The organism is Adhaeribacter sp. (assembly GCF_057359045.1).
The window spans coordinates 1-53,363 of sequence record NZ_JBMQUD010000073.1 but is presented as its reverse complement, the minus strand read 5'-3'; the positions used below and the strand labels follow the sequence as shown (position 1 = coordinate 53,363).

Below are 53,363 nucleotides of genomic sequence, written 5' to 3'. Positions count from 1 at the left end.
ACATGTATCAGCGCGATTTTACCGCGGCCAAACCTCTCCTGACTGACGTAATCAACAACGGACCTTACCGCTTGGTAAGCTGCTATCACGATAATTTTAAAACTGCCACCGAAAACAACAGCGAATCGGTGCTGGAAGTCCAGAATTCGATAGCCGATGGCGGCAGCGGTCAGAATGGTAACTGGGGCGAGAACCTTAATTTCCCCTACAATGCCGGTCCGGGTGGTTGCTGCGGCTTTTACCAACCTTCGCAAAACCTGGTAAATGCCTTTAAAACCGACGCCAATGGCTTACCGTTATTAGACACTTATAACGATGTAGATGTTAAAAACGACGAAGGTTTAGCTGCTACAGCACCTTTTACGCCCCACGAAGGCAATCTGGATCCGCGCTTGGACTGGACCGTTGGCCGCCGGGGTATTCCGTTCTTAAACTGGGGCAATCATCCGGGCCGCACCTGGATTCGTGACCAGGCTTTTGCCGGACCTTATACCTCTATGAAGTATACTTTTTACCAGGGCGAAAATGCCGGTGCCGAGTCGACCAGAGCCAATGCGAATAACTACCGGTTAATTCGTTTTGCCGATATTTTATTGTTACGGGCGGAAGTGGCCGTAGAAGAAAATGACCTGGCTACCGCCCTTACCATTGTAAACCAAATCCGCGACCGGGCCGATAACTGTGTTGTTACCAAAGCCGATGGTACCCCGGCAGCCAATTATAAAGTTGGTTTGTACACGGCTTTTGCTAACCAGGAGTTTGCCCGCAAAGCCGTGCAGTTTGAGCGCCGCTTAGAATTAGCGATGGAAGGCCAACGGTTCTTCGATTTGGTACGGTGGGGCAATGCGGCCGAAGTGCTAAACCGCTATCTGGCCAAAGAAAGCACCAGAAGAACGTACTTAAACGGAGCTACTTTCGAGAAAGGCAAAGACGAATATTTCCCGATTCCGCAAACCCAAATTGATATTGTAGGTAGCAGTATTTTAAAGCAAAATCCGCTATAATATTCTTTAAACCTAGCTAATATTAAGAAAAAAGAGAGAGCACACTTACTGCTCTCTCTTTTTTTACTTACTTGTGCTGCCTTAACTTAAAATATCACCTATCTATGGCTTACATGGCTAGATAACCTTCCGTGCGGTTACGCTTGTAAGAAGTAAATTTATTTGGATGGAATTTATTGCTAAAAGCTTTTCTATTATTTTACTAATAGAAGAATTAGTATTTTAGAAGGGAAGAATTTTTAAATAAATTAAACCGAATTATTCATCTATTATATATTGCAGATAACCGGAATCAAGTGCTAATAACCGGAACAAATTCCGTTTATTCACTAGTTGGTAAAAATTATAATAAATGAAAACTATCCCCATTCTGCTATTAACTTTACTTGTCACGGTAATAACCTATGGTCAGAATGTTGATTTAAAATATGTGCATTCTTCGCTTAAGCAAGCAGTAAATGAATTAAATGCACAAGAGATAGAGACAATATTTATTTACCATTCCTATTGTATTGGTTGTGAAAGTAGGAATAGTACTGCAAATTGCAATGGTTTTATAGATGCAAGAATACTTTGGAAAAAACAAGGTAATTCTTATTCACAGGTAATATTCTGTGACGGAAGTAAAACCAAACCAGTATTAACTAACTCCATGGCTTTTGATTACTTCTTGAATAATGTAAATACTCTTACCGAAAGAAGGCCTCTGCCTAAAGGTAAATTCTATCCGCCCGTTCCTGTTCATCATTATGGAGAGGACTTTTATTTAGTTATAAAACAGAAATGGTATAATACGAACTTGCGGGAAACCAAAGAGAAAATAAACACTGGAAACAGTATAGCTGGATAGAACCAACAATTAAACTTTCTGACTTGAATAAAGCTGAAGTAAACAAAAAATAACTTTTACCAACACTGTGTATAACAAATCCTTGCTACGCTGCGGCTTGTCATACACGCGGCCCGTTGTGTGTCATTTTATAGATGAACAAAATCTTAATCATTTTAACATTAATAGTGAGCAGCTTTGGTTGCAGTCACAAAATGGAATATAAAGAATTTACCTCTGAGCAAGGCTGGTTTACAATTCAATTGCCTGACAACTGGGACGAGTTTGAGGATAATGAAGGGACTTACCTTTTCTATGACGCAGAAGATTGGAAAGGGAACTTCAGGATTACGCCTTTAAGATGGGACAATAAGAAGAAAAGAGACACAGTTCCTGAACTACTTGCAGAAGAACTTCAAGAGAAAAGCTCTAAGAAAGCTACGAAGGTTAAGCTTGGCGACTTTGGCTGTGTTTTCTACAAAGATTACTTCCTAGAAGAATCGGAAGAAGTTTTAACCTACAACTGGACTTTCGGCAGGGACAACACAATGTTTCTGGTTTCATACTCAACCGATAAAGAAAGGGAAGCAACTGAATCAAATAATGAAGAGCTGAAACAGATTGAATACATTATAAAGTCTCTAAAAATAAAATAAAAACGTCACACAACATTGTGCATAAGCCATGCTACGGCCGACGGCCTTGCACGCCTCATGCTCGAGACCGTTGGGTGTCATTATAAAAAATTAATAAATGAAAAAATATTTACTTGCTGTTGCTATAGCTACAACCATTATAAGCTGCAAACCTTCCCAAAGAATAACTCCTGTTGAAGCCGCCAATAAGCTTGGCCCTAATCCACACTTCATAATAGACGGAAAAGCATCTAATAAATCCGCAATGCAGACAATGGATGCGGAAGATGTTGCTTCGCTGACAGCATATTACGGCAAAGACGCTATGAACCGATACGGGGACAAAGCCAAGGACGGTGCAGTTGAGATTGAAACCAGAGCATTTGCTAAAGAAAAGTACCAAAAGGTGCTAAAAGAGGCAAGTAGTGAGTATAAGAGCCGACTTGAGACAGAAGGTGGGGACAGCAGTTTCCAATATATACTGAATGGAAAGCCCCTGACAGGAAACTACGCAGGCGACTTGGCTAGCATAACTCCTGACCTTCTGAAAGAAATCAAAATTATCGGAAGTGAGGAATTGAGTAGCAGTTACAATATAGCTGGGAAAGCAGTTGGGGTAGTCATTACTGCAAATCCATCTAAGAACCTTTATAATGGGAAGGAAAAGTTCAATCAAAAATAATTGTGCATAAGCCATGCCACGGCCGACGGCCTTGCACGCCTCATGCACGAGGTCGTTACAAAAAGCAATTAACCCCAACATATAACAAAAAAGAGCCTTTCGGCTCTCTTTGTAAATTTTCAATCCCGTTTACTCTTCAGCAACTTACGCAGTTCCGCCAGTTCGTCGCGGAATTTGGCGGCTTGCAAAAAGTCGAGTTCTTTCGCGGCTCCTTCCATTTGCTTTTCGGTTTTTTTGATGAGTTTTTCCAGCTCATCGCGCTTCATGTACTGAATAACCGGTTCGGCGGCCAGCGATACTTCTTCGGCATCCGGGCCGGCGTAAATTTTAACTTCTTTCCGGGCATCGGCTACCGAAGTTTGTACCAGAATTTCTTCTTTCGATTTGTACACCGTAGTAGGCGTAATGCCATGCTCCTCGTTGTAAGCCATCTGTACGGCCCGGCGGCGGTTTGTCTCGTCGATGGTGCGTTGCATAGAGCCAGTCATGCGGTCGGCGTACATAATCACTTTGCCCTGGCTGTTCCGGGCAGCCCTACCGGTAGTCTGGATGAGCGAGCGCTGGTCGCGCAGAAATCCTTCTTTATCGGCATCCAGAATAGCAACCAAAGATACCTCCGGTAAATCCAAGCCTTCGCGCAAGAGGTTAACGCCAATGAGTACATCTATATGGCCCAGGCGCAGTTCCCGCAATATTTCTACCCGGTCTAAAGATTTAATCTCGGAGTGAATATATTTTACCTTAATATTCAGCCGGTCCATGTACTTAGATAACTCTTCGGCCATGCGCTTGGTAAGGGTAGTTACCAGCACGCGGTCGCCCATTTTAATACGGTTGTCTATTTCGTCGAGCAAATCATCTACCTGGTTAATGCTGGGGCGTACTTCAATTTCGGGATCTAATAAGCCGGTAGGCCGGATAATCTGCTCTACTACTACCCCACCCGCTTTTTGCAATTCGTAATCGCCGGGTGTAGCGCTCACAAAAATGGTCTGATGCATCATCGACTCAAACTCATTAAACGTAAGCGGCCGGTTATCCATCGCCGAAGGTAACCGGAAGCCGTACTCAACGAGCTGGGTCTTGCGGGAACGGTCGCCGCCCCACATGGCCCGTACTTGCGGCGTGGTAACGTGGCTCTCGTCGATTACCATTAAAAAATCATCGGGGAAATAATCGAGCAAACAGAAAGGGCGGGCGCCGGGTTGCCGCCTATCGAAATAACGCGAGTAGTTCTCGATGCCGGAGCAATAGCCCAGTTCCCGAATCATTTCCAAATCGAACTCGGTCCGTTCTTTTATGCGCTTGGCTTCTTCTTCGCGAAATTCTTTTTGGAAGTAATTGTGCTGCGCCACCATATCGAACTGAATTTCCCGGATGGCCTGCTGCAACACATCCTGGCCAGTAACAAAAAGGTTGGCTGGGTACAAAGCAATGCTATCTTCTTCTTCAATTTTTTTACCGCTGGCCGGATCTATGCGCTGGATGGTTTCAATCTCATCGCCGAAGAAATAAATGCGGTAAGCGTGGTCGGCGTAAGCCGGGAAAATATCAACCGTATCGCCTTTTACCCGGAACGTACCGCGGGTAAATTCGGCTTCGGTGCGACTGTATAAAATCTGCACAAACTGGTACAGCAAATTATTGCGGCTCACGCGTGTGCCAGGTTTCAGAAAAATAACGTTTTTACCAAATTCTTCGGGGTTACCAATACCGTAAATACACGACACGGAGGCCACCACAACTACATCGCGCCGCCCCGACAGCAACGCCGAAGTACAGTGCAGCCGCAATTTTTCAATTTCTTCATTAATAGCTAAATCCTTCTCAATAAAGGTATTGGTAGAAGCAATGTACGCTTCGGGCTGGTAATAATCGTAATAAGAAATAAAATATTCGACGGAGTTATGCGGGAAGAAACTTTTAAACTCGCCGTATAACTGGGCCGCCAGGGTTTTGTTGTGGCAAAGCACCAAAGTAGGTTTTTTAACCTCCTGAATAACATTGGCCACCGTAAAAGTTTTACCCGTACCAGTAGCTCCCAAAAGTACCTGGGCTGGTTCGCCGTTGTTTACGCCTTCTACCAGTTGGGCAATAGCTTTGGGCTGGTCGCCGGTAGGCTGAAACTCCGATGTTAGTTTAAAATCCATGGAATAAATTTAAGGGAATCAGAATAAATTATAACAATTTATCCGGGTTAGTAGTTGCATTGGCTTTACTTTTTTGTTAGCTGGTTGTTTATTGTTGGTTATTGATTGTTGATGGCTAAGAGCTAACGACTAACTGCCAGAACTAAAAAAACCTGCTCAATAGTTAAGCAGGTTTAGTTATTCTATAAAAGAACAGTAAAGTTTTTTAAATATTGTTTTATTGGCCTAAGGTATAGCTCGAACTAAAAGCTACCCCAATTGTATAGGGCTTACCTCGGCCATTAGATAAATTTTCGGGTTGTGCGGCCAAGCTGTTCAGGTTTTGGGTGCCTTCCAGGCCGGCCCTCAAATTAATTGATTTTGAAATTTTGAATCCACGGCCAGCCGAAACAGTAGCCGCTACCTGCCAGGTCCGGAAAGGCGACTCGGTTTGCCCCTGAAATTTAATATCCGGCACTTTGGCCGAGCCTGATAAAACCTGGGCCTGCACCAACATATTCGTTAAAAAACCCACCGAGGCATAGTAAAAAGATTTGCGTTGGCTGGTTTGGTAATTTAACCGGACAGGAATACCAATTAACCGGTACCGGTACTGCGTTTCGAAAGTAGGCGTTTGCACCACCGTAGCGGTATTTAAATTTTCCGGCCCCGATAACGAAGCAATTAATGCCGTAGATGGCAAAACCACAATCGGGTCGAGGCTTTGTTTGGTATCGGTATTAACACCCGTGTAATTGTAACGGGCAGCCAGGTTGGTATTGCTAAACACGTAAGATGTATTAGAGTTGGCTATGTTTTGGGTATAATTAATACCGCTTTCCAGGCTCCAATGCTTATTTAAAGCATAACCCGCTACTACCCCGGTATTGTAAGAAAATCCCGGATTAGTATTGTTATCGAACTCATTTAAAGCCTGGGAGTAGCTGGGCGTAGCCGCATTGCTGGCATTAGGCGCATTAAACGATAAAGTAGGCGACGGCGCATTAACGTAACTGCCACTGCCCTGAGGCTCCAGTTGAATATTCTGGTTAAAATAATGCGGGGCGTATTTGGCGCTAAAACTCCAGCGACCCGTTTTATTTTTTTCGTTCTGTTCTGCCGATGATTCCGGGAGCATAGCCAACAGATTGGCGTTAGCATTTGTCGCAACGGGCATGGGTCTTACTTCAGCCAAAAGCGACACGCTGTTTACACCGGAATTAAGCGTGGGCACTACCGATTTTAAATTTCCGGTAAGTAAATCAGCATTTTCTTCGGTACTAACCGCGGTTGTGCTTACAGGGCCAGCCTCTGGCAAATTAGTTAATCTAGCCGTTACTTTATTATTTTTTGCCGGATTGTTTAATGCGATATATTCTGAAGCAGCTGTGTTATTTATATACGGTTCCCGCGTTTTATTCTTACGTAACCCATTTTCTTTTAAAGCTTTATTAGTTACAGATTTAGGAGGTTGCTGGGCCAATGCCGTAGCGGGTAAATCACCGGCCGACTGATTAGCCGCTGCTACCGAATTACCTGAAGGCGTTAGCACTTCGGGTCGAATAGCTGCTGGAGCATTACCAGCAACAGGCTGGTTTTGGGTAGTAGTTGTACTTTGTGCAATTGTGTTTTGGGAGGCTGGGGTAATATTTTTATCGTAATATAAATAACTAGCAGCGCATACTACTAAAAAGATACAGGCTGCCGCTAAGATCCGGTACCAGCCCAATCGCTCCCGGTAGTAACCGGCCTCTTTCGACCCCAGCCCTTGCTCGATGCGGTCCCACACCCTTTCCGAAGGTGTTACTTCCGCCTCTTCCAGGCTTGCCCGGAAAAGTTCTTCGAGGCTTTGGGGTTTATTTTTATCTGATAATTCTTTCATTGTACTTTTCTTCGTGACGTTCCAACATGTTTTTTAAAATTGCCCGCGCACGTGAATACTGACTTTTTGATGTTCCTTCCGAGATTTCTAACATGGTAGCGATCTCTTTATGCGAATATCCTTCTATGGCATATAGGTTAAATATAAGTTGGTACCGGGGAGCTAAACTCTGGATCATGGCCAGCAAATCTTCGTAAGCATACCCCGATAATATAAATTCCTCTTCCGGAATATTTTCTACTTTATCGGTTTCGGCCACCGAGCTTACGTACATTTTTTTGCGGTGATGCTTTAATGCCGTATTTACCATAATGCGCCTAATCCAAAACTCCAGTGGGCACTCTCCTTTAAAATTTTTAATATTTTCAAAAACTTTAACAAAGGCATCCTGTAAAATATCCTCGGCTTCGAAACTGGTTCGGGCATAACGCAAACAAACAGCCATCATTTTTTTAGCATACTGCTCATACAGTTGCTTTTGCACAGCACGTTTACCTGCTATGCACCCCTGCACCAGTTGTTGCTCTTCCGTAAGGCTGTTCTTAAAAAGTTTCAAGTATACTTGCGAATAATAGCCTGAGTTTGATCCTACACTCCCATGACCCTTAGGCACCTGGTTTGGTTGCAAGCTCAAAAAAATATTTTAAAATATATTCAAATATAAGCGATTAAACTGATTTGTGAAGGCGCTGCTTATACCTGAACTAAAGTTCCCGGCAAGAAATAACCAGGTTTCTCTAGGCAGTACAATTTATTAAAAATCAGCGACAAGCGTACTTATGTAAATGATTTAAATCAAACACATCAGCCATTCAGAACAAAGCCTTAATAAGATTTAACTATTCCAGATTTGCCAGGAAATTTCGGCCTGGAGGCAAAGCATTTCGTACCCGTTTTTGGTGTGGGCACCAGCCTCGCGGCCTTGCCGCAGAAATGCAGTTTCAGCGGGGTTATATACCAAATCGTATAAATAATGCTTTTGGGTAAGGGCGGCGTACGGAATAGCCGGAAAGGTTTCTATTTTTGGGTAAGTGCCCAGCGGGGTGGTATTTATAATTAAGGTATAATCAGCCAATAGGGCATTGGTTAGGTCCTGGTAACTGAGTTGGCCGGCTACCGGGGTGCGCGATACCAGTTTATAAGCAATATGCAGGTGTTCGAGCGCGGCCTGCACCGCTTTTGCCGCACCGCCGTTGCCCAATATTAAAGCTTTGGCGTTGGCATTTACTGGGTAAAAATTCTGCAACGACTGCATAAACCCCTGGTAATCGGAATTGTAGCCAACCGCTTTGCCGTTCTGGATTTTAATTACGTTTACGGCTCCTATTTTTTTAGCCTCGGCCTCAACATCGTCTAAATACGCTAAAACATTTTGCTTATGCGGCACCGTTACGTTTAAACCTTTCAGGTTGGGCACCTGCTGCAGCAATGCCGGCAAGGCGGTAATATCGGGCATTTCGTAGAGCTTGTAAGTACAGTCCTCAATATTTTCGGCGGCAAACTTCTGGCCGAAATATTTTTCAGAGAACGAATGTGTAAGCGGATACCCAATAAGACCAAAGGCTTTCACGTGATGCAAATAACTAATAATGAACAAGATTAAGCATTGCTACTACGGCTGGAGAGTTTATGCTTTACAAACTCGTACAGCGGCGGCAATACCGAAATAAGGATTATGGCAAATATAGCCAGCGTAAAGTTCTTTTTCACGGCCGGAATATTGCCAAAAAAGTAACCGGCACCCACAAATAAAACTACCCACAAAAAACCACCAATAATATTATAGGCAATAAATTTAGAATATTTCATGGTGCCTACTCCGGCCACAAACGGTGCAAACGTACGGATAATAGGAATAAAGCGGGCGAAAATAATGGTTTTGGCACCGTGTTTCTGGTAAAAATTCTGGGTTTTAAGCAAGTGTTCTTTTTTCAGGAAACGGTAATCGCGCCGGAAAACCTTAGGCCCAAAATAATCGCCGATGTAGTAATTTAAAGTATCGCCTAAAAAAGCGGCCACAAACAACAGCCCAATCAGGTAAAAAACATTAAAAGGTGCCGGCAAATGTTCGCCGTTGGCTGCCAGTTGCGGTGCCGCAAAAGCACCGGCGGCAAACAACAATGAGTCGCCGGGCAAAAAAGGCATAACCACCACCCCGGTTTCAACAAAAATTATCAGGAATAGAATTAAGTACGCCCAAACCCCGTAATCGGTTATTATTTGCGACAAGTGCACATCCAGATGCAGAAAAAAATCAATAAAATCGCGCAGTAGCTCCATGTTGGGCTATTAATTAGTTATAAGTTGTAAGTTAAAAGTAGTAAGTTTTGGTAATTGATATATGATTATCAAAATCAGCAAAAGAAATTATAAGGCCAAAAACAGGCGACATTTATGTAAAAAGATGGTATACGTAAATAGCTAATGTAGTTTTATATGTTACTTCATCAACTAACAACTTACTACTTAAAACTAATTACTTCAGGGTATTCATGTCCAGGAAGTGCAAAAAAGTATCGCCCCGCAACCCTAACCGGATGGTTTCTAAAGGCACTACCTCGCTGGGCGAAATATTACCTAAGTTTACGTTTGCACCTAATAATTTAATAAACCACACCTGTTGCTCTTTCTGGGGAGCTTCCCAGATAATTTTTTCGAAAGGGATTTTGGTAAGAATTTCTTCTACCAGGCCGCTTCTTACTTCGCCGGTTGATCTGAATAAACCCACGTTGCCGCCTTCGCGTGCTTCCCCAATTACTTTCCAGGAGCCGGCATCTAGCTCGTCCTGCATTAATTTAATCCATTTGTAAGGCGGAATAATTTTTTGGTCGTCTTTAGAACCTACTTCGGAAAGCACCGTTACCTGCTCTGCCAGTGTCCGGATGTATTCACACTTGGTTTCATGCGCCAACTCTATAGAGCCATCCGACACCTCGGCGTACTCCATTTTATATTTATCGAGGGTTCGCCGGTACTCATCAAACTGGTTACGGATTATAAAAGCTTCGAAGAGGGTCCCGCCAAAATATACCGGAATGCCGGCGGCTTGGTAAACATCTAATTTGCGTTGTAAGTTAGGTACTACGTAAGAGGTAGCCCAGCCCAACTTAACTATATCCACGTATTCGCCGGCTACTTCTATAAAGTTTTCTACTTCCTGAATGCTTAAGCCTTTATCCATGGCCATGGTATATCCTTTTTGGCGTGGTTTGGCATCCCGCTCAGGCAAGTGATTTAGCGTGTAATTCATCAAATAAAATCTATACTTAAATGGTTTTTTCTATTTTTAGTTTAAAATAGCTTGCTCTGTTATTTAATGCTCTGTAAAGTTAATACCCCTTTACCAAGCCTTTCAATTATTTGCGATATTGGTCTATCAGGCGGGCCAAAGCCTTCTGCGACTCCAATTCCGGAAAATATTCAAACAGCAGATAATGCTTTTCGAAGTCCAAAATTAATGCATTTTCGAGAAAGTTATAGGCTTCTTTGTATTTTCCTGCCGAAAGTAAATAAGCGCACATCCGGTAATGCAGTTCGGCTTCTTCGGGCTGTATTTCAATGGCGTTTTCCATGAGTTCAATGGCGCCTTCATAATTGCCTTGTTCGTAAAGCAAAATAGACCAGTTTAACCAGATATCTTTGTTGGCCGGCGCCAGTTCGCTGGCTTTTTCATAAGCTTCGGTACTCGATACAATATGCCCCACGTTATACTCGGCCGCCGCCAAGGCTAGCCAATAATCCGAACTATCGGGGTAAATGGTAGCCGCTTTCCGAAAAAAATGAACGGCTTCGAACCACTTGGCCTGGGCATTTAAAATAACGCCAATGCCAAACCAGGCTTCATCCATGGTGGGGTCCAGGTCAATGGCTTTCTGGTAAAATTTACGCGATAAGTCCCATTGCCGCAGCTTTTCGTAACATTCGCCAATGTTGCAATAAATCTCGGCCGACGGAGCATCATGCTCCATAGAAACCTGAAAATTATCAATAGCTTTGGCAAAATAGCCGAGGTGCACGTGGGTATTGGCCATTTGTAAGTAGCCATTGGCAAAATCGGCTTTTATAATAGTGGCGTACTCAAAAGCATTTAAGGCTTTTTCAAACTGTTCGAGCCGGAAATAAACCAGCCCCTGGTTGTACCAGGCTAAATGCGAGTACGGGTCGGCATCGATAAATTCCTGGAAATAAGGCAAGCTACTTTCTAACCCGCCAGTAATATCCAGGCAATACAACAGCTCGTGCATGCCCAATTCATTTTCGGGGTTAATTTTGAGGCACTGCTTGTAATATTTTATAGCCGATTTAAATTTACCCCAACTCTGGTACGTGAGCCCAATGTTAAAATAAATATCATCGCGGTCGGTGGTAGCTTCGGCAGCTTTCTTAAAAAAATCAATAGCGGTATGGTACTCGCCTTTTTGGGTATAAATAACCCCGCGGGTTACAAAAATATCGGCATTATCCGGATCTACCTGGGCTATTTCTTCGGTTAGTTGCAGCGCCTCTTCAAAATTGCCGCCCATCGCCAGCAACTGAGCTTTATCAATTAATAATTCCGTTGAGAACGGATACTGCCCCAAAGCGGCATTGCACGCTTCCAGGGCTTTGGTATAGTTTAAATTATTCGTATAGTGGTCAATTATTAATTCAAATTCAGATAAATCAAAAAATACAGCATGGTTATCTTTTACCATATTTTCAAATTTATGTATTAAATCCAACTGCTCATCTCTATCATCAAAATGTTCATCCATCGATCATTTTCTCCTTTCCGCTGCAAAAATACAGCTCCTTTTTCTAAAGGCAACCATCCTTATTTATTCGGCTCCAACAAAGCCGGATGGCTTTGTTTTAGTTCCTGGCAACACCAGGTAATGGTTTGCGCTAACGGTATAAACTCAAAACTGAGCCATGTTTTAATTTTTTCGTTGTTATAAACGTGTTTCTTTTTGGCAATACGTGCGGTTTCTTTCGTTATTAGGGGGCGTTTGCCCGTAAATACCGACCGCAACTGCTCGGCTCGCCATATTATTTCGGTCAAGAAATTTGGCACTTTAACCGATGGGCCTTTTTTATTCAGACAAACCGCTACCTGTTCAAAAAAAGATTTGTACGACAACAGCCCGGCATTTAAAATAAACCGTTCGGCAGTAATATCCGCAGCCATGAGCGCCAGCATGGCAGTTACTACATCCCGCACATCTACAAAATTCGCGCCGCCGTCGGTATAAAAGCGCGGCTCGTCGTAAACATATTTAAATAATTGCGTGCTGCTCCGGGTCCAATCGGCGGACGGACCCAGTACCACCGATGGATTTACAATAACGGCTTGTAAGCCTTCTGAGATGCCGCGCCATACCTCTAATTCGCCAAAATATTTTGAACTGGCATAAACCGAATGCGGCGAGTTGGGATCCCACTTGGTATTTTCGTTTAACAGGTCTTTGCCTTTTACCTGCCCAATAGCCGCTACTGAACTTACATGGCACAATTTTACCTGCGGGTTTTCGAGGCAGGCATTTACAATATTGGCCGTACCGGTAACATTTATTTCTTTTAGCAACGTGGCATCTTGCGGGGCATACGATACTAAACCGGCACAATGATATACCTGGTTAACCCCCTGCATAATTTGCCGAAGCAAATCGGTATCCAGAATATCGCCTTTAATCCATTCTATTTGCTGGCCCCTATTCCCGAATATAGTTGGAATTTCCTGCCGGTACAATACCTTAAGCTTGGCTCCTTCGGCCAGCAGCCGGCGGATTAAGAAACTACCAATCAGGCCTGTACCCCCGGTTACAAATATCATCGGCAAGAAATATTAAATTTAAAGTTGCGGATTTTGTAAAGGCAGGGCCAAAACTTTTTTGAAATAAGCAGTGGTTGCCGTTTTGGTTAAAGTTTGTAAATGCCGCAAGTGATGGGCATCGGTACCAATAAAACTAACGAGCTTTAAATCGGTTAACTTTTCGGCAACTTTGCGGGCGGCTTCGGAATAATACCCCGAGAGTGCGTTAATATTTACCTGAAATAATATACCTAATTCATGCATTTTGAGTAACTCATCGAAACGGTTGTACAGGTAGGTATATCGTTCGGGGTGCGCCAATACCGGCGTGTAGCCGGTGGTTTTGAGGGTAAATATTATTTCTTTAAAATTCAAAGGTTCGTTTATGTAAGAGGTTTCTACCAGCACATGGTTCTGGCCAAAGGTCAAGAGGGGTTCATCGGCTTTAACTTTATCCAAGAACCACTCGTCGAGGTAATATTCGGCCGCACAATCTAAAGTTATATCCCAACCTTTTTCTTTTACCGCGGTTTGCAGCAGGGCTAGCTTTTCGCGGATGCTACTGGGGGTATTCCGGTAAAAATCGCCCATAATATGGGGTGTCATAATTAATTTACGGAAGCCCAGGTCTTTTAAAACCGCTACCATTTCCAAAGATTTCTCCAGGGTATCGGCCCCGTCATCCAGCCCCGGCAACACGTGCGAGTGCATGTCTACGGCTACCGCAGCAAAGGGCGCTATTTGTTCTTTCCGGAATATATTTTTAAAAGCGGTCAGCATGATTACTACATAAATGTTCGTCTAAACCGCTTCCAGTAGCTTTCCTTAACTTCGTCGTCGTAGTAACTGTTGCCGTAACCATATCCGTAGCCGTAGCCATAGCCATAGCCATAGCCGGTTCCGCTGCTGCCGGCATCGTTCAGAATTACTGCGAGCCGTGTAAAATTATTTGTTTTCATAATCTTATTTATATTCTTCAGGAAGGATTTTTTGGAATAATCGGCCCTGACAATATAAATAGGAATATTGGCTTTGCGCATAATTAAAATACCATCGGTTACCAAACCTACCGGCGGCGTATCTACAATAATTACATCATAAATCTTATGTAATTCGGCCAGCATTTCATCGAACTGGGGATTTAAAATCAGCTCCGATGGGTTTGGCGGCGTTGGCCCGGCCGTAATAAAATGCAGGTTCGGGATAGACGATTCCTGAATACACTCTTCTACCGAGTGTTTATTTATTAAAATGGTACTGATACCAATGGTATTTTCAGCGTCGAAAGCCAGATTTACTTTGGGTTTGCGTAAATCTAAATCCAGAATAATTACTTTTTGGTTAGATAAGGCAATAATCCCCCCCAGATTTACCGCTACAAACGTTTTACCTTCGCCGCTAATGGTTGATGTAACTGATATTAGGCGCTTCTTTTTGGTACCGGCATTAATAAAATCCAGGTTTGTCCGGATAGAACGGATAGACTCGCTTATGGCCGATTTGGGATTTTTATCGACAATTAATTTAGAAACAGCGAGCTTTTCGCGGGTATAATGCGGCACCACTCCCAATACCGAAGCACGCGTATTACGCTCTATTTCGCTTACATTGGTAACGGTATTATGCATAAAATACCGGCCGGCAATCAGGCCAATACCCAGAAACAAGCCGCTGGCTAAACCAATGGCATAAATCATTATCCGGTTAGGCGATATGGGTTCGGAAGGCAAAGAAGCTGGGGCCAGAATCTGGAAATCGGCCACGGTACCAGCCTGCGAAATACCTAATTCAATTTTTTTATCGAGTAAAGTTAAATAAGTGCCTTCATATAAACTAAAAGGCCGTGCCAAACGTACCCGCTCGGTTTCTTTCTGCGGCATGGTTTGCAACTTGCCTTCAATGACGCCGATGCTGGTATTAATGGTAGCCGCTTCTTTTTCGAGTAACTCTATATTTTGCTCCAGCAGTTTATTTACCGCGTCTTTGGTAAAAATCATTTCTTTCTGATACCGCTTTACAGCTTCGGTAGAGTCTTTGTAAGAACGTTTAAGCAATTTATAATATAATTGCAATCTGCTTAACTCCGCAATGCGTTGACTCAGTTCCTGATCTTCTACAGCTTTAAGGGAAGGAATTACCTGCTCCAGTTCATCTTCCGGGCTATCTTCCTGGGTATTGCGGTTTACCAGCCGGGCCACATCCTTAATTAACTCTATTTGGGTATTTAATTTTTCGCGGGCGGCATTCAGGTTCTCCAGCTTGGCCAGTTGTGTACCCACTTCGGCTTTAATATCATAGGTCCGGTTCTGGCGCACAAAACTTTCCATATTCTCTTCGGACCGTTGCAGATTGTTTTCGGTTTCTTTAAGCAACTGGTCCAGGAACTTTTGCCTTTGGGTGGTAGCTAAATTTTTCTGATGAATCTTTTGCTCCAGGTAAGCGGTATCAATTTCGGTTACAATGTCGCGGGCTTTGGTCGGGTTGAAGTCGGTAAATAAAATATTGATGGTGTGGGCCTCCGGGTTGGCTATTTCTACCGATAAATTCTGATTCAAATAATTGTTTAAAGCGCCATCGCTGTTAATCACGAAAAAATAATTGCCGTCTGGCAACTCCTGCGTAAAATTGCTGGTAGGGTACAGGGTTAAAGTAAGACCATTCAAAGTCACTTTTTCGCCAAAATTGTATTCTCCGGAAAACTCTTCGGTACCCAGCAAATAACTTAACCGGTATTTCTGGGGACTTAAAAACTTAACGTAAAAATTAAGGTTATAAAAACGCTCGTCCTGCATTTCGAATTTTACTTTAAACGGCGCATTTTTATACAACTCTTCGCTTAAAACTTTGCCTTCGGCAAAATAACTTACCGACAGGTTTAACCTTTTTTTCAGGTATTCATAAATCAGGTTGGATTTAATAATTTCTACTTCGCCGGAAAGCGAGGCCATAGCCTGCTGGGCACCGGCTGCTTCGCCCACTGCTCCGCCCAAACCCAGCGCACCCGCCTGCGATTGCTCATCTATTTTTAAAGTAGACGATGATTTATATATTGGTTTGGTGTAACGCAAATACGTATAAGCCGCTCCTAAACCCAATAAAATGAGCAATAGTACCCAGATCAGACTTTTGCGGGCCACTACCAATAAAGTAACCAAATCTACATCTGGTCCGCCTTCTTCTTCTACTTCGGTATCGCTAATTCTGCTGTTTACTTCTTCCAGATCAGCGAATTTATCTATTGCCATTAATGAGCTTGTAATTTAAATTTAAGGTTGCAAAACCTAACTATTATTTAGAACTACTTTAAGTTATTAATTAACAAAATAGTTGTTATTACGGTAGTAGCTGTACCCAACAATGTACTTACAATGGGCGCAACATCGCGGAAGACCTCAAAGAATAACCGCTGATTGGGTTCTATGTAAATTACGTCGTTCGGTTCTATGTGCAGGTTAGCCTGTTTTAAACCTTCTATGGTAGTTAAATCTACGACTTGCACAATAGGGTCGTGGTTCATATAATCCCGGATAATTTTAATTTTATTTGCCCGCCCATACGATTGCCCATTACCACTTCCCCCGCCTACGCCGCCAGCCATGGCAATTACTTCCAGCAGGTTCATGTTATCATTATACATCTGAATAACCTGTCCGCCGGGAGACCCTAACACAAAAACCCGGTTGTTGGTTACCTGGGTAGTTACGAAAGGATCTACGTAATAGGATTTCTCATAAAGCGTCTGCAACAAACTATCGGCTTGCAACAAGGTAAGCCCCATTAATTTAACGTTTCCTACAATTGGCAACTTAACAAGGCCATTGTATTGCACCAGATATTGGGTATAACCATATTGGTTATTTTGTCCGCCACCCCGGTTATTCTGATTACCAGTTCCTGGACGGGTGCCACCTATACCTCCGCCACCCGGAGCACCAAAAGGCAACTCGCCATTGGGGTCAAGAATCCGTTCGCCTTTATTTGTATAAACCCGTACATCTAAATAATCGTTCGGCTGAATAATGTAATTACGTTCTACCTGGGCCAACGACTGCCGCAACTTATCGGTATTTACGTTGCCAGTGTCCCGGAACATAATATTCTGATTGTAAGTGCGGCAAGAATAAAAAGAAAGGGCAAAAAGAAATAGTATCAGGCGAGGTAGGTTATTCCGAAAATTAGCTTGCATTCATTACAAGAGAAAAAGTTACAGATAATTTTTACTGCGTAATTAAATTAACAAAAACGTGTGCAAAGTAAAACAAAATCAGGCGGGTATCAAAAGATATTCTGAACCAGCCTGATTAATCATAAACGTATTTACGCAAAAATATTATTCGGCACGCGCTATACCCAAAATATTTACAGGCTTATACCTGTTACTACCGCTCTTTTCCAACACTTTACCGTAAAAGCCTAAACCGTTTACCCCATGTTAAAGCCAGAACTATTTTTATTTTATGCAATTAAATAAAACAGAAAACCAGGAAATGATTGCCCAGATGGTTCGGGATTTTGGTGCCCGCAACATAAAACCTTATATGATGGAATGGGACGAGAACCAGGAATTTCCGGTAAGCGTTTTTAAGCAACTCGGCGAATTAGGATTGATGGGGGTACTGGTGCCCGAAAGTTACGGCGGCTCCGGCTTTGGCTATCCGGAATATGTAACGGCTATTGCCGAATTGGCCAAAATAGATGGTTCTATCGGGTTATCAATGGCGGCACATAATTCTTTGTGTACGGGTCATATTTTACAATTTGGAAATGAAACGCAAAAAAAGCAGTGGCTACCCAAACTGTCCTCGGCCGAATGGATTGGAGCGTGGGGCCTAACCGAACCTAACACGGGCTCTGATGCTGGCAATATGCGCACCGTAGCCGAGCCCGACGGCGATTACTTTATTTTAAACGGCGCTAAAAACTTTATTACCCACGGCAAATCAGGCAATATTGCCGTAGTTATTGCCCGTACCGGCGAAGTAGGCGACTCGCACGGCATGACGGCTTTTGTAATTGAAAAACCCCGTCCGGGCTTTACCCATGGCCGCAAAGAAAACAAACTGGGCATGCGGGCCTCCGAAACCACCGAACTGATTTTGCAGGATTGTCGGGTACACAAAGATAATATTCTGGGCCAGGTTGGCGATGGCTTTGTGCAATCTATGCAGGTGTTGGATGGTGGCCGGATTTCTATTGCGGCTTTGAGTTTGGGTATTGCCCAGGGAGCTTACGAAGCAGCACTGGCTTATGCGCAGCAACGGCAGCAGTTTAACAAACCCATTGCCCAATACCAAGCCATCTCTTTTAAGCTAGCCGATATTGCTACCGAAATTGAAGCTGCGGCCTTGCTAACTTACCGGGCGGCTGACCTGAAAAACCGTGGCTACAATGTAACCAAAGAATCAGCTATGGCTAAATATTACGCCTCAGAAGTGGCTGTAAGAGCTGCTACCGAAGCCGTACAAATATTTGGCGGCTACGGCTACACCAAAGACTATCCCGCTGAAAAGTATTACCGCGATGCCAAACTATGTACCATTGGCGAAGGCACCTCCGAAATACAGAAAATGGTTATAGCCCGCGAAATATTAAAATAAAGGATTCTAGAAACAGGGGCACTTCAACTTAAATTCAAGAAGCATTTTAAGATAATTTTCAACTAATTAGAAAAAGAAATATAAAACTTTTCGCTTGACTTTAGGTATTTATTAATTAAATTTGCAGTCCTGAAAAATACATAAAAATTAAACATGATAATTGTTAACGTAAAAGATAACGAGTCGGTAGACAGAGCTCTTAAAAGATTTAAGAAAAAATTTGAAAGAACCGGCGTTCTGAAAGAATTACGCGCCCGTACTTATTTTGAGAAACCTTCTGTTTCTAAAAAAAGACAGAGAGAAAGAGCTGTTTACAAGCAACAACTTTTCGCGAACGAAAATTACTAGTATTTAATTACTAGCTTTAATAGTATTATTCCATAAATTAGTGCTTGTGTTTAACGCACAACCACTGGTTTATGGAATTATTTTTTAAATACCTGCAGTTTGAAAAGCGCTACAGCCCGCATACGTTGCTGTCTTACCAAACTGATTTAGGTCAATTCTCGGCTTTTTTAGCTGATACTTACCAGATTACCGATCCGGCCGAAGCCGACCACCACATCCTGCGTTCCTGGATTGTATCTTTGGTTTAGAAGAACCTGGATAGCCGCACCATTAACCGTAAAATTGCCTGTTTACGTTCTTACTACAAATTTTTACTGGTACAGGAACGTATAACCCAAAATCCTACCCTTCGGCTTAAACCGCCTAAAACATCTAAAAAATTGCCGGCCTTTGTACCAGAAGCAACCTTTAACAATTTTCTGGATGCATTTGCCTTTACCGACGATTTTGAAGGCCAGCGCGACAAATTAGTTCTTGAATTTCTATACGGCACCGGAATCCGGCTGGCCGAGCTTATTGGCATTGCCGAGACGGATATTAATGATAGTAATAAAACAGTAAAAGTAACCGGTAAAGGCAATAAAGAAAGAATAATTCCGATTAACCAAACCTTGCTCGCCAGTCTCGAATACTATCGGCAAAAGAAAAAAAACGAATTTCCGGATAACTATCCGCCAAAACTGTTCGTTACTACTAAGGCGCTTCCGCTTTATCCGAAGCTGGTTTATAGAATTGTGAAGAAACACTTGAGCTTGGTTACTACCTCGGAACATGCCAGTCCGCACGTATTGCGGCATTCCTTTGCGACCCATTTATTAAACAATGGTGCCGATTTGAATGCCATTAAAGATTTGCTAGGGCATACCAGTTTGGCCGCCACCCAAGTATATACCCATAATTCTATCGAAAAGCTAAAATCCATTTTTGATAAAGCGCATCCCAAAGCATAAGTTCAACCTAAATTTTAACAACTATGAAGCTACAGATGTATTCCATCCACTTCGATGCCGACCAATCCCTGCTTGATTTTATTCAAAACAAATTAAACAAGCTCGATACTTTTTACGACCGTATTGTGGATGGGGAAGTTTTTCTGCGCCTGGATAATAATAATGGAATAACAAATAAAATAGTAGAGGTAAAACTGTTTGTACCGGGGTCTACCCTCTTTACCAAAACTGAATCGAATACTTTTGAAAACGCCACCGACGAAGCTCTGGCTACTTTAACCCGGCAAATAAAAAAGTACAAAGAAAAGCTAACGGCTCATTAAACCAATATTTAAATTACCTGCTGCCGCTAAATGGTAGCGCCGGCAGGTAAATATTTATTTCTAGATTAAGCAAAAACAAAGCGGCCCGGCTAAATAATAGCCGGGCCGCTTTGTTTTATAATAAATCCGCTCAATACTATAGGTTAAAGGCGGCTTTTATCTGGTCAATATAATCTAGTTTTTCCCAGGTAAATAATTCTACTTCTACTTCGCGGGTGTCGCCGTTGGCACCAGAAAAAGTTTTGGTTACGGTTTCGTTTTTACGACCCATGTGGCCGTAAGCAGCGGTTTCGGAATAAATAGGGTTCCGTAATTTCAGGCGGGTTTCAATGCCGTAAGGCGTCATATCAAATATTTCGCTTACTTTCTGCGCTATTTCGCCGTCGCTGAGCTGTACTTTGGCCGTACCGTTGGTGGTTACGTAAATACCCATCGGGTCTTTAACCCCAATGGCGTAAGAAACCTGCACCAATATTTCGTCGGCAATGCCGGCAGCCACCATGTTTTTGGCAATGTGGCGGGTAGCATAAGCCGCGGAGCGGTCTACTTTAGAAGGGTCTTTACCTGAAAAAGCACCACCGCCGTGGGCACCTTTACCGCCGTAAGTATCTACAATAATTTTACGGCCGGTTAGGCCAGTATCGCCGTGCGGACCACCAATTACAAATTTACCGGTAGGGTTTATATGGTATTTAATTTCGTCGGTAAATAAAGGCTGCAACTCAGGCTTAAGCTGGCTTTTTACCCGCGGAATTAAAATATTAATGATATCGGCCTGAATTTTTTGCTGCATGGCTTCTTCGCTGTCGAAGTCGTCGTGCTGCGTAGATACAACAATAGAATCTATCCGGATGGGTTTGTGATCATCGCTGTACTCAATCGTTACCTGCGATTTGGCATCGGGACGCAGGTAAGTAATATCAGAATTTTCGCGCCGGATAGCCGCCAGTTCAATTAATATTTTGTGGGCCAAATCTAAAGCCAACGGCATATAATTGTCGGTTTCGGCGGTAGCATAGCCAAACATCATTCCTTGGTCGCCGGCACCTTGCTCCTGCTTGTTTACCCGGTCAACGCCTTGGTTAATATCCGCTGACTGTTCGTGAATAGCCGACAGCACACCGCAAGAGTTCGCCTCAAACATGTATTCCGATTTGGTATAGCCAATTTTACGGATTACTTCCCGGGCAATTTTCTGTACATCTAAATACGTTTGCGATTTAACTTCGCCGGCCAGAATTACTTGTCCGGTAGTAACCAAGGTTTCGCAAGCTACTTTAGAGTCGGCATCCCACGCTAAAAAATTATCAATAAGCGCATCCGAAATCTGGTCGGCAACTTTATCCGGGTGCCCTTCGGAAACTGATTCAGAGGTAAACAAATACGGCATTCTATTAAATATTTTAAAATGAAGTCTGGTTAAAATTGTTGCAAAGCTAAAACAATTCCGGAATAGATAAAATTATATTTAAAATTATATATATTACCTTTTTTAGCCTTTTTACCGCACTTGCCCGGATAAACTAAACCATAATGTTTTTTAGCCAATACAGCACTAAAAACCTTAATCGCCCTCTTGAAAACAATCTTCACTAATACATTGAAAGCCATCAATATAGCTTAAAAATCCGGTCAAAAAACACACTTCAGTTCTCCTTCTATCTTTGGGTAAGCCTTATTAAAATATAATTATTTATTGCCGGGCAGGCAAACTTGCCGGCATCGGAAGGGAGAAAAGAATATTTAACTTTTTTGGCTTACCTTAAATATTTCGGGGTTTTGTGGGTAAGCCACAATCAAAAGCGCCAGAAAACAACTACTAAACTCCAGAAGTTCGGCGCGTTTGCCCGAAGGGCAGAAGGAAATGAGGCTAAATACGAGCAAGAAAGCTATAATTTGGTAAACCTTGGGAATGGGCACCGCCAGGGAATTTATCCAGGCTTTAACCTGGGGCTTTTTATGGTACAAAATAGGCAATACTATCAAATAGCCCGCCATCAGCACAATTAGTAAGCGGGAAAAAACAATAAGATTAATACTTTTACCGCTAATTACCAGATTGTGCAGGTTGGTTTCTTTTTGAGAATTATGGGCTTTAAAGAAATCAGAACTTTCGAGGTTAAAATACCGCTGCCCCCAACTGAGCTCCTCGCCAGCGGCAAAAAAACTGAATAATAACAAACCCAACACCGACAACAGAAAGGCAAAGCGGCGGTACCGGTATAAATGATAGAGCCGGTAAGCACACAAACCCACAATCGTTAACAAGGGCACAACCGTCATCCACTCAATAAAACCATCTTCTACGGTATAAACAAATTCAAACCAAAACCGATCTAACCGAGACATAACAATACCAAAAATGAGCAAGCCAAAAATTAAATAGAGAATGGCGGCTTCGGGCCGGGTTATTTTTTGCTGATTCATTTTGTTTTGATTCTGCGGCCAAAGATACGGGTAACTTTTACGCCGGGCAAGAGAATAAACGCCCGGTTACCAGGCCGCATTAGATAGATAACTGGTATTTAAATAATTCGGATTAACAGATAACAACGAACTTTTGGAGCAAATAAAATATTGTTTTGCCTACTACTATTTCTAGTGTTAAACCCATATAAAACCATGCTTACTCAATTAACCGGCACTATTTGCTTGTTTTTCTTCTGCTTAAAACAAGTAAAAACCTTTAATTTAAAATAGCGTTTCAGAGCCATAGAACTTTCCGAATATTTTAGATTGAATTTTATGAAAAAAAAGCTATTCTTATTTTTTGCTATAATCCAGTGTTCTTTTGCCTCTTTTGCCCAAAAAGAGTCGCCGTATAAAACCAGCATTAAAGTAGATTTGCCGGTAACGGTAGCAGGGGTTGGTTTAAGTGGTTTAGGGGTATATTTTATCAGTCAGAAAGACCCGATTCCCGAAGCACAAGCCCTTACCCTATCGCGCTCACGCGATGATGTAAACCGGTTCGACAGGTTTTCGGCGGGTTATGGCAGCGAAAAAGCCAAAAAAGCAAGTGATATTCCGTTTTATGGTTCGTTTGTAGCGCCTTTGGCTTTGCTGTTTAACGATGATGTTTACCAAAACGCGCCGCAGGTATTTTTACTTTACGGCGAAACCATGGCTGTTACCGGTACTGTATTTGCCATGACTGCCGGTCTGGTAGATCGTAAACGTCCTTTGGTTTACGGCACCGAAGCTTCTTTAAAAGACCGGACAAGTAAAAATTCCCGTAATGCTTTTTTTGCCGGCCACGTAGCGGCAACTTCATCGGCAACTTTTTTCCTGGCCAAAGTATTTCATGATTTTAACCCAGATTCGCCGGCGCGGCCTTATATATGGGGTGCAGCCGCTGCCGTACCGGCAGCAGTAGGCTACTTACGCATTAAAGCGGGTAAACACTTTTTAAGCGATGTAATTACCGGCTATGCGGTAGGTGCTACCGTGGGTATTTTGGTACCGCACTTGCACAAAAAAGTTAATAATTCCGGCTTATCCATCGAAACCGTGTCGGATGGTCTGTCTAACGGCGTAGCTTTAAATTACACTTTTTAAAAAATTAAGGAATGAAGGCCGGCTGTTTATTTAGATAAATGGCCGGCTTTGCTATTTCCATAGCGCGGGTGGCATCGGCTAAAGGCGTAAACCCAAACTGGGCGTATAAGCCGTGGGCGTCCTGGGTCATGAGCATCATCCGGCGTAAGCCATGTAAATTGGGGTGCACCAGTATACATTCCATCAGCCACTTCGATAATCCCTGCCCCCGGTGGTCCGGCAGTATAAAAACATCGCACAGGTAGGCAAAAGTAGCAAAATCAGAAATAATGCGGGCATACCCAATTTGCACCTGGCTCCGGTATACCCCAAAATTTAAGGAGTTTTGTAGTGCTTTTTGTACCAACTCTTCCGGAATATTCTGCGCCCAATACGATTCGTGGGCTAAATACCCGTAAATTACTTTTAATTGCAATTTGGCGGGGTCAGTTGAAATCAGAAAATCGCCCTGGGTATATTCCTGGTACATGGCTTCTGCTTTGCTGAACGTGATCAGATTTATTATTTTTAAGAAGATAGGGTAAACATTTGCATTAAAATATTACTAACTCTGCCGGGCACAAAATATTGCCTTTACAACTTACCCTTAGGCTTTAAGTTGTTTTCGAAAAGCTTAAAAATACGTTTATACTCGTCGGCCCAGCTGCTGGGTTCGGTAAAGGCGTGGTTCTCTACGGGGTAAACCGCCAGTTCCCAATTTTCTTTCTTTAACTCAATCAGCCGTTGCGATAACCGGATAATATCCTGAAAATGAACGTTGGTATCTACCATGCCGTGACACATGAGCAACGCACCTTTTAAACCCTCGGCAAAATAAATTGGCGAGCTCCGGACATATGCCAGGCTATCGGTAAAAGGCTCGTTTAAAATATTGGCCGTATAGCCGTGATTGTAGTGAGCCCAATCGGTAACCGAACGCAGCGCAGCACCGGCCGCAAATACATCGGGTTGGGTAAACATGGCCATTAAGGTTATAAAACCGCCGTACGAGCCACCGTAAATACCAATGCGTTTGGGGTCTATGCCATATTTGTCGACGAGTAATTTAGCCCCGTCTACGTGGTCGCTTAAATCTTTGCCGCCCATGTGCCGGTAAATACCCGTGCGTACATCGCGGCCATAGCCCGCACTGCCCCGGTAATCAATATCCAGCACGGTGTATCCATTATCTACCAAAAAATTATGGAACATGTATTCGCGCGAATATTGGCTCCACCACTTATGCGCATTTTGCAGATAACCAGCACCGTGTACAAATATTACCGCTGGCCCGTTGTGCTCTGCGGTGGCCGGCCGGTACAATCGGGCATAAACAGGTTTACCATCAGTAGCATTAAAAGAAATTACTTCGGGCTCCCGCCAGTTATACTTTTTAAAAGCGGCCGTTTGCGAGTTGGTAATTTGTTTGGGTTTGGCGCCGGGCCGGTTATCCTGCAGGTACAATTCCCAAGGTTTGTTTGTAGCTGAGTACCGAATAGCCAAAGTTTTTTCGTCCGGCGATAAAATTACTTCGTGGTTTCCCGGCAATGTGGTTAAGGCCACGGGCTCGCCACCGGCCACGGGCAGCCGGTAAAACTGTACATCGCCGGGGTGGTTTTTGTTTGCGTTGAAGTACCAATGTTTCTTATCGCGCGCTAGTTGCAGATTAGAAACTTCGTAGTTGCCTTTGGTTAAAGCTTTTTTGACACCGGTTTGGGTGTTAACTGTATACAGGTGCGCATACCCGGTTTCTTCCGACTGAAACCAAATTGTTTCGTTATCGGGGAGCCAACCCATATCGCCGGCAGCGTACCCAATGCCGGGGCCGCCAATCCAAGCGTCGTCGTGTTGCCGATCCAATAACTTTACCTGGCGGCTGCCCGGCTCCAGCATTACCAACCACCGGTCTTTGTTATCCTGCGACCGCACTACCATTAACGCTTTTTTACCGTTATCAGACCAAACCGGACCGTAAGGAATTACTCCGCGCGGGCTACTTGGTTTAGCTGTAGCTTCCTTTTTGCCTGGGTAATCTTTCTGGTAAGCGGGCACTTCATTTATACCAGATAAGTCTTTAAAAGAAATTTGGTACGTGGTATCCTGCTGCAAATCGAGCACCCGCATTTCGTAAGCGGGTTGCGGATGCCCTACTTTGGTCCGAGCGGGAATATCTTCGGTATAGCCGGAACTGGTTATGTAATTAGGCACCACCGTACTTTTGCTGTTGGCTGCGCTAGAGGTAATTAACCGATAGGTAACGTAGCGTTCATCCGGACTCCATACCAAGTTATCTACTATTTTATCGCCGGTAAAAATCTCGGGCGGGCGGCTTCTGGCCAACAATCGGGCTTGCTTTTTTGCAGCAGTTTTATCGGCTTCCTGTAACTTTACAATTAGCAATAATTCGGTTTGTTGGTTGCGCAGCCATTTTTCCTGGGCATTTCTAGGTGCTCCCGGCTCTGGCCCGCGGTTTCCTTTTTTAAAATCGGTAAGTTGTACCAGTTGCCCGGTGCCCAAATGCAGGTAAAATAAGTTGCTATTTTGCAGAAAGGTAATTTTTTGCTCATCGAAACTAAAACTAGGGCTATATTCCCGCTCAACGGTATTGGTTAGTTGCTGCACCTTGCCCGACTTTGCTTCAACCAAATAAATATCGCCGTTTTTTTCGTACACTTTGCGGCTGTGGCTCCGGTTATATATACCGCCGGCTAAAGGCAAGGCGCTGCTTTCCTGCGCCCGCACTTGCCGGATGTTTTTGCCGTCGAGGCTTACGGTGTACAAAGAATCCTGGCGGTTGTTCTGCGGATTCCACTGAAAATAAAGCTGCCGCCCGTTTTCTGCCCAATAAATATTGCTCGGCGAAGTACCGGTAAAACCATTGCCCAGCATTATTTCATCAATGTTTAAAGTTGATTTTGAATTTTGGGCAGTAGCAGAAAAAGAATAAATGAATACGGAAATCAGAAGGATAACTCGGAGCCAGGAGCACATACGCATTTAAAAAAGTTTTATAAGCAATATTTAAAATTAGCTACCTTTTTATAAATAAAAAAGGCCTCACGTGTGAGGCCTTTTTTATTTACGCTGAATATACAACTATAAGCTGGGATATACCCGGGCGTAGTAGTTAATATTAGATTGATATGTTTTACCATCAGCTAATTTAATGGTAAACCTAAAATCATAGAAGAAAGGCGAGGTAGCCGTTAAGGTGCTACATTTAATTGCATCAATAGCTGCTCGGTTAACTTTAAAAGTATAGGTACTGCTATTGTTTGCCGGCAAATTTTTATAAAGTGGCGTAGCCGAAAAAGCACAACTGGAGCCTACCACCTGGGTAGTGGAGCCTACAGGTCCATAAACGGTAACTCTACCTACCCGGGCGTAAACTTCCTCAATGGAGGCAATTTGACCATTAGGTACTTCTAATTGAATCTCAAATTCCGAAGCATTTTTAGCAACCACATAGGCTAAGCCGGCATCAGCTGTCCAGGTTCTGCCGGGGAAAACCAAAGGCGCCTCCGCAACAGAATCGGTTAAGCCGGTAAACGCATCATCTTCTTTGCACCCGGCAAAAAGATTAACTACTAACAGTAATAAAATATAATATGCAAATTTCATGTTGTCTTCTAATTAATTATTAATGGCTATTCAACATCCCACCAAACACGCTGATTATTTAAAACGCCCTGGGGTGCGCTTGGATTGGCTGATAATTCTTGCGCAGCGTAAGGCAGCCTTCTCAAAATTTGTCCGTTTGGCCCCTGGGCATTTGCGGCAGGTGCTAAACGCGGGTAACCAGTTCTGCGGTAGTCATTAAAAGCCTCATGACCAATCAGGAAATTAGCTGCCCATTTTTCACGCATAATAATACTTAACCGTTTTTCATTTGTAGTTGCGGCATCATAAGCGGCTGTACGGGCGGTAATATACACATCAGCCTGAGCGGTAGGAACACCTACTTTTGTCATGGAGGCACGCATACCTTCTACCAAATATTCTTTGGCATTACCTGTAGTTCCTAAAGTAAGAGCGGCTTCTGCTAAATAAAAAGCTCTTTGGAAGTTAGTTACCAATCTGATTGGTGCCGACCCGTTAGGAGTAGCATCAGGGGTATTGGTAGTAGCACCTAAAGCATAAACCCCTAAACGAGCCCTGGTGGTTACTGTTGGCGGTGCAAAATTAGAACCGTTCTCGTAACCCCGGTAAAGCGGCTTACCAGCGGCATCTTTCTGATTATTACTGTTTAAATAATAAGCAATCCGCGGATCTTGAAAAGCATTTAAAGAGTCGATGAAACGCTGACTAATTGAAATTTCGCCCTCGCGGTTTAGGTAAGCGTATTGGTAAAACGGATTCTGATAATTAGCTCCCGCTGCAAAGTTTACCTGGTAATCATCGGCATTGGCTTTAATATAATCGCCAGAAGTGATTATGGCATTTATACCGGCTTTAGACTCTTCGGCTTTGCGTTTGCGTTGCTGAACATACAATTTTAATTTAATTGTATTGGCAAACCGTTTCCACTTAGCTAAATCGCCGTTATAAATAACATCGGTAGCGTAAGGAGGCTTAGTAGTTGGCGTTTTAGCTAAATCTTCTATGCCTTCGTCTAACTGTTTCAATAAATCGGCATAAATCTGTTCCTGGGGGTCAAATGCAGGGGCTAAGTTGGCCGATGATTGCAAAGCCTGGGTATACGGAATATCTCCCCAAAGGTCCGTCATAACCGAGAACAAATAAGCTTTGGATATTTTAGCTATTCCTACATAACCAAATTCATTAATGGGCTCGCCTCTTTGGATTATCTCATCATAATCTTTAATGGCACCGGCATACATATCAAAACGCCAGGAGTTGTTTATTTCAGAACCATCAACTTCATAAATGTCGTAGTTTAATATGCTACCGGCGTTACCACCCGCTATATATTGCATCAAAGAAGAAGTAATCCGTTGTACTTCGTTTCCCAAAACGAAACCGGTAGTTACCTGGGCCGATGGTAATATTAGATTCGGCGGCGCAGTAGTTGGTTCATTGGGATCGGTATTTATATCTAGAAAATTCTCACACGAACTTAAGCCTATACTACCCAGTACAACCATGGGCAGTATATATTTCACTTTAAAATATTTACTAATATTCATTTCTTTATTTAATTTTTATTAGAAGTTCAGACGAAGGTTAATGCCATAGTTTCTGGTTTGCGGAGGAGCATTATATTCAAACCCGACTGAATTTGCTCCAGCACCTTCGCCGTTAATTTCTGGATCCAGGTGGCGCAGATTAGGAGCATATACAAATAAATTTCTGCCACTTAAGCTTACATCTAAGCCTTTGATAAACCCAAGTTTACCAAACACACTTGTAGGTACAGTATAACCAATCACCAATTCTCTTAAGCGAATATGAGAGGCATCAAAAACGCCCCATTCTGAGAACTGACCAAATGCACCCCAATACTGCTGCGCTGGGATGTAAATATTATTTTGGATTTTCTGACCTTCGGCATTTTTCCGGATTTCACCGGTTGTACTGGCTAAGTAACCATCAAACATGCGTGGCATATCCCGGTCAGTAGCCGTGTGATCGGCAACCCCTTGTCCAATGGCTCCAGCCACCGTGCCTGAGTACAAATCACCACCTTTCTGGAAATCTACCTGAATACCTAACCGGAAACCTTTATAGGTAAAATTGTTGATGAAGCTACCTGTAAAGTCAGGATTGGGATTACCAATAATTTCGTCTTGCGGCCCGGTTATTAACAAACCATTGGTTTCGTTTATCAATAATTTACCGGTTTCCGGGTCTCTGGCGTTTTTAGGACCAACCATTACCCCGTAAGGCTTACCCACAATCAGGAAAGAACCAAAACCAATAAACCCGCCTTGCTGTACTCTATCCAAGCCCTGGCCCAGGTCAGTTACTTTGCTAATGTTACGGGTACCATTTAAGGTAGATTCCCATTTAAAATTACCGATTTGCAGCGGAACAAAGTTTAAACCTAATTCAAAGCCCTTGTTAACGATAGTACCAATATTGGTATTCAGGTTGGTAAAGCCTGTAGAAGCTGGAATATCAACCTGTTGTATTTGGTCTTCGCTGGTTGCGTTGTAGTATGTAAGGTCTAAATTAATACGTTTGTTAAAGAACGATAATTCAGTACCAAATTCGTAAGAAGTAGTAAACTCAGGTGTTAAACCAGCATTACCTTGTACATCGCCCAGGCTGTAACCGGCAGTGCCGTTAAACGGAAACTGAATTGCCGCAACGTTATTACCAAGCGACGGAACGCCAAATGTTGTATTTAAATAATAAGCCGGCGCATCTAAACCTACTTTGGCGTAGTTGGCCCGTAATTTACCATAAGATAATATTCTATTATCGGTTATATTCAATGCTTCTGTAAACACAAAAGAGGCATCAACCGCCGGATAGAAGAAGCTTCTGTTTTCTATTGGTAAAGTAGATGACCAATCGTTTCGGCCTTTAATGTTTAAGAACAGGTAATCTCTGTAAGATAATCCTAAATCGGCAAAAGCACCTACTAAACGCCGCTTGCTAAAAGTTGTACCGGCGGGAGAAAAGGTTTTGGCATTATTTATATTATCGTTACCCGGTACAATAATTTCGGTACCGGTAATGCGGCTCCGGTCAAAAGAACGCTGATTAACATTATGGCCCAGTAATAATCTAAAACCAAAATCTTCATTAATATCTTTGGTAATAGTAGCCAGCAAGTTAGACTCAATGTTTCTAACTATAATTTTCTCATCTAATATACGTCCTAATCTTACCCGGCCAGAACCAATACCATATACCTGTTTGCGGGTATCATCATAAGCATCGGCACCTACCTGGTAAGTTACATTTAACCACTTGGTAATATCATAACCTACATTAACATTACCGGTTACCCGGTTAACTGAGCTGTTGTAAGGGTTATATTTAATTGACCAAAGTGGATGGTCGCGGGTTAGGCTGTAATACGTTTGCTTACCGGCGGCATCTTCAAAAGGTAAACCATTCAGGTCATAGCTTCTGGGCATAGTTGGCAAAGTAAAATATGGGCTACTACCGCTATTACCCTGCGGCGAACCTGCCTGGGTGGTATTAATATAAGTTATACTACCGCCTGCCTTTAGTTTTTCGGTTAATTGCGAATTACCACCTAATCTTACGTTGGTACGGTTAAACTTAGAATCCGGAATAACACCGGCTTGGTTGGCATTACCAATAGAAAGAATAAAATTGTTTTTACGGTCGCCGCCCGATAACTGCAGGTTATTCGTAAAGATCTGCCCAATATCAAAGAAATCTTTTACGTTATCTTTATAAGCCCTGTAAGGAACCCGCTCGCCCCGGAAATCTACTACATTCTCAATGCTTTCGCTAAATTTAGGTCCCCAAGAACTAGCAACATCATTCCGAAAAACGCCTAATGTACCTTGGCCATAGTCATTCTGGTAAACTGGCAACCCTCTAACCTGCTGTGCAACAAAAGACGAGGTTAGATTTACACTCATACCGCCATCTTTAGAACCGCCTCTTTTGGTAGTAATAATAATGGCACCGTTAGCCGCTCTGGAGCCGTAAAGCGCAGAAGCCGCCGGCCCTTTTAAAACGTTAATACTTTCTATGTCTTCCGGATTTATATCGGCACTGCGGCTGGAAAAGGCCGAACCGAATAAACCACTTTCAGTAGTGCTGGTTCTGTTATCAATCGGAATACCATCCACCACAAAAAGTGGTTGGTTCTCACCGCCAATTGATTTAAAACCCCGAATTACGATATTGGAAGATGCACCAGGAGCACCACTTGAACTTACAATGCTTACTCCCGGAATTTTACCTTGTAGCGCATTTACCAAGTTAGGTTCTGCCTTTTGTGAAATTTGTTCTGCTTTAATGGGTTGGGTAGCATATCCTAAAGATTTGCGCTCTCTTTCAATACCAATAGCCGTTACTACTACTTCGTTTAGTTGCTTAGCATCAACGGACATAGTAACATTGAGGGTAGTTGCATTGCCTATACTGCGTTCTACTGTAGTATAGCCAATAAAACTAAAGGTTAATACGCCAGAGGTAGGCGCTGTAATAGTATAAGCCCCGTTTACATCGGTGCTAGTTCCATTAGATGAACCCTTAACTAAAATAGTTACTCCGGGTAAGCCTTGCCCACTGGCTTCATCAGTTACTTTACCGGTAACAACCTGGGTTTGAGCACATACTTCGCTTATTAAAAAAAGCATCAGCATGCATTTAAGCAATAGAATTTTTCGCATAAATTGTTTGTTTGTAAATTTGTTTTTAAAAAATACAGCCTATACGGCTTTATTAAGCCCTGATTAACTCAGAGACATCAACGTTGCTTTAGTAGATTTTTTAAGTAGCTTGTAAAAAGATCGTTAAAACGGCAGTATCCCAAATTGGAAGCAGCAGTGCCCTTCCCTGGCAATAATAAATACCAGTTAAACTTTAGAAGTAAACGCTAAAGTATTTAGGCCAAGACAAACTTGAGCCCTACGGCAATTACCGTTTTAAAAATTGAGTGCAGACTTTTAGATTAGTCTTCAGGAGAAAGGATGTAGTAAATAATTTGTCATAAATAAATTGTTTGTTTGTTGATAAGAGTTCGGTTTGTAATACCAAATTTAAAGTTATAAATGTGAAAAAAAAATTATGGCTGCTCCTGCTTTAGCAAACCACCAAAATTAAATTTAATATTTATCAATTATTATAAAACTTAATTTGCCTTTTTTCAATTCAACGAGGCTTTAAATATAGATTTAAACATTTTTTTTAATAATTATTATTTTTTTGAATATTTTAAAATTTTTCAATCTATAAAGAATAAACATCTAAAAAGCATTTGTCGCAATTTTAAGCATTACCAACTCAAACAAACTAATATCCCCTTTTTACACCCTTAAAAGAGAGCGTAATATTCCTGTTTACATTTATTTTATTCACTTACATACCTAAAAATACACGTATTTACTTTTTCTTTAATTTTTATGTAAAAATCTAACTCAGTAGCCTCTTTTAAATAAATTTTAATTTTATTCCGGCTAGTGTTTCTTTTACAGCTTAAGACTGGGGTGCTGCTGATGAAATCTGGTAGCTGTCTGGTAAGCTTTGGCTAATAATAATAACTCCGCTTCGCCAAATAATTTGCCGGTAAAAGAAATAGTAGTAGGCATTTGCCTTTGGTCGAAACCATTGGGAACAACCACGCAAGGATGACCCGTAAGGTTGGTAATGTATAAATTTGCACTAAATGAAGGCGCTACATACACATCTATTTCCTGCATTATTTTGGCCATTTCCTGAACTAATAAATACCGCACCCGTTGCGCTTGCAGGTATTCTACAGCCGGAATAAAACGGGCGCTCCGGAAAGTATTGGGCCAGGCATATTTGCCCTGGTTTACCATTAATTTATCGTTGCCGCTCCGGGTTAAAGCATCGAAAGCAGCGGCACCTTCTACCGATATGGTTAAGGTTAGCTCTCTGGCCGGTAGCTTGGGCAGGTAAATAGGTATTAATTCCACACCTAATTTTTTCAAAACCGCTAAAACAGCTAAATCATTGGCTTTGGTAGCATAATCACGGTCAAAATCGGTTTGTACGTAACCAACCCGTAGCTTTTTTATATCCTGGTTGGCATCATAATTAAAAGGAGCCATGTACACCGATTTATCCTGATCATCAGGGCCGTAAATAGCATTAAACACCACCGCACAATCTTCGGCCTGCCGCGCAATGGGGCCTATTTTATCCATCGACCAGCTTAAGGCCATGGCGCCGCTCCGGCTTACCCGGCCAAAGGTGGGGCGCAAACCAGTGGTACCGCAGGCCGTAGACGGCGACACAATAGAGCCCAGCGTTTCGGTGCCAATTGCAAATGGCAATAGCCCGGCGGCCACCGCCGATGCCGAACCCGCCGAAGAACCGCTGGAACCATTTTTAGTATTCCAAGGCGATTTGGTTTTACCACCGTACCAGACATCGCCCATCGCCAGTTCGCCTAAAGTAGTTTTAGCCAGTAGCACCGCCCCGGCCTCTTCCAGCTTTTTAACTACCGTGGCATCTTTATCAATTATCTGGTCTTTATAGGGTACCGAGCCCCAGGTAGTTTTGTAAGTGCGGGTGCTCAGTAAATCTTTTGCTCCGTACGGAATGCCGTGTAAGGGTCCCCGGTATTTTCCTTTTTTTATTTCAGCATCGGCACGCCGGGCTTGCGCCAGGGCCAAATCTTCGGTTATGGTTGTTACACATAGCAGTTGCGGATCGTATTTCTTCAGGCGGGCCAGAAAAAAACGGGTTAATTCTTCCGACGTAATCTGCTTAGTCCGGATAAGTTCGGCTAGTTGGATTACTGTATAAAAAGCCAGATCGTCGGGGTTTGCCGGCAACTTTACGTTCTTAGGTTTGCTTAAGCGCAGCGGTTTTTGTTCTTTTTCAAAGGCAAAACCTACCGGAATGGGGTTAAACAGGAGAGCAGGTGGCACTTCGTTAGGCAAATTTATTTTCCGGATCGCCTCATAGCTTTGGCGAAAGTCGGTTAACCGGGTTACCGTAGAGTCGAGCTGGGCATCGGTAAAGCTTAAACCCAACAGCACCTGCGCACTTTTAACCATGGGAGTTGTAATAGCCTCGAGGGCGGCTGTTTTATTTAAAAAAGCGCCCGAAACAAAAGAAGTCAGGCACAGCCCGGCTACAAACAAAGATTTATAGTTAAAGTATTTCATGGATGCAGTTTTAAAGTGGTTGTAAACAGCCGCCGTCTGGCAAATTAAATTGTAACAGACTTTCTCGAAAAATTTTGCTGTTTGGAATAAATAATAAATTGCAGAAATTATGAGGAGGATCAAGTTACCCAACTTGCCTGGATACTGGAACAAGTAAGAACCCCTGGAAAATATTACAAGATCCAGGTAGTTCTATCGGGTACTAATAAATATTATAAAAACGGGCGTAGCAGTTACAAACTTTAAGGTACTTTAATTTGGTAAATGTTGGCTTAAATTGCTTTACGCAGGAGGTAACCGGTTAAAGCCGCTAAACCACCCACCACACCACCAATAAGGGCAGTAAGCACGATCAGCAATTCTGGAACAGGCAATGAGAATAAACCCGCTACCCGGGTAGTTAAAATGCCATCGTTGCGGAAATGGAAAAACAAGCTTAATACCAGCCAACCCAAAGCAATGCCGGCAAATCCGGCCCAGAAAGCAGTTCCGGCTTTACGCGCTTGCCAAAAGGCCAAAGCAAAACAAACCAGTACCAGAATCCACCAGGGTAAAAACCATTGCAAGGCAAAAGCCAATACCATAATCAAAAAAAACAGTTTCATATCTTTAAATTCCGGTTAAGGAGTGGCAGATGAATCAGGCTAAAAACAAGGCTTCTATTTATTCTGTAACGTCAGGGTGCTCATTATGCCGGATTTATTTACCGGCGAGGCTAAATAATGCAGTTCGGGTAATTGGCCCTGGGCCCAGGTTGAGATTAAATTATCATAATAAAAACTACCCGGGTTGCCCGACTGCCCGCCAGGATAAATACCAAAGCCCCTTACCTGCGGCCCCAGCGCCACCACCATGCGCCACGAAGGGCCGTGCCGCTCCGAAGTTGCATTTACAATATTGCGCCCACCACCAATCTGAATATTTTCGCGGCCAAAACCATTTAATTTGAGCAGATGCAAGATAGAAGTATTTTTATGATTAGCCCATCGCCATTTCTCGCCTAAATTGCCGTGCTGGCGTTGTAAAGAATCGAGCGTAGCCAGGAAAGTTTGCCGGGCCAGCAGCGGTAAGGTTTCGGTAGCCGGGGTATTTTTGTCATCGAACCACACCGATTGGGGTTCCTGCAACAGTAACTGCCAGGTTCGGTCGCGGTTGGGGTAACGCATTTGTAAACCGGTTTTAGGGCCAAAATCGTCTTGCCAAATAGCATCGGTTAATTTTTGCCACCAAAGTTCAAATATAGTGGGGGCAATTTCACTCGCGTTATTCTGGTATTTCCACTTGGCCAGTTCGTTGTAAGCAGCTTGTCCGTGACCGTTTAAATTGCTTTTGTTTAGTTGGGTAAGTAATACCGGCAGTACGGTTTGGGCGTTTATATTAAAATTATCGTTCTGCAGTTGCCGTAAACTATCGGGGGTAATTTTTTGCATGGGTGCCAATCGTTGGTTTATCCGGAGGGCGCGGTCGGCGGGGGCATACTCCCAATTTAAATAATACGGGTAATCTGGTCCGGCCGAAAACTGGTTAGCCGAAGAAACAAAGCCGCTGGCCGGGTTAAGCACATGCGGGTTATGGGCCGCCGGAATCCAGCCCTGCCAATCATAAGCGCCGTTGGTACCGTCCAGAATAAATTTTCCTTGATCTTTCCATTTTAAAGGATACCGGCCGTTTGGCCAGATGGCAATATTTTGTTGCGCATCGGCGTAAACAAAATTCTGGGCCGGTGCTACCCAAAATTGCAAAGCCGCTGTAAAATCCTGGTAATTACGCGCGCGGTTCAGCAAATACAAGGTTTGTAATTCGTTCGATTTTTCGTGGGCAATCCAACGTAAGGCGTGGCTGATGGGTGTTTGCTGGTTAAAAACTTTTTCGGGCCGGTCGTAAACTACCGGGCCGTGGTGGGTATAATAAACCGTATCAGGTTGGGTAGTGCCGCCTCTTACCTTAATATTTTCAATTACCTGCCGCACGGGTTTCCATTGGTTATTGTGGAAATATTCTTTTTTAGAATTGTCTTTAAATTTTATCTGGTACCAATCCATTACATCGGCGGCCACGTTGGTTACCCCCCAGCTTACTTCCTGGTTAAAGCCAATGATCACCCCCGGTGCCCCCGGAATAGAAACGCCGTACACATTTACCCCGGGTGCCGCCATCTGAATCTGGTACCAGATAGACGGCAAGTTTAGCTGCAAATGTGGGTCGTTGGCCAGCATGGGGTAACCCGTAACTGACTTGAAACCGGCCACCGCCCAGTTATTACTACCCAGTTGCGAAGGCGGCTCGTTAGCAGACACCTTGTTCGAAAAAGCTGCGTTAAAATTACCCGGCGTTGCGGGTATGGGCAGGGGCTTAAAATCAAGTGGGGTGCCAACCGGCACAATGGGTTCTTCGCGGAAAGGATAATCCGGAAATAAATTGCGCGTTACTTCCGGACCATATTTTTTCAGAATATTGGTCATGCGTAAATCGTCGCTCCGGCCCGCCAAATCATAGGCCATCATTTTAAGCAACAAAGCACATTTTAAGGGCGTCCAGGGTTCGGGAGCGTAATCCAGCAGTTTGTATTCTAGAGGGTATTCTTTTGGCGAAAGGCCCGAGATGTACGCATTGATGCCGTCGGTGTATGCTTCCAGCATTTGGCGGGTATCGGGCTGCGCCAGCATGCCCTGCAAAGATTGTTGGGCACCATACACCATACCCATTCGCCGCTGAAACCGGTCCAAGACCAATGCTTTTTCACCAACAATTTCGGAAACCCGCCCAGCCGCAACGTGCGTCTGGAATTCCATTTGCCACAAACGGTCGCGGGCCGTTACGTAACCTTGGGTAAAATATAAATCGTAGTCGTTACGGGCAAAAATATGCGGTATCCGGTTCTGGTCGAACAAAATGCTGACCTTTTCGCGTAAACCCGGTAAGGCAGCCTGCTCCGCTGCTGCAGTTTTCCGGCTTTCGGATTGCTGCCAGAAACCGGTAAACGGACTCAGGAATTTACCTACCGGTGGTATATCGCCTAGCTTAGTATTGAGTACAAAAACCAGCGCTAAAAGAAAAAATAACGTGAGTAGTACTTTCAGCCACTTCATAGATTAGCCCACAATTAGCATAAAGTTATTTGGGGTAATTTACGGCATTCTGCAGGAATAAAAAATAATGGCTGCCGGTTACGCAAATAAATTATTAAACTTTAAATCAATGAAAGTCAGGGATAGGCAAAACTGCTATTTCACCCAAAAACGCCTCCGCGTAAATTATAAATATCACCGGTAAAACCGGCTTGTTGCACCAAACTGGCCGCAGCTAAACTCCGTTGGCCACTGGAACAAATAAAAACCACGGTACCCGTCGGGGGCAGCTCGGCCAGTCTTTCGGGTAAATTACGAAGCGGAATATTGATGCCCCCCAGGTTAAAAGCGGCAAATTCCTGCGGTTCGCGCACATCCACTAAAAAAGGTTTGTTTTCGGCTTCTTCCAGCCATTCGGTTAGTTCAGTTATGGTTACTTGGGCAATAGTGGGCACTGGCGTACAAACTGCGGCAGGTACCGGCGCCGGCGACTGACTGTTATTTGCCTGGCGGCGTACTGTTAAGAGTTGGGTGCGGTTATCCAGGGCATCTACCAAAAGCAACTTACCCGATAGTAAAGTACCAACGCCCACAATTAGCTTTATGACTTCGTTGGCCATATACATTCCAATCAGGCCGGGCAGCACACCCAGCACCCCAATATCCGAGCAGTTCGGCGATTCTTCGGCGGTAGGTGGCGTAGGGTACAAACAGCGGTAAGTAGGTCCGTTTTGGTAATTAAAAACAGCTACCTGCCCATCGAACTTAAAAACCGAACCAAATACCAGCGGCTTATTTAGGGCCACGCATGTATCGTTTACCAGGTAACGGGTCGGGAAATTATCCGATCCATCTATGATTAAATCGTACGGAGCAAAATATTCGGTTGCATTATGGTCGTTCAGCCGTACTACAAAAGCCTGTATCGTTACCAAAGGGTTCAAAGCCTTTAATTTTTCGGCGGCCACCTGGGCTTTGGGCCGACCTACATCGGCGGTAGAAAACAATATTTGCCGTTGCAAATTGCTCAGGTCGACTACATCATTGTCCAGAATACCCAACGTTCCTACCCCGGCCGCCACTAAATATTGCAGCACCGGGCAACCTAAACCGCCGGCTCCTATTACCAAAACTTTAGCCGCTGTTAGTTTTTCCTGGCCGGCGTACCCTATTTCGGGCAATAAAAGGTGCCGGTAGTAACGTTGCATTTCTTCTTTTTGCAGCATGTTGCGGTGGTTTAAATCCGTAAAAACTATTTAAATATGCCTGCTTTATTTTGGCACAAGCCTGGTTTCTAACTGTTTAATTACAGCCATAAGCTTAGCTAATTTAGCCGGTGCCTGGTAACCATCAAATTCTTTTGTTTTATACGTTTGGCGACTAGTCTGAATGCTAATGGTAGAAAAGCGGGCGGCATCGCGGGCGCGGTTGTTCGTAGGCACAGGTAAATTTATGAGCTCCGGCAACGGCAAACCGGCAAGGGCGCTGGTTATGTTTTTCCAATCGGCTGGTGAGGTTTTGCGACGGCTGTTTTTTTCGGGCTGGTAAATATTTTTAATCAGGGTACTATCGGGCCGGATGGTAATATTTTGCCGGTAGCCCCGGGTATACGTTTCGTACGAAACGGAAACAATATTTTCAGTTTGCCCCCATCCTATAAAAGCTACACTTAAAAACACCAGCAACAGCACTCCTATTCTCATGGCTTATTTTATTTAAAGCGGCCTACCATTTAACTGCACAAAGGCATACAGTTAGCAAACGTATATTTTCTAAATAGATTTTATTATGGCTTTTGAGCCTAAGCTTTCAACCGGCTTATTTAAGAAAAGAATCGTAGGCAAATTTTAAAATAATGGCGCTTACAATTATTAAGAAAAATACGCGCACAAAACCACTGCCTTTGGCAATAGCCAGCCGTGCCCCCAATTGCGACCCTAAAATATTACAAACCGCCATGGGCAAACCAATGTGGTACAATATCTGACCAGTATAAGCAAAGTAAGCCAGGGCCGATAAATTGGTAGCTACATTTACCAGTTTAGCCGATGCCGAAGCCGCCAAAAAACTAAATCCAAACAGACCTACAAAAGCAAATATTAAAAAGCTGCCGGTTCCCGGACCAAAAAAGCCGTCGTAAAAACCAATGGCAACGCCTAACAAAACAGCGTACAGTTTTTCTTTGGCCGGCGTGAGTTTGGGTGCGTGCAAAGCGCCTAAATCTTTTTTAATAAATGTATAAATGGCCACACTAATCAATAAAATTAAAACCACCGGCCGCAAAGCTTCGGTAGGAATATGGCTTACGGCCCGGGCACCTAGAAAAGAAAATATAAAAGCGGTTATAGCTGCCGGCAAAATAGATGTCCAGTTAATTTTTACGGAACGCCCGTATTGTAGCAATGCCGAAGTGGTACCGGCAATACCCGAGACTTTACCGGTACCAAAAAGCGTAGGAATAGGTACGTGCGGCAAAAACACCAACATGGCCGGCGTCTGGATTAAACCGCCTCCGCCCACAATAGAATCAATAAAGCCGGCCAGAAAAGCAAAAAAGCAAAGAAAAACTATTTCCATTTACCAAAGCTACCAGTAGAATAGTTAATCGCAAAAAATATTTATAATAGTATTACTATTACAAAACATTATTCTATAGCTTTGTGTTAATAGTATTACTATTACACACAAAAGCTAAACTTAACTAAATTAATCTAACTGCTCAGGTAAAATGAGTTCTGTTATAAAAATAAACCTTAGTCATAATTCTTATCTGCGTAATCCGGAGCAAACGGAACTGGGCCGGAAAATTATTTCTGAAAGTATTCGCCTTATCGACCAACTGGGGTTTGAGGAGTTTACTTTTAAAAAGTTGGCGGCCGAAATTTCTTCTACCGAGGCTTCGGTTTACCGGTATTTCGAAAACAAACACAAACTGCTGGTATACCTGGTATCGTGGTACTGGAGTTGGTTAGATTACCAGATTGTCTTTAAAACGAATAATATTACCGACCCGCGCCAGCGCCTCCGGATTATTTTGCAGGTTTTATCAGATTCGCACCTGGATAATCCCGACTCCAAAGAGATAGACGAAGCGGCCTTGCACCGCATTATTATTGCCGATGCGCCCAAAGCGTATTTAACCAAAGCCGTAGATGCCGAAAACCGGGAAGGTTATTTTAGGGAATATAAAAGTTTGTGCCGGCACATTGCGGATATTATTCTGCAGATTAACCCGGTTTACCCCTACCCCAATGCATTGGTAAGTACAGTTATTGAGGCCTCGCATCACCAACATTTTTTTGCCCAACATTTGCCCTCGCTCACCAACGCTACGCCCACAGATAAAACCAAGGTCAATGCCTTTCTGGAACACCTCGTGTTTAGTGCCATTAATCCTTCTTAAAAATTAATTAAAATGAATCGCCAGCTAATACCCGTTATAAACCAGCTGTTTGGGCAACTGCTAAAACTCCCACCCCAAACCATACCGGCCGATCAGGACTTATTGGCAACCACGGTAAGCCGCTTGTCGGTAGAGGCTTTTGTGTCGCATTTGATTAAGGCTGGTCGTAAGCAGCATTTGTTGTATTTGCAATCGATTGTAGCCCAACCCGATGTAGAGGCGGTCCTGGAACAAAGCACATCACCGGTATTGGTTTTCCGGCAGGTAGCCGATAGGGTCGTACCGGTACTGGTAAACCCCTTAGGCAAAAAACGTTTCGGTATTACCACCTTTACCCCCGAAAAACCCCAACCAGAAGAGGTAAAATCATTAGCGCCCTTGGTGGCGGACCTTTACCTGTTACCAAACGGAGCCACCCCCGTGGTTACTTGCCTGGTGCAGGAACCCGCCCTGAAAGAAAAAGCCACCGGCCAGCCTGGCAAAGAACCCTCGCCTATGCGGCGCTTTCTTTTGTTTTTAGCCCCCGAACGTAAAGAAATCTGGTACTTATACATTTATGCCGCCATTGCCGGTATTATCAGCCTTTCGTTGCCCTTGGGTATTCAAAGCATCATCGGGTTTATTTCGGCCGGGCAGGTTTCGGCTTCGGTGGTGGTACTCATTGCCTTTATTGTAATTGGGGTTTTAATTACGGGCGGTTTGCAAATGATGCAGGTTTGGTTGGTAGAGCACTTGCAACAACGCATGTTTAGCCGCTTGGCTTTTGATTTTGCCAACCGGGTACCGCAGTGGAACCTGGAAAAACTGCAAGGCCAGCGGCCACCTGAGCTCATGAACCGCTTCTTCGAAACGGTATCGTTGCAAAAAGGGGTAGCCAAAATATTGCTGGAGTTTAACGCGGCTATTCTGCAAATTATATTTGGACTTATTCTGCTTTCGCTCTACCATGCCTCTTTTATATTTCTGGGTATTTTACTCAGCACCATTCTGGGCCTGCTTATCTGGCTTACCAGCGACAAAGGTATTTCTACCAGTTTGTACGAATCTAAATACAAATACCAGATGGCTGACTGGCTGCAAAGTATTGCCCACAGTATAGCTTCTTTTAAACTGGTTAGCCACAACAACCTGGGCATGCAAAAAACCGATTATTTTGTTAGTAATTACGTTTTAGCGCGCCGCCAGCACTTTAAAGTTTTAGTAACCCAATATTTTGGCTTTATCTTCTTTAAAACCATTATTACTGCTACTTTACTTATTCTGGGTTGTTTGCTTATCGTAAACCAGGAGATAAATATTGGCCAGTTTGTGGCCGCCGAAATTATTATAATTCTAATTATGAACTCGGTCGAAAAAATTATCTTAAAACTGGATGTGGTATACGATGTACTAACCGGCCTGGAAAAAATTTCGGGCGTTACCAGTGTACCACTCGAAGAAACCACCGGCATAACCCTGGATAATATACCGGTCGGCGAGGGCTTATCGGTACAAGTAACTAACTTAAGTTACAGTTGGCCCCAAACCCCGGCCAGCAGCCTAAAAGAGATTAGTTTTAAAATAAATCCTTCGGAAAAAATATGCCTGGCCGGCTACGATGGTTCCGGAAAAACTACTTTGCTGCACGTGTTGTTGGGTATGCTGCCCAATTACCGGGGTAGTATTGCTTATAATGGTTTATCGCTCCGCGATTTAGATTTAACCAGCCTCCGCAGCCAAACCAGTGCCCTCATTACTCCAGACCAACTTATAAGCGGTACCATTTTACAGAATATAATATTTGGCACGTCTGGTATTACCCAAACCGATGTAACCAAAGCCTTAGCCCTAACAAATTTAACGGATTATATAAATGCTTTGCCCCAAGGCTTGCATACACCCGTTACCAACGCTAGCCTGCAATTCCCCCGGAGCGTTGTAGCTAAAATATCGCTGGCGCGGGCCCTGGTTACTAAACCTAAATTGTTAATTCTGGACGATTACCTGCTCCCGATTGACTGGTCGGAGAAAATCCAGATTTACAATACTTTGCTCCGCGAGTTATCCAGCACGGTTATCCTGGTTTCTAACGACAAACAAGTAATGAAAAACTGCGACCGGGTGCTTTTGTTAAAGCAAGGCACCTTGGTAAATGCGGGCACATTTGCCCAATTAGAGCACGACCACCAATTAAAATCATTAATCGGCGTAGTCTCCTAATCCTAACTCTATGGCTACTAAAAAATATAAAAATCCGGCAACGGTAACAGATTACCCAATTTATTCTACCCCCGGGTTGTTACAGCCTCCGCGTCTGGGCCGCACCATGGCTTATTGGTGTGGCGGTATTTTCCTGTTGCTTTGCCTTTTGTTGTTTTTGCCCTGGACCCAGAATATCCGGTCTAATGGTACTTTAACGGCTATTAACCCCGCCGAACGCCCCCAAACCTTACCCAGTATTATTTCGGGACGAATAGAAAAATGGCACGTGCAGGAAGGTCAGTTGGTGCAGAAAGGCGATACGATTATCAGCTTGTCGGAAGTAAAAGACAAATATTTTGACCCAGATTTGCTCGCTCGCATGAATGAACAAATTACCGCCAAAGAAGGCACTTTGCAGGCAACCGAAGAAAAGGCCAAAGCACTGGCAGATCAAATAAAAGCTTTGCAGGCGGGTTTAACCTTTAGCCTGAACAAAGCCCGCAACAAAGTACAGCAAATGCAATATAAAATCCGGAGCGATAGTGCAGATTTAGTGGCGGGCCAGAATGAGTTTAAAATAGCCCAGGAGCAGTTGGCCCGGCAAGAAAACCTGTACCGCCAGGGCTTAAAATCACTGACCGAACTGGAAACCCGCCGCTTAAAATTTCAGGAATCGCTGGCCAAGTTGCAGGTTTACGAAAATAAATACCGGAGTACCCAAAACGAATATTTAAATGCCCGCATTGAACTAAGCTCGGTGCAAGCTGAATACCGCGAAAAAATTGCCAAAGCCGAATCGGAACTGAGTGCTACCCGCTCGTACGTTTACGGTACAGCCGGCGAAATCTCCAAAATGCAAAGCGAATTTGTCAGTACCAAAATTCGCTCGTCGTTTTACCACATTACCGCGCCGCAAAACGGGTTTGTGGTTAAAGCTTTAAAAGCCGGTATTGGCGAAACGATAAAAGAAGGCGAAGCCATTGTTACCATTATGCCGGGTAAAACCAATCTGGCCGTAGAGCTCTATGTTAAACCCATGGATATTCCGCTCCTGCACAAAGGGCAACCTGTGCGGCTGCAGTTCGATGGTTGGCCTACACTGGTTTTCTCAGGCTGGCCGGGGGCTAGCTTTGGTACTTTTGGCGGTACCATAGCCGTAATAGATAATGTGGCTACCCAGGGCAAATACCGGATTTTGGTGGTACCGGATAAAAAAACCGAACTCTGGCCCGAGGCCTTGCGGGTTGGTTCCGGGGTATACGGCTGGGCCTTGCTAAACAATGTGCCCATCTGGTACGAGCTATGGCGTCAGCTAAACGGCTTCCCGGCCGATTACGTTGGCGATGCTCCTGCTGCTCCTAAAGAGAAAGGTGCTAAAGAAAAATCAGAAGCGGATAAAACCCAGGAAATGGCAGAATATTAAAAGAAAAATGAAAAAACTTGTTCCTTTAAATAAATTATCTACCCACCCGGGAGCATCTGGGTTTACTGCGTGGCGACACACCAAAGCCTGGCTACTAGCCTGGGGGTTGCTGTTTGTACTGCATCCGGTGTTTGCCCAGGCGCAAACCGACTCTGTACAAATATTTACCCTCGATGCCTTTTTTGCTCAGATTCAGGCTCACCACCCGGTCGCCCGCCAGGCAGCGCTGTTATCGGAACAGGCCCGGCAAGAAATTCGCATGGCCCGCGGTAGTTTCGATCCGCAAGCCAGTAGTTACTACGCCAGAAAAGAATTTAAAAATCAGTTGTATTACGCCAACTGGAATAGTCTGGTAAAAGTGCCGCTGTGGTTTGGTGCCGATTTAAAAGCCGGTTACGAATTAAACCAGGGCAGCTACGTAAATCCCGAGCTAAAAACCCCGGCGCAAGGGCTAAGCTACGCCGGTTTATCGGTACCGCTGGGCCAGGGTTGGATTATCGACCAAAGGCGGGCTACCCTGCGCCAGGCGCAACTGCTAAGCCAGGCCGCCGAAGCCGATAAAATTAAAATATTAAACAAGCTCTTACTCGAAGCCGCGAAAGCTTACTGGGACTGGGCCTACGCGTACCAGCGGCAGGTACTTTACCAAAATGCTTACGAACTGGCCGCTGTGCGCTACCAGGGTGTGCGCGAACGCGTTCGCGAAGGCGATTTGCCCGCCATTGATACCGTAGAAGCCCAGATTGAAGTAACCAACCGTAAGCTTATGTGGCAACAGGCCCAAACCGATTTTAACAACGGCCGTTTGGTGCTATCTAATTTTTTGTGGCGCGAAGAAGCCGTACCCGTAGAACTGGTAAATGGAGCCATACCCCTAATAACTGATTTATCTTCTAAGCAAACTGTTCATACGGCTGATTCCCTGCAAAAGCTCCTGAATTTTGCCCAACGCAACCACCCCGATATTCTGAAACTGGAAGTTAAATCGCAGCAACTGGTTTATGAGCGCCGGTTAGCGGCCGATAAATTTAAACCCAAATTAACGTTCGATTATAATTTCCTGCGTCAGGATATTGGTTTGCCCATCCAAGACATGGGTAATTCGTTCCTGGCCAACAACTATAAAATGGGCCTAAATTTTAGCATGCCGTTGTTGTTGCGAGCCGAACGAGGTAAACTACAGTTAACCAAATTAAAAATACAGGATAACGATTTGGCCCGGCAGCAGGTAAACCGCGACATTGCTACCAACCTGCAAACCACGTATAACGAGTTACTGCTCCTGGCTGAACAAATTAAAGCCCAGGAAACCCTGGCACAACAAACCGAAATGTTGCGCAACGGCGAGCAAATACGTTTTGAAAATGGCGAAAGCTCTTTATTTTTAGTAAACACCCGCGAGATGAATTTGGTAAACCAACAGGTAAAACTCTGGGAACTGCGCACCAAATTTGCCAAGAGCCAGGCTACTTTAAATTGGGCTGCTGGTAGCTTAAATAATTAATTTTTAGCGTGAACCAGAAAATTAACTAGAATATAAAATATTGATAATAATTTATTTACAAATGATATTTAAGAACAATCTATTGTTTGTAAGTATACTAACTTCTCCTGATGCGTCATTTATGGCAATGTCCTTTTTTGACAAATAAAACACTTCATCAAAACAGACATTTAAGCAAAATCACAGATAAGTGTATAAAAATAGCCTATTTTGAGGCTTGTAATTCCCGAATTCACGTTATTCCAAAAACAAATAAGGCAACTGGGTCCTTACTGAAAGTAGAGATTTAATAACAAGCTTGTTTTTGAAAATCCTTCCCTGGTAATTTCCTTAACGGAAGTTTACTACGCTGTAGAAGATATACCTTAATGTTAAACGTAAAACTTGATACGTTCCACGTTTAACATTCTACATTTTACGCCTGATTAGCCGTAGTTTTAAAAGTAGGCAAAACCCGGTTTTTAGAAGCTTGTTCGTAGGCATAAGCCAGGCCCAGCAAAGACCCTTCGGCGTAGGCGCTACTAAAAAAAGACAAACCGATTGGTAAGCCTTGCACCAGCCCCATGGGCACCGTAATGTGCGGGTACCCCGAAATAGCCGCCGGGGAGGTAAACCCATAGCCCGTAAAAGCATCGCCGTTTACCAAATCAATACACCAGGACGGGCCATAGGTGGGTCCCGAAATAGCATCGAGGCGGTGTTCTTGTAGTAATTTGTTGATGGCGTTGCGCGAGGTTGTGCGATTTTTCTGTAAAGCGGCTTTGTATTCGGCACTATTGAGGTCGCCTAAGGCTTCGGCGCTTTCCAAAATCTCCTGCTTAAAGTAAGGCATAACCTGGGCCTCGTTTTGTTTGTTATAAGCGATCAATTCCGGCAAGGATTTTACCTCGCCTTTGGCCTGGGCCAGGTACTTATTTAAGCCGTCTTTAAACTCGTATTTTAAAACCGCTAATTCTGTTTCTCCCAGCTCGCCCATTTTAGCCATTACCTCTACTTCTATTATGGTAGCGCCTTTACCTTTTAATATTTCCAAGGCATTTTGCAGCAAAATATCTACACCGGGGTGGCCTTTCAGGAAAGATTTTTCTACACCTATTCTTTTGCCTTGTAAATTATTGACATCCAGGAAAGCGGTATAATCCGGCTGAATTTTGCCTTTGCTCTCGGCGGTTACGGTATCGGTTGGGTCGGGGCCGGTGAGTACATTTAGCAATAGCGCCGCATCTTTCACGGTGCGGGCCATGGGACCGGCAGTGTCCTGGGTGGCACTAATCGGAATAATCCCGCTGCGGCTAACCAAACCTACCGTAGGCTTTAGCCCCACAATATTGCTTACCGCTGCCGGACAAACCACTGAACCATCGGTTTCGGTGCCTACCGCTACCACGCACATATTGGCCGCTACTACCACGCCTGAGCCGGAACTAGACCCACAAGGCGTGCGGTCCAGCACGTACGGATTGTGGGTTTGGCCACCCCGGCTACTCCAGCCACTGGTAGAGCGCGTCGACCGGAAATTGGCCCATTCGCTCAGGTTGGTTTTTCCGAGTATAACGGCTCCGGCAGCGCGTAATTTCTTTACCAGAAAAGCATCTTGTTGGGCTTTGTTGTTGGCCAGAGCCAGCGACCCCGCCGAAGTACTCATTTTATCGGCAGTATCAATATTATCTTTAATTAAAACCGGAATACCGTGCAGCGGACCTCTTATTTTACCTGCCCGCCGTTCCTGGTCCAGGGCTTCGGCAATGTTTAAAGCATCGGGGTTTATTTCTATAACTGCGTTTAGTTTAGGCCCATTCTTATCTATAGCTGCAATACGATCTAAATAAAGTTGCGTAATAGCTTTAGAGGTATATTGGCCCTGTTGCATTTTCTCCTGCAGTTGGGCAATTGTTACTTCGTTTAATTCAAAATCAGCAACGTGTTGTTGATTAATATTTTGGTTTTTACTTTTAGCCGCATTATCGGGGCGGCAACCCCAAGTTAAAGCAGATAGAGTTAAGCCGGCCATCGAGCCATTTCTAAGAAAATTCCTGCGGTTCATATCCTTTTAATTTAACTAAATATAACCGCCAAATGGGCAAATTTCCTACATTTACAAATAAAAAAGGCATTTATCTCAGCCTTTCTGTTCTTAAAATACACGCCTGTATCAAATGCTGGCTTACCTATTTTTCGGGTTTTACTTACTATTTCTTCTAACGCTCTTGTTATAAGCAGGTAATTATACATATTGTTTACTAAACAAAAATATTTTGCATATTTAAGCATTGTAAAATCTAACTAAACCTAAACGTATGAGCTTACTTTCTGAATTTAAACAATTTGCGGTTAAAGGAAACGTAATTGATTTAGCTGTAGCCGTGGTTATTGGTGCTGCTTTTGGGGCAATCGTTACTTCTTTTGTAAACGACATAATAATGCCGCCTATTGGTATGGCTACCGGTGGTGTAGATTTTACCGAACTAAAACTGCAACTATCAGCCCCAGTAATGGAAGGCGATAAGATAGTAAAAGAAGGTGCCTCTGTTAATTACGGCAACTTTATTCAAACAATTGTTAATTTCCTGATTATTGCGGTGGCCATATTTTCGATGGTAAAAGCCATAAATACCTTAAAGCGCAAAGAAGAAGCCGCTCCGGCTACCCCTACCCCTTCTAAAGAAGAGTTATTACTAACCGAAATCCGCGATTTGTTAAGAGACAGAAAACTATAAGCAATAAAAATGGATGCTAATCCGGCACGGCAACTCAAATTTCCCAGCCGTTACCGGATTAAGTTCTCTTGAAGGCCTAACCGAATCTTTGCATTACCGTTAAAAATTAATCAGAATATTAATTTTTATGCGAATGAGATTCTTGAAACTATCATTTATTGCTTTTAGTGGCTTTTTAGCCTTTGGGAGCTGCGGCGGCAAAAACACCGATTCATACGTAAAGTCGCCGGGTGCCGAAAAAACCACCAAAACCCAAGTACTGGAAACCGGGGCCGATTTATTGCAAAACAAAGCGCCTTTGGCTAAATTAAACGTTTACCTCGATGGGTTTCATTTTTATAACGGTAATATGGCGGGCCAAATGGAAGCCCACCACTACGCACGCCAAATAAATGAAGACCTTTACCAGGCCGTAATATTTGACGGGAACGGTGAAAACGCCAAACTAATGGGCGTAGAATATATTGTTTCGGAACGCTTGTTTAAAACCTTGCCCGCCGAAGAAAAAAAACTCTGGCACAGCCACCACCACGAAGTTAAATCTGGCACCCTGATTGCGCCCGGCATACCTGATGTAGCCGAGCACGAGCTCATGGAAAAACTGGTATCTACGTACGGCAAAACCATACATACCTGGCACACCGACCGCGATTTGGAACTGCCTTTGGGCGGGCCGCAACTAATGATGGGCTTTACCCAGGAAGGCCAGTTAAAGCCCGATTTAGTAAAAGACCGCGACCAGCGTTTTAATGTTTCTACAGAAGAAAAAAAGAAAAACCGGGCCGATATTCCCATACCCAGTTTAGTACCTGGGGCCAATGCCTGGGAAAAAGGCGAGATCCGGCAGTTCGAAATTTCAAATAAAGCCAGTGCAGCTCACCATTAAACCACGAGGAAGTATAGGTTCTTGCTAATGGGGCTACCAACGTTAATATTTTAATTTGTTTAGCCTTATTTTACCCAGATTAAATTTTAATGTTCCCTCAACCAACTTAAGTCTGCATTATTTTAAACCTAACCCATGACTGCCGCCGATTACATAAAGCACTTGCAATTACAACCGCACCCCGAGGGCGGCTTTTATAAAGAAACGTATCGCGCTACCGAAAATATTCCGGCCTCTGGCTTGCCCTCCCGCTTTGCCGGCGACCGCAGTTTTGCTACCAGCATTTATTATTTATTAGAAAGTGGCAATTTTTCGGCTTTTCACCGCATCCGCAGCGACGAAGGGTGGCATTTTTATGCGGGTGGCACGTTGCTGGTGCACTTAATTGCGCCCGACGGAAAATATACCTGTTTACGGTTAGGCAATAATTTAGCGGCAGGCGAGGCTTTTCAGTTTATAGTACCGGCCATGACGTGGTTTGCTTCTGAACCAGCTTCCGGAACCGCCTTTGCTTTGGTGGGTTGCACTGTTGCGCCCGGCTTCGACTTTAACGATTTTGAACTAGCCCGTACAGAAAAGCTAATCGGCCAATTCCCGCAGTACCAAGATTTAATTAACCGGCTTTGCCGACTATAATATTACCCGTTGCGTTATTTAAATAGCTTAAAAACTTACTTCTGTAAACTCGAGTCTATGTAAATATCTGTTTACGGTTTTAGCTTTAAGCGCATAATGTAACTATCGGCGGTAATATACAAAATGCTCTCGTCGGGGTTAAAGGCACAATTAGAAGTTATTTGTCCGGGCCGGATGGTACCCAAATGGGTAGCTTTACTATCGAAAATGAATATACCACCGGGGCCGGTTGCAAAAATATAGCCTTGTTTGTTTATTTTTAAACCATCGGGTAAACCTGGTGCGGTTTTCACCAGCGGCGTAGCATCGTAAAAAATCCGGCCGTCTGTAATATTACCGTCGGGTTGCACCGTATAGGCCATCCAAACTGCTTTATCGGGGTCGGAGTTGGCTACGTACAAGGTTTTTTCGTCCGGCGAAAAGGCCAACCCGTTGGGGCGGCTTAGTTCTTTTGTTAATAAATGCAATTTACCGGCAGGCGTTAGGCGGTAAACACCCTGAAAAGGAATTTCTTTGGCCGGGTCGTCAATGTTTTTCTCGAGGCCGTACGGCGGATCGGTAAAATACAAATCGCCGTTGCTTTTATAAACAGCATCGTTCGGACTGTTCAGCCGTTTGCCCTCGTAGTTATCGGTTAAGGTTACAAAATTAGGTTTGGGCGTTGAAAGCGGTGCATCCAGGCGGGCCATTCGGCGGTCGCCGTGCTGGCACAAAACCAAACGCCCTTGCTTATCCAGAATTAAAGCATTAGAACCAACTTCGCCGCCCCGGGGCTGCTGCCCGGTATAGCCCGAAGGCGTAAGGTATAACTGCACGCCTTTTGCCTCGCTCCAGGAATATATTTTGTTGGGCGGAATATCCGAAAACAACAACTGGTTTTGCTCCGGCAACCACAAAGGTCCCTCCGACCAATTAAAACCTTCGGCAATAATTTCTACCTGGGCTTCGGGCGCAATCAGGTTATCTAATTGCGGATGCCGACGTTCAATGGTGCCGGTAGTTTTATATTTTTGGCTGGCAGCAGTTTCGCTTTTTGTAGTCATGGCGGTGGTTTCGTTCTTTTTCTGGCGACAGCCACTTGGGGCCAGAAAACTGGTTAAGGCTAATATACAGAATAAATAATTGATCCGGCGCATGTGGTGATTTTGTAGGGTTTGCTGATTTTTTATAAAAACAATGATTGTTCCAGTAAATTAATACCTCAAAGTGCTGCCTTTTTTATTCAGGCTTTAATTAACAGAATATATAATCTTGATCTAATTATTTATAAATATTTCTTGTACAGGTTGTACAGAATTTTTCTTTCTTCGGTGGTGAGTACCGCATTAATATTTTTCTGAATAAAATGCAGCTTAAAGGCTTTAATAGCCGCATCTAAGTTTTTGGTATCGTACCCAATTATCCGTAAAGCTTCCTGAACATTAAAAGTTGGCGGTACCTGGTACGGGCTAAGAGTTCTATCGGGTAGTTGGGCCAGGCTATCCGGCGATAAAATATTCAAGCTATCCAACAGCGTGTCTACGGTAAGGGTATCGGTTAGTACTTCGGGATCATACCAAAGGCCATAGCCGTTCTGCGCCAGGGTTTGCCACGGAAACATAGAGTTGGGATCGTTTTTGCGGGCAGGTGCAATATCGGAATGACCAATAAAATTAGCAGCCGGTATACTGTATTGTTTTTTTAACAAAGCCAAAACCTGGAGTAAGCTTTTTATTTGCGGCTCCGCAAAGGGCTCGGCGCCGTTGTTGTCTAGTTCAATCCCGATGGACGAGGAATTTAAATCGGTGTTGTTGCCCCATTTGGCTATACCGCCATGCCAGGCCCGTAAATAATCGTTAAGCATGTGGTACACTTTACCTTCGCGGCCAATTACATAATGGGCACTTACCTGGGTTTTGGGCAAAGTAAAGGTTTTAAGGGTTTGGTCGGTAGATTGTTGGGCCGTATGGTGAATAACCACGTAATTGGGCTTACGCAAATTGAAATTGGTGGTACCCACCCAATTATTGCCAAGGGGGATACTATCGGATCCCGGCGTTAAAACCGGGGTTGCTTTTATACTGCGTGCCAAAGCTTTAGCTTGTTTTTTGTATACCCGGTTGGTAGCACTATACGGGTTAGCTGCACAAGCCGATAAGAAAACAAAGGCCAGGAGTAGCATTGATTTGTTAAGTTTTAATGCAGCATTCATGCAAAGAAGAAAAAATAGTTAAGCCCAAAATAGACCTTTAAACCAGTAGGCTGATGAAATACCAATATTTAATTTTGAATCTGACTCGGGTAACCAGCATATTTATATGGCCAGGAGTTTAAACGTTTGTAAGGTTAAATATAAAATATTAGCGAGTAATTCTTTAAATTTTCACCCAGGTCCCGGCCAACTACGTTTACATTTACCAGAATCTAAGATTACGGTAAAAACGGCAAATAATGCAGATGCTACAAACCTGGTTATCGGATTAAAATTAAACATTTATTCAGCTTTAGATATTATTTACATGCTTAAACAATATTTTATTACGGCCTACGACTTTACCGATGCCGAAGCCCTCAACCGCCGGATGGCCGTTCGGTCGCAGCACCTGGCCGGCGTGAAAAAACTTAAAGAAACCGGCAATTTCCTGATGGGTGGGGCCATTCTGAGCCCCGAGGGCAAAATGATTGGCTCTTCTTTGTTTATGCAGTTTGCCCACGAAGAAGAGTTGCAGCAGTGGTTGGCACAAGAACCTTATGCCACCGAAAAAGTTTGGGATAAAATTGAGATAAAACCCTTCCGGGTAGCCGAAGTTTAATATTTAAAGAAGTATTGACGCACTAAATCGCTCGGGCAATTAAATTAAGTTCGAAAAATATTAAACTGCCTTTTTACTAATATAAACCTGTTTAGTAAATCAAGATTGGCAAATAATTTAACTCTGACCGTAGTGGACTAGGAAAGAAAAAGGCAAAGGCTTATGGATTGGCGGTGATAACACCACCAATGGCAGTGGATTTTCCGCTTTTTCACTATATACTAAATAACTTCATATTAAAGAGGAATTGCGTTGTAAATAAAATAAACGTGTTTACAGGGATGTACTTGCGTTT

The 53,363-nt window shown here is 43.6% G+C and carries 45 protein-coding genes; 18 read left to right on the top strand and 27 right to left on the bottom strand.

The window, feature by feature from the left end; translation table 11 throughout:
- From ACO1R6_RS11770 to ACO1R6_RS11755, 4 genes are all read left to right on the top strand, one after another.
- A partial coding sequence (locus tag ACO1R6_RS11770) for a RagB/SusD family nutrient uptake outer membrane protein (RefSeq protein ID WP_486264969.1) occupies positions 1 to 1,004 on the top strand: 1,004 nt, incomplete at its 5' end.
- A gap of 352 nt (positions 1,005 to 1,356) precedes the next feature.
- The gene (locus ACO1R6_RS11765) at positions 1,357 to 1,854 is read left to right on the top strand and encodes a hypothetical protein (protein ID WP_486264968.1); all 498 of its coding nucleotides are present in this window, start codon (positions 1,357 to 1,359) and stop codon (positions 1,852 to 1,854) included.
- Between the two features lie 134 nt (positions 1,855 to 1,988).
- Positions 1,989 to 2,489, top strand: a complete 501-nt coding sequence (locus ACO1R6_RS11760) for a DUF3805 domain-containing protein (RefSeq protein WP_486264966.1) — start codon at positions 1,989 to 1,991, stop codon at positions 2,487 to 2,489.
- A gap of 97 nt (positions 2,490 to 2,586) precedes the next feature.
- On the top strand, positions 2,587 to 3,150 hold the full coding sequence (locus tag ACO1R6_RS11755) for a hypothetical protein (protein ID WP_486264964.1): 564 nt from the start codon (positions 2,587 to 2,589) through the stop codon (positions 3,148 to 3,150).
- 119 nt (positions 3,151 to 3,269) lie between these two features.
- Here ACO1R6_RS11755 and uvrB read toward each other — a convergent pair whose 3' ends face one another.
- The 11 genes from uvrB to ACO1R6_RS11700 form a co-directional block, all read right to left on the bottom strand.
- On the bottom strand, positions 3,270 to 5,300 hold the full coding sequence (gene uvrB, locus ACO1R6_RS11750) for an excinuclease ABC subunit UvrB (protein ID WP_486264962.1): 2,031 nt from the start codon (positions 5,298 to 5,300) through the stop codon (positions 3,270 to 3,272).
- 217 nt (positions 5,301 to 5,517) lie between these two features.
- Positions 5,518 to 7,161 (bottom strand): outer membrane beta-barrel protein, encoded by a 1,644-nt coding sequence (locus ACO1R6_RS11745; RefSeq protein ID WP_486264960.1) that lies wholly within the window; start codon positions 7,159 to 7,161, stop codon positions 5,518 to 5,520.
- On the bottom strand, positions 7,142 to 7,717 hold the full coding sequence (locus ACO1R6_RS11740) for an RNA polymerase sigma factor (protein ID WP_486264959.1): 576 nt from the start codon (positions 7,715 to 7,717) through the stop codon (positions 7,142 to 7,144). Before ACO1R6_RS11740 ends, ACO1R6_RS11745 begins: the two co-directional genes overlap by 20 nt.
- A 279-nt stretch (positions 7,718 to 7,996) precedes the next feature.
- Positions 7,997 to 8,758 (bottom strand): shikimate dehydrogenase family protein, encoded by a 762-nt coding sequence (locus ACO1R6_RS11735; protein ID WP_486264956.1) that lies wholly within the window; start codon positions 8,756 to 8,758, stop codon positions 7,997 to 7,999.
- Positions 8,759 to 8,760: 2 nt separating this feature from the next.
- Positions 8,761 to 9,441: a DedA family protein gene (locus ACO1R6_RS11730; RefSeq protein WP_486264954.1), complete on the bottom strand. Its 681-nt coding sequence runs from the start codon at positions 9,439 to 9,441 to the stop codon at positions 8,761 to 8,763.
- Positions 9,442 to 9,637: 196 nt separating this feature from the next.
- Entirely contained in the window at positions 9,638 to 10,411 is a 774-nt protein-coding gene (locus ACO1R6_RS11725; RefSeq protein WP_486264953.1) for a phosphosulfolactate synthase, read from the bottom strand.
- A 106-nt stretch (positions 10,412 to 10,517) separates the two neighbouring features.
- The gene (locus ACO1R6_RS11720) at positions 10,518 to 11,915 is read right to left on the bottom strand and encodes a tetratricopeptide repeat protein (RefSeq protein WP_486264951.1); all 1,398 of its coding nucleotides are present in this window, start codon (positions 11,913 to 11,915) and stop codon (positions 10,518 to 10,520) included.
- A 59-nt stretch (positions 11,916 to 11,974) separates the two neighbouring features.
- Positions 11,975 to 12,973 carry an NAD-dependent epimerase/dehydratase family protein gene (locus ACO1R6_RS11715; RefSeq protein ID WP_486264949.1) on the bottom strand — a complete coding sequence of 333 codons (999 nt, stop codon included), beginning with the start codon at positions 12,971 to 12,973 and terminating at the stop codon, positions 11,975 to 11,977.
- 18 nt (positions 12,974 to 12,991) lie between these two features.
- On the bottom strand, positions 12,992 to 13,732 hold the full coding sequence (locus ACO1R6_RS11710) for a tyrosine-protein phosphatase (RefSeq protein WP_486264947.1): 741 nt from the start codon (positions 13,730 to 13,732) through the stop codon (positions 12,992 to 12,994).
- Positions 13,733 to 13,737: 5 nt separating this feature from the next.
- Positions 13,738 to 16,197, bottom strand: coding sequence for a polysaccharide biosynthesis tyrosine autokinase (locus ACO1R6_RS11705; protein ID WP_486264945.1), 2,460 nt, complete (start codon positions 16,195 to 16,197; stop codon positions 13,738 to 13,740).
- 53 nt (positions 16,198 to 16,250) lie between these two features.
- Positions 16,251 to 17,045 carry a polysaccharide biosynthesis/export family protein gene (locus ACO1R6_RS11700; RefSeq protein ID WP_486264943.1) on the bottom strand — a complete coding sequence of 265 codons (795 nt, stop codon included), beginning with the start codon at positions 17,043 to 17,045 and terminating at the stop codon, positions 16,251 to 16,253.
- Positions 17,046 to 17,409: 364 nt separating this feature from the next.
- On the opposite strand from ACO1R6_RS11700, the gene ACO1R6_RS11695 reads away from it, so the two are divergent.
- The 5 genes from ACO1R6_RS11695 to hpf all read left to right on the top strand — a co-directional run bounded on the left by ACO1R6_RS11695 (position 17,410) and on the right by hpf (position 20,170).
- Positions 17,410 to 18,549 carry an acyl-CoA dehydrogenase family protein gene (locus ACO1R6_RS11695; RefSeq protein WP_486264942.1) on the top strand — a complete coding sequence of 380 codons (1,140 nt, stop codon included), beginning with the start codon at positions 17,410 to 17,412 and terminating at the stop codon, positions 18,547 to 18,549.
- A 153-nt stretch (positions 18,550 to 18,702) separates the two neighbouring features.
- On the top strand, positions 18,703 to 18,897 hold the full coding sequence (gene rpsU, locus ACO1R6_RS11690) for a 30S ribosomal protein S21 (RefSeq protein ID WP_486264940.1): 195 nt from the start codon (positions 18,703 to 18,705) through the stop codon (positions 18,895 to 18,897).
- Positions 18,898 to 18,968: 71 nt separating this feature from the next.
- Positions 18,969 to 19,145, top strand: coding sequence for a site-specific integrase (locus ACO1R6_RS11685; RefSeq protein ID WP_486264939.1), 177 nt, complete (start codon positions 18,969 to 18,971; stop codon positions 19,143 to 19,145).
- A gap of 132 nt (positions 19,146 to 19,277) precedes the next feature.
- Entirely contained in the window at positions 19,278 to 19,847 is a 570-nt protein-coding gene (locus tag ACO1R6_RS11680) for a tyrosine-type recombinase/integrase (protein ID WP_486264937.1), read from the top strand.
- Between the two features lie 23 nt (positions 19,848 to 19,870).
- Entirely contained in the window at positions 19,871 to 20,170 is a 300-nt protein-coding gene (gene hpf, locus ACO1R6_RS11675; protein WP_486264935.1) for a ribosome hibernation-promoting factor, HPF/YfiA family, read from the top strand.
- A gap of 136 nt (positions 20,171 to 20,306) precedes the next feature.
- Here the strand turns inward: hpf and metK are convergent, their stop codons facing one another.
- Positions 20,307 to 21,560, bottom strand: coding sequence for a methionine adenosyltransferase (gene metK / locus ACO1R6_RS11670; RefSeq protein WP_486264934.1), 1,254 nt, complete (start codon positions 21,558 to 21,560; stop codon positions 20,307 to 20,309).
- Between the two features lie 353 nt (positions 21,561 to 21,913).
- Complete coding sequence (locus tag ACO1R6_RS11665; RefSeq protein ID WP_486264932.1) at positions 21,914 to 22,597, bottom strand: hypothetical protein; 684 nt, start codon at positions 22,595 to 22,597, stop codon at positions 21,914 to 21,916.
- A gap of 318 nt (positions 22,598 to 22,915) precedes the next feature.
- Between ACO1R6_RS11665 and ACO1R6_RS11660 the strand changes: the two genes are divergently transcribed.
- Positions 22,916 to 23,725, top strand: coding sequence for a phosphatase PAP2 family protein (locus tag ACO1R6_RS11660; RefSeq protein WP_486264931.1), 810 nt, complete (start codon positions 22,916 to 22,918; stop codon positions 23,723 to 23,725).
- 4 nt (positions 23,726 to 23,729) lie between these two features.
- Here the strand turns inward: ACO1R6_RS11660 and ACO1R6_RS11655 are convergent, their stop codons facing one another.
- The 11 genes from ACO1R6_RS11655 to ACO1R6_RS11605 all read right to left on the bottom strand — a co-directional run bounded on the left by ACO1R6_RS11655 (position 23,730) and on the right by ACO1R6_RS11605 (position 40,103).
- A complete protein-coding gene (locus ACO1R6_RS11655; RefSeq protein WP_486264929.1) occupies positions 23,730 to 24,194 on the bottom strand; it encodes a GNAT family N-acetyltransferase in 465 nt (154 codons plus the stop codon).
- A gap of 104 nt (positions 24,195 to 24,298) precedes the next feature.
- Entirely contained in the window at positions 24,299 to 26,593 is a 2,295-nt protein-coding gene (locus ACO1R6_RS11650; protein WP_486264928.1) for a prolyl oligopeptidase family serine peptidase, read from the bottom strand.
- A 207-nt stretch (positions 26,594 to 26,800) separates the two neighbouring features.
- A complete protein-coding gene (locus ACO1R6_RS11645) occupies positions 26,801 to 27,325 on the bottom strand; it encodes a hypothetical protein (RefSeq protein WP_486264927.1) in 525 nt (174 codons plus the stop codon).
- Between the two features lie 26 nt (positions 27,326 to 27,351).
- Positions 27,352 to 28,827, bottom strand: coding sequence for a SusD/RagB family nutrient-binding outer membrane lipoprotein (locus ACO1R6_RS11640; protein WP_486264925.1), 1,476 nt, complete (start codon positions 28,825 to 28,827; stop codon positions 27,352 to 27,354).
- A gap of 42 nt (positions 28,828 to 28,869) precedes the next feature.
- The gene (locus tag ACO1R6_RS11635; protein WP_486264923.1) at positions 28,870 to 31,956 is read right to left on the bottom strand and encodes a SusC/RagA family TonB-linked outer membrane protein; all 3,087 of its coding nucleotides are present in this window, start codon (positions 31,954 to 31,956) and stop codon (positions 28,870 to 28,872) included.
- A gap of 831 nt (positions 31,957 to 32,787) precedes the next feature.
- Positions 32,788 to 34,458 (bottom strand): amidase, encoded by a 1,671-nt coding sequence (locus ACO1R6_RS11630; protein ID WP_486264921.1) that lies wholly within the window; start codon positions 34,456 to 34,458, stop codon positions 32,788 to 32,790.
- A 272-nt stretch (positions 34,459 to 34,730) separates the two neighbouring features.
- Complete coding sequence (locus tag ACO1R6_RS11625) at positions 34,731 to 35,063, bottom strand: hypothetical protein (protein WP_486264920.1); 333 nt, start codon at positions 35,061 to 35,063, stop codon at positions 34,731 to 34,733.
- 54 nt (positions 35,064 to 35,117) lie between these two features.
- Positions 35,118 to 37,547 (bottom strand): penicillin acylase family protein, encoded by a 2,430-nt coding sequence (locus tag ACO1R6_RS11620; protein ID WP_486264918.1) that lies wholly within the window; start codon positions 37,545 to 37,547, stop codon positions 35,118 to 35,120.
- 140 nt (positions 37,548 to 37,687) lie between these two features.
- Positions 37,688 to 38,752, bottom strand: a complete 1,065-nt coding sequence (moeB, locus tag ACO1R6_RS11615) for a molybdopterin-synthase adenylyltransferase MoeB (RefSeq protein ID WP_486264916.1) — start codon at positions 38,750 to 38,752, stop codon at positions 37,688 to 37,690.
- A 45-nt stretch (positions 38,753 to 38,797) separates the two neighbouring features.
- The gene (locus tag ACO1R6_RS11610; RefSeq protein ID WP_486264914.1) at positions 38,798 to 39,229 is read right to left on the bottom strand and encodes a hypothetical protein; all 432 of its coding nucleotides are present in this window, start codon (positions 39,227 to 39,229) and stop codon (positions 38,798 to 38,800) included.
- A 115-nt stretch (positions 39,230 to 39,344) separates the two neighbouring features.
- Positions 39,345 to 40,103, bottom strand: a complete 759-nt coding sequence (locus ACO1R6_RS11605) for a sulfite exporter TauE/SafE family protein (RefSeq protein WP_486264912.1) — start codon at positions 40,101 to 40,103, stop codon at positions 39,345 to 39,347.
- A 151-nt stretch (positions 40,104 to 40,254) separates the two neighbouring features.
- On the opposite strand from ACO1R6_RS11605, the gene ACO1R6_RS11600 reads away from it, so the two are divergent.
- Genes ACO1R6_RS11600 through ACO1R6_RS11585 form a run of 4 tightly spaced genes read left to right on the top strand, consistent with a single transcriptional unit; the run spans position 40,255 to position 46,037 of the window.
- A complete protein-coding gene (locus ACO1R6_RS11600; RefSeq protein ID WP_486264911.1) occupies positions 40,255 to 40,929 on the top strand; it encodes a TetR/AcrR family transcriptional regulator in 675 nt (224 codons plus the stop codon).
- Positions 40,930 to 40,941: 12 nt separating this feature from the next.
- Entirely contained in the window at positions 40,942 to 43,128 is a 2,187-nt protein-coding gene (locus tag ACO1R6_RS11595) for a peptidase domain-containing ABC transporter (RefSeq protein ID WP_486264909.1), read from the top strand.
- Between the two features lie 10 nt (positions 43,129 to 43,138).
- Complete coding sequence (locus tag ACO1R6_RS11590; protein ID WP_486264907.1) at positions 43,139 to 44,533, top strand: HlyD family secretion protein; 1,395 nt, start codon at positions 43,139 to 43,141, stop codon at positions 44,531 to 44,533.
- Between the two features lie 7 nt (positions 44,534 to 44,540).
- The gene (locus ACO1R6_RS11585) at positions 44,541 to 46,037 is read left to right on the top strand and encodes a TolC family protein (protein ID WP_486264905.1); all 1,497 of its coding nucleotides are present in this window, start codon (positions 44,541 to 44,543) and stop codon (positions 46,035 to 46,037) included.
- Positions 46,038 to 46,452: 415 nt separating this feature from the next.
- Here the strand turns inward: ACO1R6_RS11585 and ACO1R6_RS11580 are convergent, their stop codons facing one another.
- On the bottom strand, positions 46,453 to 48,081 hold the full coding sequence (locus tag ACO1R6_RS11580) for an amidase (protein ID WP_486264904.1): 1,629 nt from the start codon (positions 48,079 to 48,081) through the stop codon (positions 46,453 to 46,455).
- A gap of 253 nt (positions 48,082 to 48,334) precedes the next feature.
- Here ACO1R6_RS11580 and mscL point away from each other — a divergent pair, with 253 nt between their 5' ends.
- The 3 genes from mscL to ACO1R6_RS11565 all read left to right on the top strand — a co-directional run bounded on the left by mscL (position 48,335) and on the right by ACO1R6_RS11565 (position 50,276).
- Complete coding sequence (mscL, locus tag ACO1R6_RS11575; protein WP_486264903.1) at positions 48,335 to 48,754, top strand: large-conductance mechanosensitive channel protein MscL; 420 nt, start codon at positions 48,335 to 48,337, stop codon at positions 48,752 to 48,754.
- A gap of 133 nt (positions 48,755 to 48,887) precedes the next feature.
- Positions 48,888 to 49,640: an OBAP family protein gene (locus ACO1R6_RS11570; protein WP_486264901.1), complete on the top strand. Its 753-nt coding sequence runs from the start codon at positions 48,888 to 48,890 to the stop codon at positions 49,638 to 49,640.
- A gap of 135 nt (positions 49,641 to 49,775) precedes the next feature.
- Complete coding sequence (locus tag ACO1R6_RS11565) at positions 49,776 to 50,276, top strand: cupin domain-containing protein (protein WP_486264900.1); 501 nt, start codon at positions 49,776 to 49,778, stop codon at positions 50,274 to 50,276.
- A 71-nt stretch (positions 50,277 to 50,347) separates the two neighbouring features.
- Here ACO1R6_RS11565 and ACO1R6_RS11560 read toward each other — a convergent pair whose 3' ends face one another.
- Together ACO1R6_RS11560 and ACO1R6_RS11555 are read right to left on the bottom strand one after the other, a co-directional pair.
- Positions 50,348 to 51,412, bottom strand: coding sequence for an SMP-30/gluconolactonase/LRE family protein (locus ACO1R6_RS11560; protein ID WP_486264898.1), 1,065 nt, complete (start codon positions 51,410 to 51,412; stop codon positions 50,348 to 50,350).
- A gap of 128 nt (positions 51,413 to 51,540) precedes the next feature.
- Positions 51,541 to 52,467: an N-acetylmuramoyl-L-alanine amidase gene (locus ACO1R6_RS11555; RefSeq protein WP_486264896.1), complete on the bottom strand. Its 927-nt coding sequence runs from the start codon at positions 52,465 to 52,467 to the stop codon at positions 51,541 to 51,543.
- A 307-nt stretch (positions 52,468 to 52,774) separates the two neighbouring features.
- Between ACO1R6_RS11555 and ACO1R6_RS11550 the strand changes: the two genes are divergently transcribed.
- Positions 52,775 to 53,068, top strand: a complete 294-nt coding sequence (locus ACO1R6_RS11550; protein ID WP_486264894.1) for a YciI family protein — start codon at positions 52,775 to 52,777, stop codon at positions 53,066 to 53,068.
- Positions 53,069 to 53,363 lie beyond the last annotated feature (295 nt).

Coding starts and splice junctions, on each gene's coding strand:
- ACO1R6_RS11765 (WP_486264968.1), top strand. CDS start 1,357: ATGAAAACTATCCCCATTCTGCTATTAACTTTACTTGTCACGGTAATA.
- ACO1R6_RS11760 (WP_486264966.1), top strand. CDS start 1,989: ATGAACAAAATCTTAATCATTTTAACATTAATAGTGAGCAGCTTTGGT.
- ACO1R6_RS11755 (WP_486264964.1), top strand. CDS start 2,587: ATGAAAAAATATTTACTTGCTGTTGCTATAGCTACAACCATTATAAGC.
- uvrB (WP_486264962.1), bottom strand. CDS start 5,300: ATGGATTTTAAACTAACATCGGAGTTTCAGCCTACCGGCGACCAGCCC.
- ACO1R6_RS11745 (WP_486264960.1), bottom strand. CDS start 7,161: ATGAAAGAATTATCAGATAAAAATAAACCCCAAAGCCTCGAAGAACTT.
- ACO1R6_RS11730 (WP_486264954.1), bottom strand. CDS start 9,441: ATGGAGCTACTGCGCGATTTTATTGATTTTTTTCTGCATCTGGATGTG.
- ACO1R6_RS11725 (WP_486264953.1), bottom strand. CDS start 10,411: ATGAATTACACGCTAAATCACTTGCCTGAGCGGGATGCCAAACCACGC.
- ACO1R6_RS11720 (WP_486264951.1), bottom strand. CDS start 11,915: ATGGATGAACATTTTGATGATAGAGATGAGCAGTTGGATTTAATACAT.
- ACO1R6_RS11715 (WP_486264949.1), bottom strand. CDS start 12,973: ATGATATTTGTAACCGGGGGTACAGGCCTGATTGGTAGTTTCTTAATC.
- ACO1R6_RS11710 (WP_486264947.1), bottom strand. CDS start 13,732: ATGCTGACCGCTTTTAAAAATATATTCCGGAAAGAACAAATAGCGCCC.
- ACO1R6_RS11705 (WP_486264945.1), bottom strand. CDS start 16,197: ATGGCAATAGATAAATTCGCTGATCTGGAAGAAGTAAACAGCAGAATT.
- ACO1R6_RS11700 (WP_486264943.1), bottom strand. CDS start 17,045: ATGTTCCGGGACACTGGCAACGTAAATACCGATAAGTTGCGGCAGTCG.
- ACO1R6_RS11695 (WP_486264942.1), top strand. CDS start 17,410: ATGCAATTAAATAAAACAGAAAACCAGGAAATGATTGCCCAGATGGTT.
- rpsU (WP_486264940.1), top strand. CDS start 18,703: ATGATAATTGTTAACGTAAAAGATAACGAGTCGGTAGACAGAGCTCTT.
- ACO1R6_RS11685 (WP_486264939.1), top strand. CDS start 18,969: ATGGAATTATTTTTTAAATACCTGCAGTTTGAAAAGCGCTACAGCCCG.
- hpf (WP_486264935.1), top strand. CDS start 19,871: ATGAAGCTACAGATGTATTCCATCCACTTCGATGCCGACCAATCCCTG.
- metK (WP_486264934.1), bottom strand. CDS start 21,560: ATGCCGTATTTGTTTACCTCTGAATCAGTTTCCGAAGGGCACCCGGAT.
- ACO1R6_RS11665 (WP_486264932.1), bottom strand. CDS start 22,597: ATGAATCAGCAAAAAATAACCCGGCCCGAAGCCGCCATTCTCTATTTA.
- ACO1R6_RS11660 (WP_486264931.1), top strand. CDS start 22,916: ATGAAAAAAAAGCTATTCTTATTTTTTGCTATAATCCAGTGTTCTTTT.
- ACO1R6_RS11655 (WP_486264929.1), bottom strand. CDS start 24,194: ATGTACCAGGAATATACCCAGGGCGATTTTCTGATTTCAACTGACCCC.
- ACO1R6_RS11650 (WP_486264928.1), bottom strand. CDS start 26,593: ATGCTGGGCAATGGTTTTACCGGTACTTCGCCGAGCAATATTTATTGG.
- ACO1R6_RS11645 (WP_486264927.1), bottom strand. CDS start 27,325: ATGAAATTTGCATATTATATTTTATTACTGTTAGTAGTTAATCTTTTT.
- ACO1R6_RS11635 (WP_486264923.1), bottom strand. CDS start 31,956: ATGCTTTTTTTAATAAGCGAAGTATGTGCTCAAACCCAGGTTGTTACC.
- ACO1R6_RS11630 (WP_486264921.1), bottom strand. CDS start 34,458: ATGAAATACTTTAACTATAAATCTTTGTTTGTAGCCGGGCTGTGCCTG.
- ACO1R6_RS11625 (WP_486264920.1), bottom strand. CDS start 35,063: ATGAAACTGTTTTTTTTGATTATGGTATTGGCTTTTGCCTTGCAATGG.
- ACO1R6_RS11620 (WP_486264918.1), bottom strand. CDS start 37,547: ATGAAGTGGCTGAAAGTACTACTCACGTTATTTTTTCTTTTAGCGCTG.
- moeB (WP_486264916.1), bottom strand. CDS start 38,752: ATGCTGCAAAAAGAAGAAATGCAACGTTACTACCGGCACCTTTTATTG.
- ACO1R6_RS11610 (WP_486264914.1), bottom strand. CDS start 39,229: ATGAGAATAGGAGTGCTGTTGCTGGTGTTTTTAAGTGTAGCTTTTATA.
- ACO1R6_RS11605 (WP_486264912.1), bottom strand. CDS start 40,103: ATGGAAATAGTTTTTCTTTGCTTTTTTGCTTTTCTGGCCGGCTTTATT.
- ACO1R6_RS11600 (WP_486264911.1), top strand. CDS start 40,255: ATGAGTTCTGTTATAAAAATAAACCTTAGTCATAATTCTTATCTGCGT.
- ACO1R6_RS11595 (WP_486264909.1), top strand. CDS start 40,942: ATGAATCGCCAGCTAATACCCGTTATAAACCAGCTGTTTGGGCAACTG.
- ACO1R6_RS11590 (WP_486264907.1), top strand. CDS start 43,139: ATGGCTACTAAAAAATATAAAAATCCGGCAACGGTAACAGATTACCCA.
- ACO1R6_RS11585 (WP_486264905.1), top strand. CDS start 44,541: ATGAAAAAACTTGTTCCTTTAAATAAATTATCTACCCACCCGGGAGCA.
- ACO1R6_RS11580 (WP_486264904.1), bottom strand. CDS start 48,081: ATGAACCGCAGGAATTTTCTTAGAAATGGCTCGATGGCCGGCTTAACT.
- mscL (WP_486264903.1), top strand. CDS start 48,335: ATGAGCTTACTTTCTGAATTTAAACAATTTGCGGTTAAAGGAAACGTA.
- ACO1R6_RS11570 (WP_486264901.1), top strand. CDS start 48,888: ATGAGATTCTTGAAACTATCATTTATTGCTTTTAGTGGCTTTTTAGCC.
- ACO1R6_RS11565 (WP_486264900.1), top strand. CDS start 49,776: ATGACTGCCGCCGATTACATAAAGCACTTGCAATTACAACCGCACCCC.
- ACO1R6_RS11560 (WP_486264898.1), bottom strand. CDS start 51,412: ATGCGCCGGATCAATTATTTATTCTGTATATTAGCCTTAACCAGTTTT.
- ACO1R6_RS11555 (WP_486264896.1), bottom strand. CDS start 52,467: ATGAATGCTGCATTAAAACTTAACAAATCAATGCTACTCCTGGCCTTT.
- ACO1R6_RS11550 (WP_486264894.1), top strand. CDS start 52,775: ATGCTTAAACAATATTTTATTACGGCCTACGACTTTACCGATGCCGAA.